Source organism: Hydrogenobacter subterraneus (assembly GCF_055390195.1).
The window spans coordinates 57,672-111,925 of sequence record NZ_AP042473.1 but is presented as its reverse complement, the minus strand read 5'-3'; the positions used below and the strand labels follow the sequence as shown (position 1 = coordinate 111,925).

Sequence of the window (54,254 nt, the reverse complement as noted above, 5' to 3'; positions counted from 1 at the left end):
TTACCATGATAGCCAACGACATAAACATAAAAGCCCTAAGGCTTGCAAAAAGGAATGCCCAAAGGCATGGAGTTTATGATAGACTACTGCTTTTTGCTGGAGACCTCTTTGAGGCTTTAAAGCCTATCACCTTTGACTTTATAGTTTCAAACCCACCCTATATACCCAAAGAAAGGTGGGAAAGTTTGCCAGAAGGCGTAAAAAGGGAAGGTTATAATTCTCTTATTGGTGGGTTAAAAGGATGGGAGGTTTATGAAAAGGTGGCAGAAAGCTTAGACATTTATCTCAAAAGAGAAGGCTTTTTTGCCTTTGAAATAGGTCATGATCAAGGCGGAGTATTAAAAGAGCTTTTTGAAAGCAAGGGTTATAAGGTCCTTGTCCTAAAGGATTATTCTAACCAAGACAGGGTAATAGTAGGATGGAGGTCTTAGGTTTTCTCTTAGGGACCCTTTTTTTCATACTGCTTGAGGCCTTTTTTGCAGGCTCAGAAATAGCCCTTGTAAGCGTAGATAAAGGAAAAGTTTTGAGCCTATACAGAAGAACCAAACAAGACTTTTTAAAGGACTTTCATGATAATCCAGAAGAGTATATAACCCTAACTATGCTTGGCTATACCATAAGCATAGTTTTTGCTTCCACCTTTTATACTCTGGCAGTGCTACAGCTTTCGGAGTATTTCCCCATTATTAAGGGCTTTGAAGTAATACTTTCTTCCACCCTTGTAATTTTTACCCTGCTTCTTGGAGAAATATTACCAAAAAGCTTATATCAAAAACACGCAGAAAGGCTTTTCTTCCCATCCCTATGGATACTCAGCAAGCTAAGAATTTTTACAAAACCTCTACTTGTTTTTGCAAGGGTCATAAGCAGGTTTATAACGGACCTTCTAAAGGATAAATACAAGGAAAAGCTTGAAAAAGAAGACCTAATTAAACTAATGGAGGAAATATCTTCAAAAGAAGAAAGCCTTCGTATAGCCATGCGTATTATTTCCTCAAAGTACATTTTTATAACAGAAGAAATAAAGCCCATACAAGAGGTGGTTATGGTAGAAGAAAACACAAATATAGAGCGGGTAATGGAAATTATGAAAAAGAACAAATACAGAAGATTGCCCGTATATAGCGGAAAGATGGACAATATTGTTGGGTATGTGGACCTTTTTGACTTAATTCAAAGCAAACATGCTACTTCTATAAAAGAATTAACAAGACCAATACACTTCTTTTCCGAGTTTACCACCATTGAAAAGGCCTTTGAAGTTTTCAAGAAGAGTAAGGAACAGATGGCTGTAGTTGTGGATGAAAGGGGCAATCTTTTGGGAATAATTACATGGGACGACTTACAAGGATACATTATTGGTGGTTTATCTGAAGGAACAAAGGAAGAAGAAGAGGACTTTGTTGAAATAGAGAAGGGCAAATGGATAGTGGATGGAGGTGTGGAAAGGGAAAAGTTTGAAAGGTTTTTCAACCTTAAGCTTCCAGAGGGACCCTACAACACCCTGGGCGGCTTTTTGTGCTTTTACCTTGGCAGGATACCAGAAAAAGGTTATACCATAGAATACCAAGGCTATCGCTTTAAGGTAGTTCAAAGGGACAATAAAAGGGTTATAAAGGTAATGGTGGAGAGCCATGTACCACAGGACTAAGAGCTTACGGGATATGCCAGAGGACCTCAAACCAAGGGAAAAGATGCTTAGCCTTGGTGCAGAAAAGCTATCGGAAGAGGAGCTTTTGGCCATAGTGTTGGGTTCTGGCACAAAGGATATGGATGTGCTATCCCTATCAAAAGAAATAGTTAAGATGGGCTGGAAGGAGCTTTCTCAACTTTCTCCACAAGAGCTTATGAAGAGGTTTAAGGGCATCGGTGAGGCAAAGGCTTGTCAGATAAAGGCCATATTGGAGCTGGCAAAAAGGATAAGCGACCCCTATGAGGGTGTTTTTATAAACAACCCGGAGGATGCCTACGGCTTTTTAAAAAGTAAGGTGGATGAAAGAAGAGAGCATTTAATCTGTCTTTACCTTAGCCCTACCAACAGACTTATATCTTATGAGATTATAGCCATAGGGAGGATGAACGCCTTGCACGCAGAACCAAAGGAGATACTCTACCACGCCATAAACACAGCCTGTTATGGCATAATACTTGCCCATAACCATCCCAAGGGTGATTTAAAGCCTTCAAGGGAAGACATAGAATTTACCAAAAGGGTTAAAAAGGCTTGTGAGCTTATGGGCTTTGAACTTCTTGACCATTTGATAATAAACAGCAAGGGTTATTTTTCTATGAAAAGGGAGGGCTACCTTTGATAAGCCTTTTACAGGTTTTTGGCCTTGCTAAGGGGGATTGCAAGGTCTGTGGCTCAAGCTTTAGAGGAAGGAACCAAGGCTTTATATGTGAAGAATGTCTAAGCAACCTAAGGCCTTACCATCCTATGGATTACAGCCACAGGCTTGATTATGTGTTTTCCTATAGGGTCTTTGGCCTTTATGAAGGCACTCTCAAGGAGATGATACACTGTATAAAGTTTGATAACTCAAAAAGCCTTGCCTTAAGGCTTGGAAAGATAATAAAAGAACACTTATGGGAATACATAAGGGAGATAGAGCCAGACCTTATAACCTTTCCGCCCTTGAATTTAAGAAGGTTTTGGAACAGGGGCTTTAATCATATGGAGTATATCTTAAAGGGTGCAGAAGTGCCATACCTTAAAGCCTTCAAAAGGACCGATATGGCCCCGCCCCTTGCCCTTTTGGATAAAGAAGAAAGAAGTAAGGCAGTTTTGGGACACAGACTAAGAGAAGAGCTTACTGACCACTTTGAAGACAAAAAAGTTCTAATCGTGGATGACCTTCTTACTACCGGCTCAACCATAAAAAGGCTTGCCTACCTTCTTATGTCTGTGGGAGCCAAGGAAGTGCATGCCTACTTTGTGGCAAGGGCTAAACCTTCTGCATAAATTTCTCAAAAGCTTTTTTTATGCCCCTTATGGCCTGCCTTATTCGGTGTTCGTTTTCTACAAGGGCAAACCTTACATAGCCTTCCCCATACTCTCCAAAACCTATGCCGGGAGAGACTGCCACCTTTGCCTCTCTCAAAAGGAAAAGTGAAAAGTCAAGGGAGTTCATGCCTATCTCACGAGGGATTTTTGCCCAAACAAACATGCTACCTTTTGGCTTTTCCACCTGCCAACCTACGCGGTTAAGACCCTCCACAAGCACATCCCTCCTTTTTCTATACACTTCCCTGTTTTTTTCCACTATCTCATATGGACTATCAAGAGCTATTATAGATGCTACTTGTATGGGTGTAAACACTCCATAGTCTAAATAGCTTTTAAGGTGCGCCAAGTTCTTTATAAGCACCTCATTACCCACCATAAAGGCTACCCTCCAGCCCGCCATAGAAAAGCCTTTGGACATGGAATAGATTTCCACGGCCACATCCTTAGCGCCTTCTACTTGGAGTATGCTTGGCGGTTCATAACCATCAAAGCCAAGGTCTGCGTAAGCAAAGTCGTGTATTATCCATACCCCTTCCCTTTTTGCAAGACTTACTACCTCTTTGAAAAAGTCAAGGCCTACGCAAAGGGTGGTAGGATTGTGAGGAAAGCTCAACACAATAGCCTTTGGCTTTCTAAAAGAAGCCCTCAAAATATCATGTATCTTTTTGAGAAAGCTTTCTTCAAAATCTTCTCCTTCCTCTGGCATTATGGGAACTGATATGGCATCCCCACCCGCTATAATGGGTGCATAGTAGTGGATCGGATAGGTGGGGTTGGGAACGATTACCGTATCACCCGGTTCAAGAAGGGCAAGCATTAGGTGAGAATAGCCTTCTTTTGCCCCTATGGTGAGTATGGCTTCCCTTTCTGGGTCCAACTCCACTCCATATCGCCTTTTGTAAAAATCGCATATGGCCTTCCTTAGCCTTGGTATGCCCTTTGAGGCAGAATATCCATGCACATTGTCCCTTTTTGCTACTTCACATAGTTTTTCTACTATATGGGGAGCTGGTGGAAGGTCTGGATTTCCCATACCAAGGTCCACAATATCTTCACCCTCCCTTCTTAGCTTATACTTCAGTTCATTTACCATGGCAAACACATACTTGGGCAACCTGCTAACCCTTGGAAACATCCAACTTTCACTCATTTTCCCTTTCCTCTTCCAATTCTTTGCAGTTTATACACATAGTAGTTACAGGCCTTGCCTTTAACCTTTCAAAGGGTATGGTGGCACCGCAGTTTTCACATATGCCGTAGGTGCCTTGTTCTATCTTCATAAGGGCATAATCAATCTTTCTAAGCAGCTTCAATTCCCTTGTCTTTATTCTTTGAAGGTTAAGGTATCTGCCCGCTTCTATATTGGCCCTGTCTATCTCATCTCCACCCTCAAAGGCCACGTTGGAAGGGTCCTTTATCTGCTCCTCCGCATGTTTTATTATCTTTTCCCTAAGCCTTAATAGGTCTTCCCTCAGCTCCGCTACCTGTTCAGGAGAAAGATGATGCATAATCTTATAATTATAAGCCATGGAAGAGTTTAAGAAAGAGTTGAGCCAGCATTTTGACCTGTATAAGGTGGAGGTTGGTAGGTTCATAGAAGAAGAAAACATAACCCTTACAAAGGATGGTAAAAGGCTTATGTATATAAAGGCCTTTTATGGCAGAAAGCCTTACTGGAAGGAGTGGATAGAGCTTTTCCATATAGACCCAGCCTTCTTTTCCTCCGAGCTTGAAGACAAGCTTTATGGAATAATCTCCAAATACTTTAGAAGGGTTTTTGTAGAATACTACGAAGACAAACAAACCCTTGAGGAACTAAAGGCAGGCAAGCCACCAGAAGAAACAAGATTGGGTTCAAAGCTAAAAGCCTTAGGCTATACATACCTGAGGGACTGGTATTATCCAGAGGGTTGGATGGAAGGGGGCTATAAGTTGCAGGCGGAAAGATGAAAATATGTTATAATAAGTTTTTCTGAATAAAGCTTTGGAAGGAGAAGAAGGATGAAGACCTACCATGTTAGGAAAGAAGATGTTGTAAGAGATTGGTGGGTAGTAGATGCAGAAGGGAAAGTTTTGGGAAGGCTTGCTTCCCAGATAGCAAAGGTGCTTATGGGAAAGCATAAACCTTACTATCAGCCAGATGTAGACTGTGGCGACTTTGTAATAGTCCTTAATGCGGACAAGGTGGTTGTCACTGGTAAAAAGATGGAGCAGAAGAAATACCAATTCCATTCCAACTATCCCGGAGGGCTAAAGGAAAGAAGTTTGGCATGGATGCTTCAAAACAAGCCAGAAGAGGTAATAAGGCTTGCGGTAAAAAGGATGCTACCTAAAAACAGACTGGGCCACAGGATGTTAAAGAGATTAAAGATATACAGCGGCCCAAACCACCCGCACATTGCACAACAGCCTAAAAACTTGGAGGTTGAGGCATGACCTTGGTAAGGCTTAAAGACTTTAAAATAGGCTTTGACAACTCCTACTATGGCACTGGCAGGAGAAAAGAAAGCGTAGCAAGAGTGTGGCTTGTAAGAGGCACAGACAAGCAGATAGTTAAAGTAAAAGAAAGCGGTAAAGAGTATGACCTAAAACAATACGTTCAAAGGGAAACTCTCTACAATAAGGTCCTCTATCCTCTAAGGCTAACAGGCCTTGAAGGGCGTTTTGGGATATATGCAACCGTTAGCGGTGGTGGTATAAGCGGTCAGGCGGAAGCCATTATGTATGGTATTGCCAAAGCCCTTCTTAAATACAACCCAGATTTGAGAACAACCCTCAAAAAGGCTGGACTTCTTAAGAGGGATGCAAGAGAGAAGGAAAGAAAGAAGTATGGACTCATGAAGGCAAGAAAAGCTTACAGATGGAGCAAGAGATAAAAGTATGTGTATATGGTGCCACCGGTTATACCGGTGTTGAGCTTTTAAGACTGCTTTTGAACCACCCCCATGTGAAGGTTTCTTCCCTTACATCTCAATCCTATTTTGGTAAAAAGCTTTATGATGTTTTCCCCCACTTTGGAGCGAGTCCTATAGGCCATATGCACCTTCTACAAGAACCAGAAGAGGATTTTGATGTGGCCTTTTTGTGCCTTCCTCATGAGGCTTCCCTTGAGCTTGTACCACAGCTTTTAAAAAAAGGTAAAAAGGTTATAGACCTTTCTGGCGCCTACAGGATAAAGGACCTCAAAAGTTATCCAGAGTATTATGGCTTTGAGCATACATACCCAGAGGTGTTGCAAAGGGCAGTATACGGATTGCCAGAGGTCTTTAGAGAAGATATAAAAAAGTCCTACCTTGTGGCAAACCCGGGCTGTTATCCAACGGCTACCTTACTTGCCCTATACCCACTGCTAAAAGAGAAGATAGGCTTAGAATTGGTTATAGTAGACGCTCTTTCTGGCGTCTCTGGTGCTGGTAGGAAAACCACTCAAAAGTTTCATTATCCCGAAATGGAAGCCAACGCCTTTGCCTATTCCGTAGAAAAGCACAGACACACGCCAGAGATGGAAGATGTGATAAAAAGGATAGCCAATAGGGAAATAAAGGTAAGGTTCACTCCTCAGGTTATACCCTTAGTAAGGGGCATGATGGCAAAGGTATATGTGAAAGCCGAAAAAATTAACTATGAGGAGCTTTATAGAGAAACGTACAAGGAAGAGCCTTTTATAGTGCTATCTAAGGAACCGCCCCACATAAAGCATGCGTTGGGAACCAATTTCTGTTTTATATACCACCATTATGATGAAAAAAGCTCTATACTTGAGATAATAAGCGTTATAGATAACCTCGGAAAGGGTGCCTCATCCCAGGCTGTGCAGAACTTTAATCTTTTAATGGGTATTGAAGAAACATGTGCTTTGAAACACACATCCATATATCCCTAAGAGGTTAGTTCTGCTTTTATTATTTCAAGGAGTGTCAAAAGGACTTTTTTTACACTCTCTTTATCAATGGCGGATACAGGAAGCACAGGTATGCCTTCTTCTTCGCTTATGTCAAGAGCAGTTGCCACATCCTCCGGTGGCCATGCATTGGGAAGGTCTTGTTTGTTTGCACCGATCACCATTGGTACGGGAAAACGAGAACTAAAGAAGTTTATTATCTTTCTTGCCTCATGAAAGGTGGAAGGGTCTGTGCTATCCACAAGTATTATTATTCCAAGGGCGCCCTCTCCCAATATTTCCCACATAAAATCAAACCTGGACTGCCCCGGAGTTCCAAAAAGGTAAAGCTCATGTTCATCGTCTATGCGTATTTTTCCAAAATCCATAGCAACGGTTGTATATTCTTTTACATTCTTTTCTCCAACTGCTTGGGTTCTTCTTTCTGTCTTTACCGTCTTTATCTCACTTACCGTATTTATAAACTGGGTCTTTCCTGCTGCAAAGGGTCCAGCTACAACTATCTTAATCTTCTTTATGGTCTTCATAGCTCTTTTATCCTTTCTATTATCTTCATCAAAAGGTCAAGGGCTATAGAAGGTTTTTGTTTTTTTTCTTTCTTCTTCCGCTTTATTACACCAAGAGCAAGAAGACCATATAAAGCTCTGTCTACTGTAAGGCTATCAAGCCCAGAATCTCTTCTTATATCGGAAACAGTCCTCTCACCGTTTACAAGGGAAAGAACTTTTTGTTCTTCTGGAGTAAGCTCTGCCTTGCTTATTATCTCTTGTGCATTTTCCGCCAATTCAAAAATCAACATCTCATCAGATATTTTCCTTTCTACTTCTTCTGGAAGTAAGCTACGAGAAGCTATCATAATAATCTTTTCTATGGGAAACGGCTCTCCATAGTTATCTGAAGCATACTTAACGAAACCAGGTGTAAAAGAAAAAACACCCTCTTTTATGTTTAACCTGTTGATAAGGAACCTCTCAATCGTCTTAGAAAGGTTCTCTTTTGGGATGCGAAGCTTTTCTATAAGTAAGTCAAAATCCCTCTCCGCATAAACCCTAAATACCCTATCTACTGGCCTTGCAAAGATTATCTGACCATCTTTAACATAATACGCAACCGTTATATCCGCCCACTCAACCAAAAGGATACCACTTTTCCTATCCTTGAATATTATCTGGAAAATGTCCACAAAATTAAAGGTCTTAAGGTCCCCAGTTAGAGCCATATATCCTTATAGCATTCCCTTAAGCTTGTCTTGTGCTTTTTTAATCTCCATAAGCAAAAGCCCAAGCTTTGCATTATCATCAGCAAGCACCACCATTACCGCATCCTTCCCCACCCCAGTGAGTATAACATAACCATTATGCCCCTTTATGGTTATCTGCTCCAAGCTGCCCTTTGCCAATTCTTCAGAGACCCTTTCACCTAAGGAAAGTATGGCTGCGCTCATGGCTGCTATACGGTCCTCTTCCATGCCTGGCTTTAGCACAGAAGCTATGGGTAAACCATCAGCAGATACCAATGAGGCACCCTCAAGACCTGTGTTTTTTATAAGCTCTTGTAAAACCTGTGTGTATCTATCCATCTGTCCCTCCTCTGTATAAATTATACTAAAAATTTAATCTCCAAAATATAATATCGTACAAAAAACCCATTGTCATAGAAAAAAGAATCCAGAAGATAACATAGGCAAGTACCAAGGCTTTTGGAAGAAACCTCATAACTGCTAGTATGGTAGGCATACATATGCCTGTGCCACCCAGCATAAAGGTAAGTGCATTACCCCATGTAAAACCTACTTCTGTAAGAGCTTTGGCAATTGGAACCTCCTCCCCAGAACATACGTATATAGGAACAGACATAAAAGATATAAGAAGATAGGAAAAAATGCTGCCTGCTATAGGCTTTATTAAGCTGGCTGGCACAAATACCTTTATAAGAGAGGCTATAAATATGCCCAAAAACAGATACTTCCCTATACCGAAAAGGTTATCCTTCAAAATATAGAAGAAAAGCTTTGAATTTTTACTTTGCCCATCTCCGCCCATCATTATGGGTAGGGTTTTTGGTTTAGCAAAGAAAAAGTTCATAAGGTAAGCAAAAGAAAGAGCAAAAATAAATGTGCCTATCAACCTAACTAAGGTCATGCTAAGGCCAAAGTATCCATAGGTAAGCAAAAGTGTTACTGGGGAAATTACGGGGGCTATAATCAGAAAGGAAAGAACAGGGGCATAGCTTTTTGACATACTATTTATAAGGTTTGCCACTGGAAGCATGGAACAGGAACACAAGGGAAGAAGACCACCCAAAATACCTGTATATACGGGGGCTACCTTTTCTTTTTTTAAAATAGCTTTAAGCCAGCTCAGTTTGGTAAAACTTTGAAGGAGGGAAGTTATAACAAGAGCTATAAGGAAATAAGGAATTATATCTACCGTATAGTCGTAAAAGGTTTTTAAAAAGTTGGTTAAAAGGTTCATGGGAAAAATATATCAATTAAAGAGCAAATAAAGTATGACTGCACTCATAAGGCCGGCCACCATATCATCCGCAACCACACCATGGCCCTTTGGTAGTTTTTCAAATAACCTTATGGGGTATGGCTTTAATATATCAAGGATTCTGAAGGTTATAAAGCCTACCAAAAGGGCCTTTAAAGTTGGTACTAAAAACAGGAAAGAAAAGAAATATCCTACTACTTCGTCTATAACCACCTCTTCTGGATCCTTTTCCTTTGTAAGTTCAACCATATAGTTTGCAGACCATACTGCCACTGCATAGAGTAAAACTCCAAATATAAGCGTTAGCCACCATTTATGAACCAAGATATATACTAATGGAACTCCCAAAAGAGTACCTATGGTGCCAGGTGCATACCTAAACCTTCCCAAATAAAAGCCAGTGGCTATAAGCTCACGCCACATTAGATATCTATCCTTGCAAACCTTTTTCTACCTTCTTCAAAAATATCACCGCCGTATATATCGTTGGCAACTATAACGGGAAAGTCTTCCACGTATAGCCTTCTTATAGCCTCTGTACCAAGGTCCTCGTAAGCAACTACCTCTGAAGACTTTATACATTTGGAGAGGAGTACAGCCACGCCGCCTACGGCGGCAAAGTATACAGCCTTGTACTTTTTTAAAAGTTCTTTTACATGGGGGGATCTATAACCTTTTCCTATCATACCCTTTAGACCAAGCTTGAGTAGATCCTCCACATATTTATCCATTCTTATGGATGTCGTTGGTCCCGCTGATCCTAATACTTGCCCTGGCTTTGGTGGTGTTGGACCCACATAGTAGATGATTTGCCCTTTCACATCAATGGGTAAAGGTTCTCCCCTTTGAAGAGCTTCTACCATCCTTTTATGTGCTGCGTCCCTTGCAGTATAGATGTAGCCTGTGATCAAAACCTTATCACCCACTCTAAGGCTCTCTACCACTTCATCGGTTAAAGGAGTGTATATTCTCTTCTCCATTCTAAAGATTATAAACAATCTTAGCTGTGCTATAATCTAAAAATTATGGAGCCTATTTATTACAATCCTTTTTATGGCCTTTTCAACTTTCTTTGGATGCTTCTTCTCTTTGTTTTTGTGTTTATGCCCTTCTGGCGAAGGTATATTCTATCAAGAACAAGGGAAGCTCTCATAAGACAGCTGGAAGAAAAGCGTCAAAGCCGGGTAATAACTCTAATACACAGGCAAGAAGCCTTAGGCCTTTTTGGCATACCCATCTTTAGGTATATCAACATAGAGGATTCAGAACAGGTGTTAAGGGCAATAAGGATGACGCCACCGGATATGCCTATAGACCTAATAGTGCATACGCCAGGGGGTCTTGCCCTTGCTGCCACTCAGATAGCCAACGCTTTGGTAAGGCATAGGGGCCCTGTAAGGGTTATTGTGCCACATTATGCTATGTCCGGTGGGACCCTTTTGGCCTTGGCCGCAGATGAGATAATCATGGACCCAAACGCAGTGCTTGGACCTGTGGACCCCCAAATAGGACAAATGCCTGCGGCTTCTATTCTAAAGGTCCTTGAAAAAAAAGACCTAAAGGATGTAGATGACCAAACACTAATACTGGCGGATGTGGCTCAAAAGGCTATAGACCAGATGAAATCTTACTTGGTATGGCTTTTAACACAAAACGGTATGGAAAAAGAAAAAGCTGAAAGCATTGCAGAGGAGCTGGCAACTGGAAAATACACCCATGACTATCCTCTAACCGTTGAGTATTTAAAAAAGCTTGGTCTAAATGTTAACACAGATGTGCCGGAAGAAGTTTATGAGCTTATGGAACTTTTCCCTCAACCTATGGGGTCGCAGGTGCCTTCCGTGCAATATATTCCCATACCCTACAGAACAAACCATGGAGGAGGGCATTGAAGGTAAAAGTTGGCATAGTGGGGTGTGGTGTGGTAGGCACGGGCGTAGTGGAATTGCTTTTGAAAAACTCTGACACAATAAGAAAGAAAACGGGCATAGACCTTCAAATATCAAAAGTGGCGGACAAGGATTGGAAGAGGCCAAGGCCCTTCTATGTACCAGAGGAATTAAGAACTACGGATTACAAAGAAGTGATTGATAGTTCTCACATAGTTGTAGAGCTGGTGGGTGGTAAGGGCTTTGCAAAGGAGCTTATAAAGGAGGCATTGCAAAAGGGAAGGCATGTGGTCAGCGCCAACAAACACCTTCTTGCGGAAGAAGGTGCCGAACTTTTTCAAATGGCGGAGGAAAATGGTTTATGCATTGGCTTTGAGGCCTCTGTGGGTGGTGGCATACCCATTATAAAGGCTCTTAGAGAATCCTTAGTGGGCAATAATATAGGTGCAGTATACGGCATACTCAACGGAACTACCAATTATATCCTTACCAGAATGTTTCAGGAAGATGTGGAGTTTGATACAGCCTTAAAGGAGGCACAAGAAAAGGGTTATGCCGAAGCAGACCCAAGCCTTGATATTGATGGTTGGGACTCTGCCCATAAGATAGCCATCCTTTCCTTCATAGCCTTTGGCGTTTTCTTTCCCTTTTCCCGTGTTTATGTGGAGGGTATAAGGCAGGTGGACCTTTTGGATGTAGAGCTTGGAAAAGAATTGGGGTATACACTTAAACTCTTGGCCATAGCCAAAAGAAGGGAAGGAGAGCTTGAGGTAAGGGTCCATCCTACCTTTCTACCAGAGGAAAACCCACTGGCAAAAGTGTCCGATGTTTTTAATGCCATAATGGTAGAAGGAGACTTTGTAGGTAAAACCATGTTTTATGGAAGGGGCGCAGGTGCGCACCCCACTGCTTCTGCAGTAGTTTCGGACATAGTGGATATAGCTCAAAAGATGGCTTTGAATACAACCTGCAGGCAAAAGATAAACTGGGAAGAAAAAGAATATTCTCTTACGGAGAACTTCTATAGCAGGTACTATTTAAGGTTTGATGTGCCAGACAGGCCCGGAGTCCTTGCCAGCATAGCCAGAGTGCTTGCAGACCATCACATCAGCATTGCAAGCGTGCTTCAAAAGGAAAAAGTATGTAAGCTGGCGGGAAGGGAAGGCGAGCATATAGTACCCCTTGTTATCCTTACCCATAAGGCTTATGAGATAAACATGAGGAGAGCTTTGGAAGAGATAAAGGGCCTACCGGTTGTGGTAGGGAAGCCTGTGCTTATAAGGGTTGAGGAAGAGGCAGAATGAAGCTCTTGGCACCTTCCATACTCTCTGCAGACTTTTGGAGGCTTGGAGAGCAGATACAGGAATGCATAGAGGGTGGAGCGGATATTATACACTTTGATGTAATGGATGGGCATTTTGTGCCAAATATAACCTTTGGCCCTGTGCTTTTGGAAAGCATAAAAAAACACTGCCCCTTGCCCTTGGATGCTCACCTTATGATAGAAAACCCAGACAGGTATATACCGGACTTTATAAAGGCTGGTGCGGATATGGTGAGCGTGCATGTGGAAAACACACCACACCTTCATAGGACCATTGACCTTATAAAAAGCCTTGGAGCAAAGGCGGGTGTAGTAATTAACCCTGCCACGCCTCTTTCTTCCCTTGAGGAGATAATCTATTATGTGGACTTTGTGCTTCTTATGTCTGTAAACCCTGGCTTTGGGGGTCAAAAGTTTATAGATAGGTCTCTTATAAAGCTTAGAAGGCTCAAAGCTATGGTAGAAAGCATGAATCCAAACGTACTTATAGAGGTGGATGGTGGCATAAAGGAGGACAATATTTTGGAAGTGGCGAGGGCTGGCGCGGACATTTTCGTTGTAGGTTCTGGCATATTTGGGACAAAAGATATAAAAGCTCAAACTAAAAAGTTAAAAGAGATTATTATCTCTTCAGAGGCACTGTAAATTTCTGCAGGTCAAATATGTTAAAGGTCAAAAAGATTTCTTTCATATACTTTTGCTTTGTTCCATCATAAATATCTCTTAGCATAAGCCCGAAGCTCCAACATGCTCCCCTATAATCAAGGTTTAACTGCCTTTGAATGTCTTTATTTATCTTATTATCCCTTATCATACCTATGGATACCTTTAAAGGTCCATAGGAGCTAAAAGCCGAAAGGCTATACTGATCGTTTATCCTCAATCCATCATAATTTCTTTCAAGAACCTTGCCAAGGCTTAAACTACTGTTCCTATAACTAAGGGTAAGATTGCCTATGGTTCTAAGAAATCTTCCATGGGTTGGGTCAAAAGTGCTATCTGTGGTAAGGTTTAAATTCTTTACAGGATAAAGCTGAAAAATGGACCTTATGGGCAATACTTTGCCTTTTGCTTCCTGCCCCAGATAAGTGAATTTTCCGAGATAGTTATACCCACCTTCTAAAAAAAGTGTGTATAATGGTCTTTCTCCGTAATATCCATAACTTCTAAAAGTATAAGACATCAAGCTTTCTTTATTTATTTCATCAAAATGGTCAAAATTTGGGTTTAGATGATCTTTTGGCCTATAGGAGTATGAAAACTCTACAAGGTTATTCGTTCTAAAACCACCATAGTTTAAATTAAAAAAGTAAGGCACTCTTTCCACATACTTCACAGAACCGATAACTTTTTTATTTTTAAAATCTCCACCCTTTACGTCAAGGTAAAGCAAGTTTTCTATGGTTATTGTTGATAGGAAGTTTAGCCCTAAAATATTCTTTGGCACAGAAAATTCGGGGAAGATTAATATACGGTGGGCTTTTGAGCCTTCCTCTCTATAAAAGTTTGTATAAGCTGTGCTAAGGTTAAAGTAGAGAAAATCAAAAAGCCTTTGATCCTTCAGATAAAGGCCAATTTCTGGAAGTCTCTGAAGTGTATTTTTGTTGTTGGATGATGTTGTATCGTAGAACCTTCTTAAATCAAAGGTAAAAAGGAATCTGTCCCATTCTTTTGTATAGCTTATATAAGAAGTCAAGTAGGAAATAGTCCTCTCTTTTGTGGTTAGATAAACATCTTCCAAAAAGTATGGGTCGGAGATAAGGTCTATGCCTGCTTTTAGATTATTCAGGTCAATGTCTCCCTTTATTCTATATCTGTTTTCCCTAAGGGTTGTTATATCCCTGCCTTGCCACCATTTGCCAGGTGGTGTGGGCTCCTTGTAAAAGGAAAATAAGCCTACAAGGTCAAGCTCCTTTCTCATAGATTGACGGTACTCAAGGCTAATACCCTTAGCTTGCTTATCTCTTAAATCAAGGGTTAAGGTGGCATCTTTATCTGGCGATATGGCCCAATAGATGGGTTGTTGGTATATGAAGCTGTTGTATGTGTTTGAACCAATGGTTGGTGGCAAAAGGCCAGACCTCCTTTCTCCAACCGGAAATATACTTATAGGAAGGTAAACAATAGGTATTTTGAACAGTCTAAGTGTGTTGTTCTGGCTAAATACATACCTTTGAGATATATGAGCCCTTGAGAAGCATAAGTTCATTTCTTTTTTATCCGGTGGACATGTGCTTATGGATCCTTCTTGAACTATGTAATTTTCTCCATCCTTATCCACCCTTTTTGCGCTGAAGTTAAATTTCTCAAACCTTCCTTCCGTATCTAAAAAATAGCCAGTATCCTTTTCAAGATCCAAAAGAGCTTCACTTCCTTTTGCTTCGAATCTTCCATCAAAGGACCTTATGTAAACATTTCCCTTTGCATAAACTATTCTTTTTTGTGGGTCGTAGGTCATAAGGTCTGCTTTTATATAGTAATCCCTATAGTAAGCTTCCACATCCCCCTCTGCTTTGTATGTGCCATCCGGTAGCTTCTCAAGTTTTTCTGAAAAGATCTCAACAGAAAAGGAAAAGGAGAAAAGGAGGAAAAGGCACAAAAAAAGAAGCATAAAAATATTTTAACCTTATTCTTTATTTGATATGCTACCCTTTACCTTATAGATTACGGCTGTAGGGAATTTGTCCTGTATAAGTTCAAAATAATTTGAGTCATACTGTCTCAAAACATACATTTTGAATAACATAGTATTATCCACTCCAGCATCCATCATATATACGTTTATGTTACCTTTTTGTTGAATTAATAAAATAGAAGGGCCATCTTTATTATATTCTATGATTTTGGGACTATTATCATCAATGAAATAAAGAGCTTTCAGCCTTGTAGTTTTAGACTTATCTATTATGAGACCCTTATCTAAATCAATCTTCCTATTTCCCAAACATTCAAAAATTTTCTCACTAACTATTTTACAAGATAGACCATAAATATTTTTTGAAACACCTCTTTTTTCCTTAAAGTTGTAGCTACCAAAATAGGTTATCCACCCAGATTTAAATAGCATATCCTCTGTTAGAACCCAATAAATAGGTTCCTTGATATCCTTAGAATATATGCCATCCTTAACTCTTCTTACGAGTTCCTCCCCACCTATACCTTCTTTTAGAAGAATGCTTGCCATTCCTACAAGTCCATAGTTGCTTAGGAAGGAGGTTATATTCCATGCTTCCTTTGGATCCTCTGTAGTAAAGGATCTAGCCACAAAATAAGTTTTTGGAGTGGATTGGGAACCTCCGTCATGAAGGACTGCCCTTTTAGAATAGAGCTCAAAGGCGTAGCCCGTATCCCACCAAGTGTATATGATAGAGCTGGACGGGGTGTTTTTTCTTATCCAGTCCATAATCTCAACTTCCCTTGAAGTTATGATGGGTGAACTACCCAATAGAACCAAAGCCCTATCTTGCACCATAAGAGTTAATAAAAAAAGCAAACTCCCAATAAGGGTAGACATAGCAATTTGTTTGTTTCTTTCTGTATATAGATCAAGTTTAGGAAAGACTTTTTCAAAAAGAAAATGAATAAAATAGCCAAGACCCACTCCTATAAAGGATCCCAAATACATTACAAACCTGTTTCCACCGAAGAATGATAGCAAACCAATTCCGAAGATAGGAAGTAGAAAAATCATACTTCTTATGTTAAGTATAAAAACAAGAAAAGCTCCTAAAAGCCCGATAAAGCTGAAAACTTCTACAGAGTTGGTACTCTGGAGTACTGTTTTGAATGAGTATTTTTGCAGTTCTGATATGGATATAAATACATTAGGAAAGTCCTTAAATATGCTGTATACAGAAACCTCTGGACCTTTGCCGAAAATTAGAGTTGCAATTTGAATGTATAGGTAGTAAGGGCCTGCATATATATACCATATTTGGGGAAGAATGAGTATAGCTATGTATAATATATCTTTTTTTGAAAGGCTTCTATATCTTATAAGGTAAAGGATAATAACTGGCAATATGAGGGCAAAGTTTATGTTATTATGACCATACCAAAGGTAATACAATAAAAGAGCTATACTTGAAAAACTAATCCAAAGTAGCTTTCTTTCACTTTCGAAATACCTATACAGCAAAAAAGCTATCAAAAAAGGGAATGTCAGATTCAATAAATCCGTATCTAATCTCATTATATTTGTTCTAGCAATGTAAACAGAAGAAGTTATACCCACAAGACTTCCTAAGATGGCAGAAATTGGCAAACCCGCACTATAAAAGTACAAAAAAATTGGTATGGCTGCGCTAATTGAAAGTAGTGGGACAAGATAATAACTAAGCCAAGCTATGCTTTTCCCACTTAATACGGATAAGTATGCAAAAATGTAACTTATTAGGCTTCCAACTACGCTATATTTAAGCTGGAAATCATATTTTTCATCCAGCCCAAAGTCCTGTGCTTTTAAACGGTTGTCTGGGAAAAATCTAAGGGAGTCTACATCACCGGCTTTAAAACTTCCAGACTTTATATTCTCAGCAAGGCGGGCAAAGTACATGGAGTCAAACTCTGAGTATATAGGTTCTCCACTGTAGAAAAATGCATCACGATTTTTCTCCCAGATCTCAAATTTTGTAAATCGTACATATAATCCGAAGGCTAAAACTGCTATGAAAAGAGCTATAAAGTAGAAGGAATAAAGTTTATTGTTTTCCCTCATCCCTCCCCCTATAAGCTTTTATCCTCCGATAACCTCCTCGGGAGATTTTGCCCTTTGAAGGATTTTTACCACCACCCACCTTTTGGTTTTTGAAAGTGGCCTTGTTTCCCTTATAACTACAATGTCTCCCACCTTACATTCGTTGTTTGGGTCATGGGCATGGTACTTTTTACTCTTTATTATGTGCTTCTTATATAAGGGGTGGGCTTCCTTCCTGTCTACTTTGACCACTACAGTTTTATCCATTTTATCGCTTACTACCACACCTACCAGCTCTTTCCTTTTAAGATGCCATGCCTTTTCCATCATGCCTCACCTCTTAGTTCCTTTTCTCTTATAAGGGTTAAAACCCTTGCTAAGTCTCTTCTTGTATTTCTTATCTGCATAGGGTTGGGAAGGCCTTCCACTTTTTTCTTAAACCTTAGCCTAAGAAGCTCCCTTCTAAGTTCCTCTTCCTTCTTTATAAGGTCTTGAAGGCCAAGTTTCTTTAGGTCCTTTGCCTTCATGTCTTTATACCTCCAGCCTTTACAAGCCTTGTCTTTATAGGCAACTTTGCATCTACAAGCCTGTGGGCTTCCTCTGCCACTTCTTCTGGAACTCCGGAAAACTCATAGAGTATCCTACCAGGCCTGACCACAGCTACAAAGCCCTCTGGGTCTCCCTTTCCTCCACCCATCCTTACCTCATTGGGCTTTCTGGTGTAGGGCTTATCAGGAAAGACCTGTATCCATACCTTTGCCCCCTTTCTAAGGGCTCTAACTAGAGCTATCCTTCCTGCCTCTATCTGTCTTTGGGTGAGCCAACAAGATTCAAGAGCTTGTATACCATACTCACCAAAGGCAAGCTTATTGCCTCTAAAGGCTTTGCCTTTTAGCGTACCTCTTTGACTTTTCCTAAACTTTGTCTTTTTTGGAGCAAGGAAAGACATCTCTTATACCTCCTTTTCTGCCTTTTTAAGGTCTTCTTCTATCTTTTTGACTATCTCTTCTTTACCACCTTTTAGCACATCGCCTTTGTATATCCATACCTTAATACCAAGCACACCGTACTTTGTTTGAGCTACCGCAAAGCCATAATCTATATCCGCCCTTAATGTTTGAAGTGGCATTCTGCCCACAAGGAACCACTCGGCCCTTGCCAACTCTGCACCACCTATACGACCCTTTACCTGAACCTTTACACCTTTTGCGCCAGCCTTAAAGGCGTTATCTATGGCCCTTTTCATAGCCCTTCTATGGGAAACCCTTCTCTCTATCTGAAGGGCTATCTCTTCCGCTACCAGCTGGGCATCCAATTCTGGCACCCTTACCTCGTCCACGGTAATGACCACATCCTTACCGCCGGTTATATACTCAATATCCTTTTTGAGCTGTTCTACCTCTGCACCCTTCCTTCCTATGATTATGCCAGGCCTTGCGGCGAACACTCTTACCTTTACCTTATCGGCCATCCTTTCCACTACAACCTTTGATATGCCTGCGGAAGCATACCTTTTCTTTATATAATCCTTTATTCTTATATCCTCGTGGAGAAGCTGGGTATAGTCCCTTTTGCTTGCAAACCACTTGGAGTTCCAGTCCCTTATAACTCCTATTCTAAAACCTATAGGATGTGTCTTTTGACCCATTAGCCTTCCTCCTTCTCTTCAAGTACAAGGGTTATATGAGAGGTCCTTTTTCTTATCATAGTTGCCCTTCCATGGGCCCTTGGGAACCACTTTTTGTACATAGGTCCCTCGTCTGCCACAGCCTTTTTTATATACAGCTTGTCAAGGTCCATACCCTTTTGTTCTGCATTTGCCAGAGCGCTTTTTAATACACCTTCTACAATCCTGGCAGACTTTTTGGGTATGAACCTGAGCTGATAAAGGGCATCTCCAGCTTTCATACCGCTTATTACCCTCAATACCTGTCTTACTTTAGTAGGAGAAATCTTTGCATACCTAAGAACAGCCCTTGCTTCCATCTTTAACACCTCACTTTTTCTTTGTAGCCTTTGCTGACTTGTCTGGGTGTCCTTTAAAGGTTCTGGTTGGGGCAAACTCACCAAGCTTATGCCCTACCATATCCGAAGTTATATAAACAGGCACAAAGGTTTTCCCATTATGGACTGCTATTGTGTGTCCCACAAACTCGGGTATTATGGTTGTATCCCTGCTGTATGTTTTTACCACCTTCCTATCGCCTGTTTGGTTCATTTTCCTAATGGTGGCCCATAGCTTTGGGTCCACCCAGGCCTTTTTATTCACAATCTTCCTGTATTCATCCCATACCTGTTGGTACTTTTCAAGGGCCTTTTGATAAAGCTCTGGTATATGTTGCACTGCACGTACTTTTTTGTATATCCTCTGAGTCTTTTTGTAAAGCTTTAAAAAGGCATCAAGGTCCTCTATAAGCTTATTCCTTTTGTTCCACGCACCTTTAAAACCCATTATTTGACACCTCCTTTGAGAGGCTTACCCTTCCTTGAAACAAGGATGAACTTGTCAGAGTACTTTTTGCCTCTTCTGGTCTTATAACCTTTTGTCTTCCAACCCCAAGGTGATTCTGGGTGCTTTCCTTTGGTTTTTCCTTCACCACCACCATGGGGATGGTCCACTGGGTTCATAGCCGTACCTCTTGTTATAGGCCTCCAACCAAGCCATCTACGCCTTCCAGCTTTTCCATACTTTACAAGCTCATGTTCGGCAAGGCCCACTGCACCTACGGTAGCCATACACCTTTGATGCACAAGCCTTATTTCACCGGAGGGCATTCTGAGTTGTACGTAATCGCCTACCTTACCCAATATTTGAGCAGACATACCAGCAGCCCTGGCTATTTGGCCACCTTTTCCAGGATGTAGTTCTACGTTGTGAACGATCGTACCCACCGGGATGTATTTTAGAGGTAAAGCGTTGCCTACCTTTATCTCTGGCAGTTCTTTGCCTGCTTCAGCATCTTCATAGGATATGGAGAGGACCGTATCTCCAACCTTAAGGCCTTCTGGCCAGAGTATATACCTCTTTTCTCCATCTGCATAATGAAGCAAAGCTATGCGTGCAGACCTGTTGGGGTCATACTCAATGGCTACCACCTTTGCTGGCACAAGGCTTTTGTCTCTTTTAAAGTCTATTAGCCTATAGCGCCTTTTATTGCCACCACCTCTACCTCTTGAGGTTATCTTTCCTTGTTGCCTTGACCTTCCCTTTGCCCTATGGTGATATACAAGGAGAGATTTTTCCGGCTCACTCTTTGTTATCTCGGAAAAGTCGTAAAGTATGGCATGCCTTTGGCCGTTAGTTACTGGTTTTAGCTTTCTCACACCCATGCTTACACTCCTGTAAGGTCTATTTCCTTATCTGGGGGTATGGTCACTATGGCCTTTTTGTAGGCCCTTGTATAACCATACCTTCTAAACTTGCCTATAACCCTCTTTTTCCTTGGCTTTACTATCATAGTGTTTACCTTTAGAACCTTTACACCAAAGAGCTTTTCTATTGCGTGCTTTATCTCGTGTTTTGTGGCGTCAATGGCCACTTCAAAGGTATACTTTTTGTAGTCCTCCATAAGCCTGTTGCTCTTTTCTGTAATTATGGGTCTTATAATTATTTCCTCAGGCCTTCTCATGATGCCAACCTCTCATAGACTTTTTCAAGGGCTTGGGCTGTCATAAGCACCTTATCGGCCCATAGGATTGAATAAACGTTTAGGCCTTCTACTGGCAACACGCTAACCTTGGGCAGGTTCCTAAAGGATTTGTATATTACCTCATCCTTTTGAGGTACAACTACAAGCACCTTATCCTTGTCTATGTTTAGCTCCTTTAGTATTTCAAGGGCCTTTTTTGTCTTAGGAACATCGCCTATCTGTATGTCATCTACCACAAGGAGGTTATTTTCCTTTGCCTTTAGGCTAAGAGCCATCTTAAGCCCAAGCTTTCTTACCTTCTTTGGCAGGCTGTAGTAGTAATCCCTTGGTTTTGGACCGTGGGCCACTCCACCGCCCACAAAAATGTTGGCTCCTCTGTCGCCGTGTCTGGCATTGCCCGTTCCCTTCTGGGGAAGGAGCTTTCTACCGCTGTATGCTACTTCACCTCTTGTTTTTGTGCTGTGGGTTCCTTGCCTTCTGCTGGCAAGCTGCCATTTTACCACTTCCCACAAAAGGTGTCTATTTACTTCTACTCCAAATACTTCTGGTTTTAGTACTACTTCAAGCACTTTCATCCTTTGCCACCTCTTTAATGAGGTTATCTACCATAGGCTTTATTCTATTGAGCTTAAGCCTTTGGGACTTTCTGTTGGCTATCCTACTCTTCTCCACAAAGACTATTCCGCCGTTGGGTCCCGGAACAGAACCCTTCACCAAAAGAGCGTTATGCTCTGGTAGAACATCAAGAACCAAAAGGGACTGAACTCTTATAGGTTCATTTCCCCAATGGCCTGCCATCCTTTTACCTTTCCATACCCTTCCTGGGTCCGACCTGTTTCCTATGGAACCAACAGCCCTGTGGTATCTGTGTCCGTGGGACTTGGGAAAACCACCAAAGTCCCATCTTTTCATAGTTCCCGCAAAGCCTCTTCCTTTGCTTCTGCCTACCACATCCACCAGGTCGCCCGGTTGGAATACGGCTTCAACCCTTAATTCCTGCCCTACTTCAAAGCCTTCTACCGAATCTACCCTAAACTCTTTGAGCTTTCTGAGTATCTTTCCGCATTTTTTGAGATGGCCCAATTGAGGCTTTGTAAGGTGCTTTTCTTTGTCTTCAAAGGCACCCACTTGGATGGCTGTGTAGCCATCCCTTTCCTTTGTCCTTATGGCCGTTATGTAATTTGGCCTTATCTCTATAAGGGTTGCTGGCACGGCAGTGCCATCCCTTAGGAACACCCTTGTCATTCCTATCTTTTTACCAATAAGACCTATCGCCATGGCTATCTCCCGATTATTAACTCTACATCCACGCCTGCTGGCAGTGTAAGGTCTCTCAAAGATTCTATGGTTTGTGATGTGGCCCTTGTTATATCAAGTATCCTTCTGTGTTCCCTTATTTCAAAGTGTTCTCTGGATTGGTCAAACTTGTGAGGAGACCTTAGCACTACCCATCTTCTTTTGCGGACGGGAAGGGGGATTGGCCCCCTTACCACGCCACCAGTCCTTTTAACCGTATCTATGATCTGCTTTACATACTGGTCAAGGAGCCTGTGGTCATAAGACCTTAGCTTTATCCTTATGAGTTCCTGCTCCATCCCTTACACCTCATTCAATGATTTTTGTAACAACGCCTGCACCAACAGTCCTTCCACCTTCCCTTATAGCAAACCTAAGACCTTCTTCCATAGCCACAGGCTTGACAAGTTCTACCTCAAGCTCCACATTATCTCCAGGCATTACCATCTCCTGCCCCTCGGGAAGTTTTACCACCGTACCTGTCACGTCAGCAGTCCTAAAGTAAAACTGTGGCCTGTAATTAACAAAGAAAGGTGTGTGCCTTCCTCCTTCTTCCTTGCTCAGCACATATACCTGCGCCCTAAACCTCTTGTGGGGCTTCACTGTACCAGGTTTCGCCAATACTTGCCCCCTCTCCACGTCATCCTTTCCTACTCCCCTCAATAGCACGCCTATGTTATCACCAGGTAATGCCTCGTCTAGTATCTTCCTAAACATCTCTATGGATGTGGCTACTGTCTTTAGTGGCTCCTCCCTTAGCCCTACTATCTCTACTTCCTCTCCAGGCCTTAGCACGCCCCTCTCTACTCTGCCTGTTACAACTGTTCCACGGCCAGATATGGTAAATACGTCCTCTATGGGCATTAGGAAGGGCTTGTCCGCTTCCCTCTGTGGTGTGGGTATGTATGTATCCAAAGCTTCTAAAAGTTGTACTATCGCATTGCACCACTTGTCCGGCTTGCCTGCCTCAAGTTCTTGTAATGCTCCAAGAGCAGAGCCTCTAATCACAGGTACATCATCCCCAGGAAATTCATACTTATTCAAGAGTTCTCTTACTTCAAGCTCCACAAGGTCAAGAAGCTCTGGGTCATCTACCATATCACACTTGTTCATAAAGACTACTATGTATGGCACATTAACCTGGCGTGCCAATAGCACGTGTTCCCTCGTCTGTGGCATGGGACCATCCGCCGCAGATACTACAAGTATGGCGCCGTCCATCTGGGCTGCGCCAGTTATCATGTTCTTTATGTAGTCCGCGTGTCCCGGACAGTCCACGTGGGCATAGTGCCTTTTGGGTGTCTCATACTCCACGTGAGTGATGTTTATGGTTATACCTCTTTCCTTCTCTTCTGGTGCTTTGTCAATCTCTTCGTATTTCATGCACTTGGCCTTGCCTCCTGGCATAACGCCTGCGGCCAAAACGCATGTGATGGCAGAGGTCAATGTGGACTTGCCATGGTCAACGTGTCCTATGGTTCCTACGTTAACGTGTTCCTTCTCTCTTACAAACTTCTCCTTTGCCATTGCTTACCTCCTTATTTTGCTGTTGCCATGCGTTCCCCTATTATCTGTTCCGCTATATGCTGGGGAACTTCATCATAATGGGAAAATTTCATTATAAATGTTCCTCTTCCTTGTGTCAAGCTCCTAAGTGTGGTAGCATAACCAAACATCTCAGCAAGAGGCACATAAGCCTTTATAGCCGTTATGACTCCTTTGTTTTCCATGCCTACTATTCTTCCCCTTCTTGAGTTGAGGTCTCCTATCACATCTCCCACGTAATCTTCTGGTGTTTCCACTTCCACTTCCATTATGGGTTCAAGTAGCACAAGCCCTGCCTTTTTGGCGGCCTCTTTAAAGGCCATAGAACCTGCTATCTTAAAGGCCATTTCTGATGAGTCAACTTCGTGGTAAGAACCGTCAAAGAGTTTGACCTTTACATCCACCACAGGATAGCCCGCCAAAACGCCGTTTTGCATTGCTTCTTTTACACCTTCTTCTACTGCTGGTATGAACTCTTTTGGTATTACTCCACCTACTATGGCGTTTTCAAAAACAAAACCTTGACCTCTTTCTAAGGGTTCTACTTCAATTACCACGTGTCCATATTGACCTCTACCACCTGTCTGACGAATAAACTTACCTTCTGCTACAGCCTTACCCTTTATGGTTTCCTTATAGGCCACCTGAGGCTTGCCCACATTCACTTCTATGCCGTATTCCCTTTTCATCCTGTCCACTATGATCTCAAGGTGAAGCTCTCCCATACCGTGGATGAGGGTCTGCCCAGTTTCTGGGTCCACGCTGGCCTTGAAGGTTGGGTCTTCTTTCATAAACTTGTTTAGCACTTGTGAAAGCTTTTCTTGGTCCTTTTTGGTCTTTGGCTCTATGGCCATGGATATAACTGGCTCGGGGAATTCAAGCTTTTCAAGGAGTATGGGATATTTTTCATCGCAAAGAGTATCTCCAGTAGCTGCGTCTACACCCACAGCTGCCACTATTTCACCAGCTGCAGCCTCTTGCACATCTTCCCTTGAGTTGGCATGCATAAGAAGAAGCCTTCCAATCCTTTCCTTCTTGTCCTTTGTGGCGTTATACACATAAGAGCCAGCAGTGACTTTACCAGAGAAAACCCTAAAGTAGGTAAGCTGGCCTGCATAGGGGTCGCTCATAACCTTAAAGACATAAGCACAGAAGGGTTCATCATCAAGAGGCTTCCTTTCTTCTTCTTGTCCTGTTTTTGGATTTATACCACGCACTGGTGGCACGTCCAGGGGAGATGGTAGGTAGTCAATTACAGCATCAAGAAGGGGTTGGACTCCTTTGTTTTTGAAAGCCGAACCACACAAAACAGGCACAAGCTCTTTGTTTATAGTAGCCTTCCTCAATACCCTTTTTAGGTCCTCCTTGGGGATCTCTTCGCCTTCTAAGTATCTCATCATAAGCTCGTCATCCTTTTCCACTATGGCTTCTACCATCTTGGCATGCCATTCCTGAGCCTTATCCACATACTCCTCTGGAATATCTACTATCTCATACCTTGCCCCCAAGGTTTCTTCAAGCCATATGATGGCCTTCATTTCCATTAGGTCTACCACACCCTTAAAGTTATCTTCCGCGCCTATGGGTATTTGAATGGCCACTGGCTTTATGCTTAATTTCTTTTCAATCTCGTTAAAAACCCTATAAAAGTCTGCACCCAACCTATCCAGCTTATTAATAAAGGCTATTCTTGGAACACCAAACCTGTCTGCCCACCTCCAGTTTGCCTCCGATTGGGGCTGAACGCCTTCCACCGCGGAGAAGATGAAGATTATTCCATCCAAAACCTTCATAGAACGAACCACTTCCACAGAGAAGTCCACGTGTCCTGGTGTGTCTATTATGTTTATCTGATGGTCCTTCCAGTAGCAGGCAGTGGTTGCAGCTGTGATGGTTATACCCCTTTCCCTTTCTTGAGGCATCCAGTCCATAGTGGCAGCGCCTTCATGCACTTCGCCTATTTTATAGGTTTTTCCTGTGTAATACAGTATCCTTTCTGTGGTGGTGGTCTTTCCAGCGTCTATGTGGGCAACTATTCCTATATTTCTTAGCCTTTCTATTGGTACTAATCTTGGCATGGTATCCTCCTTACCATCTAAAGTGGGCAAAAACTTTATTAGCTTCTGCCATCTTGTGGGTATCTTCCTTCCTCTTTATGGCGCCACCCTTATCCTGAAGAACATCAAGCATCTCCGCCTTTAGCCTTTCCACCATGGTATAGCTTCCTCTGTGCCTTGCCCTTTCTCTTGCTGCCTCAACCAGCCACTTGAGAGCCAAGCTTATCTGTCTTCTTGGTGGTACTTCTACGGGCACCTGATAGGTGGCACCACCTACCCTTCTGGGGCGCACCTCAAACTCGGGTTTTAGCTTTTCCACCACTTTATGTAGCAGTTCCACTGGATGCATATTAACTTCCTTTGCAGCAGATTCAAGGGCTGTATAGACTATCCATTCGGCTACCGATTTTTTACCATCCTTCATTACCTTGTTTATAAGCTTATGCACTATTACATCGCCGTATTTAGGGTCTGGAAGTATCTCTCTTGGAGGAACTGGTCCCTTTCTTGGCATTACTTCTTACCTCCCTTTGCCTGTGCTTGTTGGCCAGCCTTTGGCCTCTTTGTACCATACTTGGACCTGGACTGTCTTCTGTTGGCAACGCCAGCGGCGTCAAGAGCGCCTCTTATAACCTTATATCTTACACCCGGCAGGTCCTTGACCCTTCCGCCCCTTACAAGCACTAAGGAGTGTTCTTGAAGGTTGTGGCCCTCTCCGGGTATGTAGGCAGTTACCTCTATGCCGTTTGAGAGCCTTACCCTGGCAACCTTCCTAAGGGCGGAGTTTGGTTTTTTGGGGGTTACTGTATATACCCTAACGCAGACTCCCCTCTTTTGAGGGTTGCCCTGTAGGGCGGGTGCCTTACTCTTCTTCTTCTTCTTTTCCCTACCGTACTTTACAAGCTGGTTTATGGTAGGCATACCTTAAAACCTCCTAAGCTATTTATTATAGCATATCTTTGAATACTTTTGCCTTCTCTTCTTCTATCACTTCCACTTCCGTATACTCTCCCAAGCCCGTTCCTGCAGGTATGAGGTTTCCTATAATAACGTTCTCCTTTATACCCCTTAGGTCATCCACCTTACCTTCGCAGGCAGCATCGGTAAGCACCTTTGTGGTCTCTTGGAAAGAAGCGGCCGATATCCAGCTTCTGGAAGTTAAAGCTGCCTTTGATATTCCAACCAATATGGGCTCTGCCTTTGGTATTTTGCCTCCTTCTTCCCTTATCCTTTCTATCTCTTTTTGAAGCTCTTCTATTTCAACCTCCTCGTTTACTAAGAACCTGCTATCTCCTGGGTCCACTATGCGCCTGCGCCTTAACATCTGACGTATGATTATCTCAAAGTGTTTGTCGTTTATATCCACACCCTGGAGCCTGTATACCATTTGAACCTCTTTAAGCAGGAACTTTTGGAGTTCTTCCATGCCTTTTATCCTTAATATCTCCTCTGGCACGGGCGTTCCATCGGTAAGCGGGTCTCCAGCTTTTACTGTATCTCCATTCTTCACAAGCAGGTGTTTGCCTTTTGGCACAAAGTACTCTTTTTGTAGCCCAGTTTCCTTGTTATAGACCACAACCCTATAACCCTTACCCTTAATCCTTACCTGTCCTTCCACCTCTGCCTTTATGCTTTCCGTTATGTTTGCACCCTTTTGAATATACTGTCCGTGGCTTACAAGTATGTATTCATCCTTCTTTATGTCATACTTCCTTGTCTCGCCAGTTTTTGGATTAAAGACTATGACCTCGTCCGCATCCTCAAAGATTCTCACCGTACCATCTATTTCTGTAAGTATGGCAGGATTCTTTGGCCTCCTTGCTTCAAAAAGCTCCTCAACCCTTGGGAGACCACCCACTATATCACGCACCTTTGCCATTTCTTTTGGTATGCGTGCCAGTATGTCTCCCGGTTGGACAAAGTAGTCTTTTACCACGTAGTATTTGTGCTGTATCTCCGTGCCTTCCGATTCACTGCAAGTGGGGCAAACCATCCATTCAAAGCTGATCTTATCCGCTGGTATGTTTATGATGGAGTTGACTGGAAGGTCGTAAGATACCTCTCTTCCATCCTCCGTATGGACCACTATCTTTGGTGTGTGGAGCATGGCATCTTTGGGCCTTGTGAAGGATACTATGGTGGAAGTCTTACCGGTAAGCGGGTCTCTTTCTTCCTTAACCGTTATGTCAAGGGCTATGTCTTTAAACTCTACCCTTCCGGGCTCTTCGGCTATGATAAAGGTGTTGAATGGGTCCCATTCTGCCAGTATGGTGTTTTCTTGGACTTCTTTGCCTTCTTCTACCAGTATGCTGGCACCGTAAGGCACTGCGTGGCGTTCTACCATCCTGCCTTCCTTATCCAGAATGCCTATGGCACCATCCTTGGATATGTTTATCTTCTTCCCTTCTCTGTTGGTTATAAGCTTTATGTTGTAGTACTTTACCTTTCCTGCCGTCTCATTGGAAAGCTCACCCTTTACCCTTTCCGCCACAGCCGCACCACCTATGTGGAAGGTTCTCATGGTGAGCTGTGTTCCGGGCTCTCCTATGGACTGGGCAGCTATAATACCAACGGCCTCTCCTATATCCACAAGCTTCCTCTGTGATAGATCCCATCCGTAGCACATGGCACATATGCCATACTGGGACTCACAGGTAAGTGGCGACCTTACCACAACCCTTTCTATACCAGCATGCACTATCTTGTCCGCAAGGGCTTCATCTACTATTTGATTTCTTTGGGCTATAACCTCGCCCGTGTATGGGTCTATCACATCCTCCGCCAAGGTCCTTCCTATTATCCTTTCTTTGAGAGATACCTTCTCTTCTCCACCCTCCACAATAGGCTCCATAACTATACCCTTGTAGGTGCCGCAGTCTTTTTCCACTATGGTAATGTCTTGGGCCACATCCACAAGCCTTCTTGTAAGGTATCCTGCAAAGGCTGTCTTTAGAGCAGTGTCCGCAAGACCTTTCCTTGCTCCGTAGGTGGATATGAAGTATTCAAGCACAGAAAGACCTTCTCTGAAGTTGGAAACTATGGGCGTTTCTATAAACTCGCCCGTGTGCTTTGCCATGAGGCCTCTCATGGCTGCGAGCTGTCTTATCTGGTCCCTGTTTCCACGGGCTCCAGAGTTTGCCATCATGTATATGGGGTTGAATATGCCCGTGTATGTTTTGTCCCCTTCCTTCCTCTCGCTCTTTTCTATCTCATCAAACATAGCCTTGGATACCTTGTCCGTTATCTCGGACCAAAGGTCTATGATCCTGTTATACCTTTCCTTGGCCGTGATTATACCATTCCTGTGAAGCTCTGCTATTTCATCCGTTTGCTCAAAGGCTTGCAGTAATATGTCCTTTTTAACCTTTGGTATTTGTAGGTCCTCTATGCCTATGGAAACGGCTGCCTTTGTTGCCAGGTTAAAACCAAGCTCCTTTAGGTCGTCAAGGAATTTTGCAGTCCTTTCCACACCGTATTTGTTGTATATGTTGGCTATGAGCTTGGATATCTTTTTCTTATCCATAGGCTCGTTTACAAAGGGATAACCCTCTGGAAGTATGCTGTTGAATAGCACTCTTCCCGGCGTGGTCTCTATAAGCTTTCCATCTTCAAGCCTTAGCTTTATACGGGCGTGTATGTCAACTTTCTTATTTTCAAGGGCAAGTAGGACCTCATCCCTGCTGAAAAATAGCTTGCCCTCTCCCTTTACATTGGGAAGCTCTTGTGTTATGTAATAAACTCCCAATATCATATCTTGGGAGGGCATGGTGATAGGCTTTCCGTGGGCTGGTGAGAGTATGTTTTGGGTGGAGAGCATAAGGATGTAGGCCTCAAGCTGTGCAGTTATTCCCAGTGGCACATGCACGGCCATTTGGTCTCCGTCAAAGTCCGCGTTAAAGGGTGGACAGACCAAGGGGTGAAGCTGTATAGCCTTTCCATCTACAAGCACAGGCTCAAAGGCCTGTATGGACATCCTATGAAGGGTTGGCGCACGGTTGAGAAGAACTGGATGCTGTTTGACCACCTCTTCCAAGCATTCCCAAACTTCTGGCGTTTTTTGCTCTACAAGCTTTTTGGCGTTCTTTATGGAAGTGGCATAGCCTTTTTCTTCCAATCTTCTATAGACAAAGGGCTTGAATAGTTCAAGGGCCATTATCCTTGGAAGGCCACATTGATGCATCTTAAGCTCGGGACCTACCACTATAACAGACCTTCCAGAATAGTCCACCCTCTTTCCAAGTAGGTTCTGCCTAAACCTTCCTTGCTTACCACGTAGATAGTCCGATAGGGACTTTAACGGCCTTCCGTTTTGGGTTACCACCCTTCCACGTTTGCCATTGTCTATGAGGGCGGATACCACCTCTTGGAGCATCCTCTTTTCGTTCCTTATGATGATCTCCGGAGCATCCAGCTCTATAAGCCTCTTTAGCCTGTTGTTCCTGTTTATTATCCTTCTATAGAGGTCGTTGAGGTCTGAGGTAGCAAACCTACCGCCATCAAGGGCCACAAGGGGCCTAAGCTCTGGGGGCAATACAGGAAGCACTTCTATAATCATCCACTCGGGCCTGTTTCCACTATTTATAAAGTCTTCTACAAGCTTTAGCACTCTGAGAAGCTTTTTGACCTTTGTCTCTGATACTTCCTTTAGCACTGCGTTTCTAATATCTGCCTTTATCTTCTCAAAGACAGGCAGGTCTTTCTTTTTCTGACGTAGCCTTTCGTAGTAGGCTTGTATGGCTTCTTTGCCCGTTTGATAGCCTTCAAGGGCTTCTTCTGATAATTCTCCGGTATCTACGTTTAGATATAACTTGTTGCATATTATTCCATGTAGGGCGTCCGCTAAGCTCATGCCCTCTGGCACCTTTATATCCACACCATAGAGGCTAAAGTCCTCCACCAAAACCCTTATCATACGTTCATAGAGCTTTTTGTATTTGTTATAAAGCTCTTCTGAGAGGTCCTCGTATCCAAGACTATAGGGCTTTACCTCTTCTCTTAGCTTTTTGGCGTAGGTTTCCAGGTCCAAAGAAGCCAAAACCTTCTTTATTATCTCCGCACCCATCCCTCCTTCATACTTATGCTCAAGGTTTATGGCGAACTCTGCATTGTATGTGTCCTCATCTACCACATGGAGCTTAACAAACTTGACGTTGCCCATTTCATCCCTTAGAGGGATGGTATCTTCCTGTTCCCTAAAGGCTTTTTCTTCCTCCTCATCCATTGGATATTCTATGACTAAGTAGGATTCAAAGTATATTACCCTTTCTACGTCCCTGACAGAAAGTCCCATAAGGGTGGCTATCTTGGATGGGGTGCTTTTCAAAAACCATATGTGGGCCACTGGCGCTGCAAGTTCTATATGCCCAAACCTTTGACGCCTTACGTAGGACCTTGTCACCTCTACACCACAACGGTCGCATATAGTTCCTTCAAAGCGCTTACCCCTATACTTTCCACAAAGGCACTCATAATCCTTTATGGGACCAAAGATCTTTGCACAGAAGAGTCCATCCTTTTCAGGTTTGTGTGTCCTGTAGTTTATTGTCTCTGGCTTTTTTACCTCCCCATAGCTCCAGCTTCTTATCTCCTCCGGAGAGGCAAGCATAAGTTTTATTCTTTCAAAGGGTAAAAGCCCTTTCTTCATGATTGCTCCTCCTCAATTTCTACCTGGTCGCAGGGCATGTTAGCCCCGTTTTCACACCTTACATCAAGGCAAAGAGCTTTAAGCTCACGCACAAGAACCCTAAAGGATTCTGGTATTCCGGGCTGGTAGATGTATTTACCCTTAACGATAGATTCATAAACCCTTGTCCTTCCCTCTATGTCGTCGGACTTGACGGTGAGCATCTCTTGGAGAGTGTGTGCCGCACCATGGGCTTCCAATGCCCACACTTCCATCTCTCCAAGCCTTTGGCCTCCAAACTGTGCCCTTCCACCAAGGGGTTGTTGTGTAACCAAGGAGTAAGGACCTGTGCTTCTTGCGTGTATCTTATCATCTACCATGTGTATGAGCTTGAGCATGTGCATGTATCCTACGGTCACCCTCATATCAAAGGGTTCTCCAGTCCTGCCATCGTATAGCACCGTTTTGCCATCTTCCGGAAGCCCAGCCATTCTTAAAAGCTCCTTTATGTGTTCTTCGCTGGCTCCTTCAAAGGCGGGAGTTGCCATAGGTATGCCCTTCTCTGCGTAAAGGCTTACAACCTCTTTAAAGCTTTCTTCATCCAGGCTGTTTAGAAACTCTTCTATATACTTTTGGTTTTCACCCTTTATATCGCCTACGGCGTATATCTGCTTGAGGAACTCCAATATTTCCTGTTTGTCCGCCTCATCCTCCAAAAGCTCCTTCAATCTTTTGCCGAGTTCCTTTGAAGCCCAGCCCAGGTGGGTTTCAAGTATCTGTCCTACGTTCATACGTGATGGAACGCCAAGTGGGTTAAGCACAATATCTACCGGTGTGCCATCCTCAAGGAAGGGCATATCTTCCACAGGAAGCACCACAGAGATCACACCCTTATTTCCGTGCCTACCAGCCATCTTATCGCCCACTTTTATCTTTCTCTTTTGGGCTATATACACCTTAACAAGAGTGTTCACGCCCGGTGGTAGCTCGCTCTTTTTGCCAATGGATTCCATTCTTTCCTCATATATCTTTGAGAGCATATCCACCTGGAACCTGGTCCTTTCCCTTATATCGTTTATCTTCTGGCATAGCTCTTCATCCTCAAAGAAGTTCTCCGGCTTGGTTATTATGTAGTTAAGGAGTGCTTCAAAGGTTTGCTCGTCAATCACACTTCCCTGCTTGTAAACCTTTTTCTTGACCGTTACTTCCTTATCCAGCTTCCTTCCAAGCACAAGGCTCTTGATAACTCTGTTTCTACCTTCCACTATGAGTTTTTTCTTCTTCTCAAGCTCCCTTTCAAGCTCCTCCCTTTCCATCCTTTCCACATGCTCTGCCAAGTAGTTTCTCCTTTCTCCCGTCTTTCTCACAAAGACCTTAACATCCACCACCACTCCTTCCACGCCAGGTGGACATCTCAAAGAGGAGTCCTTCACATCCCTTGACTTTTCACCGAATATGGCCTGGAGTAGCTTTTCCTCTGGTGTTAGCTGGGCTTCTCCCTTGGGAGTGACCTTTCCTACCAGTATGTCTCCAGGTTTAACATAGGTGCCAAGCTTTACAATGCCGAACTCATCAAGGTGAGAGAGGGCCCTTTCGGGCACTCCCGGTATTTGACGGGTTATCTCCTCATTGCCTATCTTGGTTTCCCTTGCTTCTACTTCAAGCTCTTCTATGTGTATGGATGTATAAACATCCTCTTTTACAAGCCTTTCGGATATGACTATTGCGTCCTCAAAGTTATAGCCCCTCCAAGGCATGAAGGCTACCAAAACATCCTTTCCAAGGGCAAGCTCACCCCTTTCGGTGGATTGGCCATCGGCCAAGAGGTCTCCCTTTTTGACTTCCTGTCCTTTTACCACCAAGGGTCTTTGGTTTATACAGGTATTCTGGTTTGTTCTCTCAAACTTTTTAAGCTCATATATATCAATCCCTATGTCCGTTGGGTCTGCGAGGTTTATCTCCTCTGGGTTAACCCTTACTATTATCCTCTTTGAATCAACCTCTTCCACCACACCACCCCTCTTTGCAAAGACAACCGCACCACTATCAGAGGCCACCTTCCTTTCCATTCCAGTGCCAACGAGGGGTGAGGAGGTAAACATGAGGGGAACTGCCTGCCTTTGCATGTTGGAACCCATCAAAGCCCTGTTGGCGTCGTCGTGTTCAAGGAAGGGTATGAGAGAGGCCGATACAGATATAACCTGTCTTGGAGATACATCCATATAGTGAACCTGCTGGGACCTAACTATCTGTATGTCATTTTTATACCTTGCATAAACCCTGTCGCTGAGTATGTTGCCTTCTTCATCGGTGGGCGTGTATTGAGCTATTACGTAGTTTTCCTCCTCGTATGCGGCTAAATATTCCACCTTATCTGTAACCTTACCATTTTCTACTTTTCTGTATGGTGTTACTATAAAGCCATACTCGTTGGTTTGGGCGTAAACGGTTAGAGAGGTAACCAATCCTATGTTTTGACCTTCAGGCGTTTCTATGGGACATATCCTTCCGTAGTGAGATGGATGCACGTCCCTTATTTCAAACTTGGCGCTTTCCCTTGTTAGACCTCCGGGACCAAGGGCAGAAAGCCTTCTTTTGTGGGTGAGTGCGGAAAGTGGGTTAGTGTTATCCAAATACTGAGAAAGCATACCACCCTTTAAGAACTCATAGAGGGCGCTTGTCAAATACCTTGGGTTTAAAAGGTCCTGTGCCTTTAGGTTGGGGTCCTCTGGGTTTGCCACTGTGCATCTGTCTCTGAAGAACTTTTCCATACGGGCTATGCCTATGCGAGCCTGGTTTTCCAAAAGCTCTCCTACAGCCCTTATCCTCCTGTTGCCCAAGTAGGCAATGTCGTCCTTTTTCTCCCTTCCATACCTTAGGTTTATCAAATACTTAATCGTGTTCACCAGGTCAAGGGCGCTCAAAAACCTTGCCTCACCCTCCGTATAGTCCTTAACTTTAACGGACTCCCTACTCTTGAATATTTCAGAGAGTATTTCCTTTGTAAGTAGGGTACCAGCCTTAAAGCCATCCACATCCTCAGCAAGGGCAAGGGGTGGAAGCTGGGATAACCTTTCAATGTCTGCGGGCTTTAGCTCCTTTGGAATCCTGTGGACCTTGGCGTTGAGCTTTACCCTTCCTACCTTGGAAAGGTCATACCTGGTTAGGTCCTTAAAGTAAAGGTCAAAGTGGGACCTTGCCCTGCTTATAAGATGTTCCAATTCCATAACCATAGGCTCAACAGCCCTTAGTTTTTTGTATATATCCACAAGGGCATAGTCCCTAAGAGTAAACCTGGCGGGTATTTTAAGAGGGCTTTTCTTATCTTGGTCTTTTGGAGCCGTTTCTGAGATAAGCGTTTCTATGATGATCTTTCCGTAGGGGCTTTTTACTGCACTTTCCTTTGGAACGGCTGATATGAGGTCTATCTTTATCCTATCATCCTTTAGCAGTCTTTCTAATTGTTCCAGGTCCTCTATATATCTTTCTTCAATTATCTCCTCTTCAATGCCTTTTTCTTCTATCTTTGCCTTATAGCGCAATATGGCAAAGATATAAAAGCTTTCAAGGTCCTCAAGTCTATACTCTTCACCAGTTTCTCTATCAAAAATCCTACCATCTTGCGAGAAAAAGGCCCTTGTATCTGGGTAGAAGTGCTTTAGTATATCGTAGGCCGTTTCCAAGCCAAGGGCTCTGAGTATAAAGGTGGAGCCTACTTTCTTTCTATCTATTCTGGAGGATAGCACATCGGTGGTGCTGGATAGTTCAAACTCAACCCTTGGGCCTTTGTCTGGTATAATGCTGGCCCTGTATATCATTCTTATAATGGTTGTTTCCTTTTGACGCTCTTCCTTTTCTTCAAAGAATACACCGGGAGACCTTATAAGCTGGCTTACCACTATCCTTTCGCTTCCGTTTATGATAAAGGAGCCTGTTTTGGTCATCATAGGCACTTCGCCAAAGTAAACCTTCTTTGGCTCGCCCACCTTTTCACCCTTTTTGGTCTTCGTCCTTAGCCTTACCATAACCCTTAGAGGCACGGCGTAGGTGAAGCCTTTTATTTTACATTCCTCTTCTGTGTATTTTTCCCTATGCACTAAAAGGGTTCCGCACTTAGGACAATTGACACCATAGCCAGCCAAAAAGCTTTGGTCCGTATAGGCCTTATATCCACACTTATTACATTCCCAATCTCCCACCTCATAGCCCAAGTATTCCACCACTATTTTTTCATCGGGGTCTTTGAAAGGAAAAGAAGTAGATAAAACATACTCCAAGCCCTTCTTTTCTCTCTCTTGAGGCTTTACATGGAATTGTAAAAAGGATTCAAAGGATTCCTTAGGTAGGAATAGTAGGTGAGGCGGACTGATAAACTCTTCCCTTCTACCAAAGAACTTTCTTGGCAAGGGTATATTTTTCCTCATGCTTTCAACCCTCACTTAATTTATGTGATTTGCATAAACTTGTAATTGTATACCATTTATGGTCATTTGTCAAGCTATAAAAACAAAATACCCCCTGTATGCACAGGGGGTAGGAAGCCCACGAAGTTTTATAAGCATGCCTTCACTTTATTTCTACTTCTGCGCCAGCCTCCTTTAGCTTTGCAGCTATCTTTTCTGCCTCTTCCTTGGATACTCCTTCCTTTACTGGCTTTGGAGCGCCTTCCACAAGGTCCTTAGCCTCTTTTAGACCAAGGCCTGTGATCTCCCTTACAACCTTTATCACGTTTATCTTGTTGGCACCGGCGGACTTGAGGATTACGTCAAACTCTGTCTTCTCTTCTGCTGCAGGCGCTCCGGCTGCGGGCGCTCCAGCCACTGCTGCAGGTGCTGCAGCCACCATGGCTGCAGAAACGCCAAACTTTTCCTCCAGCTTCTTTACAAGCTCGGAGACCTCAAGAAGGGTCATGTTGCCTATGGCCTCTACAATTTCGTCAATGGTAAGTGTTGCCATCTTTATACCTCCTTTTTAAGATTTCTTCTCTTCTATAGCTTTTAATGTAAGCACAAGCTTTTGAGGTGCAGATTTGAGAGCCATAACAAGGGCGTAAATTGGGCCTTGAATGGCACCCATAAGCTTGGAGATCAGCACCTCTTTTGGTGGTAGTTCTGCAAGAGCTTGAACCTCTGCAGGTTTTAAAAACCTGCCTTGCATAAAGCCACCCTTTATTTTAGAAAGAGGCTTTTCTTTGTCTATCTCCTTTACAAAGTCAAATACTATTTTGGCGATCTTTACAGGGTCTCCGTAGGCAAAGAAAAGGGCTGTGGGACCAGTAAGTACCTCTCTGTGGTCCGACATAACCGTGTCCATAAAGGCCCTATAAAAGAGGGTATTCTTACCTACAAGCATCTCACCTTCTGCATCCTTTACATCGGCCCTAAGCTTTGTTATAGCCTGTGCATCTATGCCTGTAAAATCAAAGAATATAACAAGGCTTGACCTGTTTATCCTTTCTTTGTAGCTGTTTATTATCTGTCCCTTTCTTTCCCAACTCTTTCTCATAACAAACCTCCCTTAGGCTACCAGTTCCTGGAGTCTTCTTAGTGTGGTGGATACATCCACCTTTACAGAGGGGCTCATAGTTAGGCTAAGGCTTATGCCTTTTACATATTGACCTTTGGCGCCTGGTGGCTTTGCCTTTACTACCGCGTCTATGGCTGTGTAGATGTTCTCAATTAGCTTTTGGTTATCAAAGGATATTTTGCCCACGGGCATATGCACGTTTCCTGTCTTGTCTACCCTAAACTCAACCCTTCCCTTTTTGGCTTCCTCTATGGCTTGCTTTAGGTTTGTGGTTACCGTTCCCGTCTTTGGATTGGGCATTAGACCCTTTGGACCCAATATCTTACCAAGCTTTGCCACTTTGGGCATTATCTCCGGTGTGGCTATAACCACGTCATAGTCTACCCACTCTTCCTTTGCTATCTTGTTTATGAGGTCCTCACCGCCCACATAATCCGCTCCTGCTTCCTTTGCTATCTTTTGGTATTCGCCTTCGGCAAGCACAAGCACCTTTAGCTCTCTACCAAGCCCGTGAGGCAAGACTACCGAACCCCTTACCATCTGGTCCGCATACTTGGGGTCCACACCCAGCCTCATGGCAAGCTCCACCGTTTGGTCAAACTTTGGACCACATTCTTGATGGAGCTTTTTTAGGATTTCTACAGCACTTTCTACGCTATAAAGGCTGTTCCTATCGTATAGCTCCAAACACTTTTTGTACCTTTTACCTCTTTCCATGGCCTTACTCCTTCCATCCTTCTACTTCTATACCCATGCTTCTGGCAGTACCTACAATCTGCCTAATGGCTGCCTTTATATCCCTTGTGTTCATATCTTTTATCTTCATTTTGGCTATCTCTTCTACCTGTTGAAGAGTTACCTTCCCTACCTTTTGCCTTTTGGGGTCGGATGAACCCTTTTGGACCTTGGCCGCTTTCTTTAGAAGGTAAGACACAGGTGGAGTTTTGAGTATAAAACTAAAGCTCCTGTCTTGGTATATGGTTATAACCACAGGCACCACAGTGCCAGGTTCAAAGTCCTTGCTGGCTGCGTTAAACTGCTTTACGAATTCCATTATGTTTACACCATGCTGACCAAGGGCAGGTCCTACAGGTGGAGCAGGCGTTGCCTGTTGAGCTGGCAACATAAGCTCAACCTTGGCTGTTACCTTCTTCATCTTATGCCTCCTTTATAACTTCTCCACTTGAGAATAGTCTAATTCTACAGGCGTTAACCTTCCAAATATGCTAACAAGCACAACTACCTTTTCTTTTTCTGGATGTACTTCTTCTACCGTTCCAGTAAAGTTCATAAAGGGTCCTTCTATTACCCTAACCTGGTCGCCCTTCTCAAAGAGAATTCGGACAGGCTTTACACCCTTCTTAACAAAGGCTATTATCCTTTCCACTTCCTTTTCATCAAGGGGCGCAACCTTCCCACCTACCAATACGGGCTTATAAACGTGAGGGGTCTTTTCTATGGCACGCATAAGGGCATCGTTCATTATAGCCTTTATAAGGAGATAGCCGGGAAACATCTTTGACTCCAATATTATCTTTGCCTCAGTTTTGTTTTCCTTGCAGGTTATCTTCTGCCCGGGTTTGGATATGGGCGGAGCTTCCACACATAAGTCTCCTTCTACACTTTCTACTACCTTAACCTCTCCGTTTTCTATCCTAAAGGTGGTCACACCCTTTTTGCCAAGCACGCTTATATCTCTGTTGTTTCCACGCAAAGATAGCCTATATTTTTCCTTTCCCATGGTTTTAATAACCACCTTTTCCTCTGCAGGCACCACCACATCCTCTACCTGATGGAGAAGTCCTTCCAGCTCCAAAACCTTCAAAAGGTTCTCTCTTGCCGTGGCCTCCTTTCCAGCCTCAACCTGCAAAGCGTACCATTTAAACTCTTCCATTTTAGCCCCTCAAAGAAAGCAAAAAGTGTATAAGCCTAGTAAATATAAGGTCAAAAATCCACAAGCTTATACCAAAAGCCAAAGAAAATATTATAACACTAATCGTCGCTTTTATGACCAAATCTCTCCCTGGCCAAGAAACCTTATCAAGCTCCTTCTTTAAGCTCTTTATAAACTCCTTAAGCCTTTCCATGTCTTCTACCTACGGGGCGCGGAGGACTCGAACCCCCAACCGCGGGATTTGGAGTCCCGCGCTCTGCCAATTGAGCTAGCGCCCCTATTTCACCTCTCTATGTATAGTATGCTTCTTGCACCACTTGCAGTATTTCCTAAGCTCCATCCTTTGAGGGCGCTTTTGCTTGTTCTTAGTGGTGGAGTAGTTCCTTCTTTTGCATTCTGTGCATGCCAAAACTACTACTTCCCTTACTGCAGCCATATTTCACACCTCATTCAATGATTTTTGTAACAACGCCTGCACCAACAGTCCTTCCACCTTCCCTTATGGCAAACCTAAGACCTTCCTCCATAGCCACAGGCTTGACAAGTTCTACCTCAAGCTCCACATTATCTCCAGGCATTACCATCTCCTGCCCCTCGGGAAGTTTTACCACCGTACCTGTCACGTCAGCAGTCCTAAAGTAAAACTGTGGCCTGTAATTAACAAAGAAAGGTGTGTGCCTTCCTCCTTCTTCCTTGCTCAGCACATATACCTGCGCCCTAAACCTCTTGTGGGGCTTCACTGTACCAGGTTTCGCCAATACTTGCCCCCTCTCCACGTCATCCTTTCCTACTCCCCTCAATAGCACGCCTATGTTATCACCAGGTAATGCCTCGTCTAGTATCTTCCTAAACATCTCTATGGATGTGGCTACTGTCTTTAGTGGCTCCTCCCTTAGCCCTACTATCTCTACTTCCTCTCCAGGCCTTAGCACGCCCCTCTCTACTCTACCTGTTACAACTGTTCCACGGCCAGATATGGTAAATACGTCCTCTATGGGCATTAGGAAGGGCTTGTCCGCTTCCCTCTGTGGTGTGGGTATGTATGTATCCAAAGCTTCTAAAAGTTGTACTATCGCATTGCACCACTTGTCCGGCTTGCCTGCCTCAAGTTCTTGTAATGCTCCAAGAGCAGAGCCTCTAATCACAGGTACATCATCCCCAGGAAATTCATACTTATTCAAGAGTTCTCTTACTTCAAGCTCCACAAGGTCAAGAAGCTCTGGGTCATCTACCATATCACACTTGTTCATAAAGACTACTATGTATGGCACATTAACCTGACGTGCCAATAGCACGTGTTCCCTCGTCTGTGGCATGGGACCATCCGCCGCAGATACTACAAGTATGGCGCCGTCCATCTGGGCTGCGCCAGTTATCATGTTCTTTATGTAGTCCGCGTGTCCCGGACAGTCCACGTGGGCATAGTGCCTTTTGGGTGTCTCATACTCCACGTGAGTGATGTTTATGGTTATACCTCTTTCCTTCTCTTCTGGTGCTTTGTCAATCTCTTCGTATTTCATGCACTTGGCCTTGCCTCCTGGCATAACGCCTGCGGCCAAAACGCATGTGATGGCAGAGGTCAATGTGGACTTGCCATGGTCAACGTGTCCTATGGTTCCTACGTTAACGTGTTCCTTCTCTCTTACAAACTTCTCCTTTGCCATTGCTTACCTCCTTATTAAGCCCAGGACCGGACTTGAACCGGCGACCTCACCCTTACCAAGGGTGTGCTCTGCCGACTGAGCTACCTGGGCTGTTGTCTTAATAAAATAAAAGCGGGCGACGGGACTCGAACCCGCGGCCTGCTGCTTGGAAGGCAGCTGCTCTACCACTGAGCTACGCCCGCTGGTGGAGGGGGCAGGATTCGAACCTGCGTAGGGCGGAGCCCGGGGGATTTACAGTCCCCTGCCTTTGGCCGCTCGGCCACCCCTCCTAAGCCTCTAAGCTGGCGGTGGGGGTCGAACCCACGCCCGCGGGATTACAAATCCCGCGCTCTGCCACTGAGCTACGCCAGCTTACAGAGGGTAATAATATATCATACTACATATACGAACCTTAAGTCAATATAAATAGGCACGGGCGGACTCGAACCGCCGACCTCCGCCTTGTAAGGGCGGCGCTCTGCCAACTGAGCTACGCGCCTTTAAGATTAATATTATAATATAAAACCTATCATGCTGTATAAGGATTAAATTTATAAACATGCTTGCAACCGAAAAATTACCCTATTACTCTCTTAAGGACTACCTTAAGGAAAGGTATGGAAGGCGTGTGCAGAAGATAACGGTAGCTCTTCCTTTCACCTGTCCCAATATAGATGGCACAAAGGCAAGGGGTGGATGCACCTATTGTTTTTCTGGCACGAGGCCTGCCCACCTTGAGCCTTATATTCCATTAAAACAGCAGATAGAGGAAGGCATAAAAAGGGCAAAGAACAGATATGGTGAAAAGATCCTCTTTTTCATATACTACCAATCCTATTCCAATACTTATGGAGAGTATGAGTATTTAAAGTCCATTTACGATACGGCCCTTGAGTTTGAGGAAGTGGTAGGCATAGATGTAGGCACAAGGCCTGATTGCGCACCCGAATGGGTGCTTGACCTCCTTGATAGCTACACTCAAAAGGGCCTTGAGGTATGGATAGAGTATGGCCTTCAAAGCGCCAACTTTAAAACCTTAAGGTTCATAAACAGGGCCCATGGCGTATCGGACTTTGTGGATGCGGTCCTAAGAACAAAGAGAAGAAAGCTCAAAGTATGCGCCCATATAATCCTTGGTCTGCCCTACGAGGACAGGGAGGATATGCTGGAAACTGGCAAACTACTTGCCAGCTTGCCCATAGATGGTGTAAAGATACATCCCTTGCATATAATAAAAAACACCAAAATGGCGGAGCAGTATTTAAATGGAGAGTTTGAGGTCTTAAGCCTTGAGGAGTATGCCAAGTATGCGGTGGACATCTTGGAAATACTGCCCCCCAATGTGGTTATACACAGATTAACCGGTGAGGTGGAGCCAGACAGGCTTATAGCACCAGACTATTGCACCTACTCCAAAAAGCAAGAGGTGATAAATGCCATACTTGAAGAGATGAAAAGGCGGGGGAGCTACCAAGGTTGCAAAACACCCTTTAACCGATGAAAAAGCACCATTGGGCCCTTATATCCCTTAGCCTTAACCTAATACAATCTCTACTAAAATTTGTTGCAGGCGTGCTTACAGGAAGCCTTTCCATGATAGGCGAGGCTGTTCATTCCCTTTCCGATTCCTTTGCCTCTGTAATAGCCTTTATTACCATAAAGCTATCCGACAAAAAGGTTCAAAGATTCCCTTACGGCCTCTATAGGCTTGAAAACCTTGGCTCCATAATAATAGCCTTCTTCCTTCTTTTGACAGCCTACGAGATAGGCAAAAGGGCAATGGGGAAGGAGGTGGTTATTAAGGAAGAGTATTTGGGCTTTGGTCTTGGGGTTGTGCTATTCTCCTTGGTTAGTTCCCTTACCCTTTCCATCCTTGAAAGGAGGGCTGGCAAAAGGCTAAACTCTCCCACCCTTGTGGCAGACTCTTACCACACACTTACCGATGCCTTTGGGTCTTCCTTGGTCCTTCTTAGCCTTTTGAGCGCCTATATGGGTTATCAACTGGATAGGTATTTTGCTTTTGGGGTGGCCATGCTTATAGGTTATACGGCCTTCGGCATACTTTGGAGGGAGGTTTCCGTGCTTTTGGACATATCGGCGGATGAAAAAACTTTGGACAGAATAAGGGAGGTCCTTTTATCCTTTCCAGAGGTAAAGGAGATAAAGAGTTTGTTTGTGAGAAGCTCTGGAGGAAGGCTCTTTGCAGACATTATTTTGGTGCTTGAAGGAAGGGATTTTATAAAGATACATCAAACGGTGGATAAAATAGAGGAAAGGTTAAAAGAAGAGATAAAAGAGCTTGATATGGTATTTATACACTATGAACCTGTGGATGGTGTTGGCCTTAAGGTGGGTGTGCTTGTAGATGAGAGGGGTGAGGTTAGTCCAAACTTTGAAAAGGCTAAGGAGCTATTGGTCTTTGGACCTTCTCCAGAAAGGCTTTCAAATCTTCCAAAAGGAGAAGAAGCCCTATCGGAGTTAATAAAGAATAAGGGCCTTCTTGTGGTAGTATGTGGCCATCATCCCTTTTCTTCCAGCGCCAAGGGCATTTTGACCCAGGGGAGTGTTTTTGTGTGGGAAACGGAGGAGAAAAACCCATACAAAGCCTTAAGGGAAGTGGTTTATAATCTATGTGATGTCCAAGATTTTGATAAAAAGGGCAAGGGTAATTGACCCATCCCAAGGCCTTGACGGCATTAAGGACATTTCAATAGAAAAGGGACGCATAAAGGATATAGGCGAAGACCTTTTTGAGCCTGAGGCTCAGGTAATACAAGCCAATGGGTTAATAGCTTGTCCTTCCTTTGTGGATATACATGTGCATTTGAGGGACCCAGGGCAGGAGTATAAGGAAGACCTTGAAAGCGGTATGAAAAGTGCGGTGGCGGGCGGTTTTACCACCCTTGTATGTATGCCAAACACAAACCCACCCATAGACTCTCCCGAAGTGGCACAATACATAGTTAGAAAGGCGGAGGATATAGGGCTATGTAAGGTCTTGCCTGCAGGCACCTTGACAAAAGGAAGGAAAGGCAAAGAGCTTGTGGACTTTTATGCCCTTAAAAAGGCTGGTTGTGTGGCTTTTACCGATGATGGTTCCCCCCTTATGGACTCAAGCCTTATGGAAAAGGCCCTAAGGCTTACGGCACAACTTGGAAGCCTTGTGATGAACCACTGTGAGGATGATAGGATCGCCTACGGGCATATAAACGATGGGTATGTAAGCTCCCTTTTGGGACTTGCTTCAAGACCTGCCAGTGCGGAGGATGTGCTGGTGGCAAGGGATTGTGTGTTGGCTTACCATACGGGAGGCCATATACACATTCAACATGTTAGCAGTAGTCTAAGCTTGGACATTATTAGGTTTTTCAAGGATAAAGGAGCAAAGGTAAGCTGTGAGGTAAACCCATACCATCTTCTTTTCAACGAGCTTGAACTTTTAACTTCTTATGCCAAGGCTAAGGTAAACCCACCCTTGAGGGGAGAAAACCAAAGAAAGGCCCTTCTTGAGGCTTTAAAGGATGGAACCATAGACTGCATAGCTACAGACCATGCACCACACGCATCATGGGAAAAGGGGTCTTTTGAAAGGGCCATGCCGGGCATGATAGGCCTACAAACAGCCCTTCCTATGATGCTCCAGCTTGTGAGGGAGGGTTATATTAGCCTTTCAAAGATGGTGGAGCTTATGTCTTGTAATCCCGCCAAAATCTTAGGTTTAGAAGGTTGTGGAAGTATAAAGGTGGGTGCGAGGGCAAACCTTGTGCTTTTTGACCCAGAAAAGGAATGGGTCCTTGGTGAAGAAACAAGCTTTTCCAAGTCAAGGAACACACCCCTTTGGAATAAACCACTGAAAGGTAAGGTCATATACACCATCTTTGAAGGAAGGGTGGTATACCAGGATGTTTGAAAGGATTGTGGTAATAGGCGTGGGCTTTATGGGCGGGTCTTTTGCCCTTGCATGTAAGGAGGCCTTTAACTGTAAAATCTTTGGCCTTGATATAAAAAAAGAATCCGTAGATAAGGCGATAGAGCTTGGAGTGATAGATGAGGGAAGCCTTTCCATAGAAGACATCAGAAAATTTAACCCAGACCTGGTTATGCTTGCCACGCCCGTGCGTGCCTTTGAGAGCATAGCCCTATCCTTAAAAGAACTTATAAGCCCACAGTGCATAGTCTCAGACCTTGGATCTGTTAAAGGCAAACTGGTCTATAGGATGGAGGAGCTTTTGGGAAGCAGGTTTGTGGGAGGCCATCCTATCGCTGGCACAGAAAAGGCAGGCGTTGAAAACGCCCTAAGGGACCTTTTTAAAGGTAAAAGGTTTATAGTCACACCCACACCAAACACAGACCCCATGGCAAAAGAAAAGATAAAAAGGCTTTGGGAGGGCCTTGGCTCTATTGTGGAAGAGATGGACCCATACCTTCATGACTTTGTCTTTGGTGCAGTCTCTCACCTTCCCCATGCGGTAGCCTTTGCCCTAATGGAGACCATTGAAAGGCTCAGTAAAGAAGTAAACCTTTTTAAATATCCCGGTGGAGGCTTTAAGGACTTTACACGCATAGCTGCCTCAGACCCCATTATGTGGAGGGATATATTCCTTGAAAATAAGGAAGAGTTAATAAAGGCCATGGAGGCTTTTGAAGATGCTATGAAAGAATTAAAAGCCTTAATATTGGAGAGAAACCCTACAAAGTTGGAAGCTTACCTTTTCAAGGCAAGCCATAGGAGAAGGTCCCTTGAGGATAATTAGGAATTCTAATATTCTGAAATCACTAGGTCTTATGGCATTATAAGATTTTGTTATTGAAAACTTTTCTCAAGAGTGTATTATAATACCCAGCATGAAGTTGGTCCTTATAATACTTGTGGGGCTTTCTTTAGCGGTAGCTGGATGGTTTAATAATGTGAAGGAAGGCTTGGAAATAGCCAAAAAGGAAAACAGGCCTGTAGCTTTCTATTTCTATGGTAGCCATTGTCCCTATTGTGCACAGATGGAGGAGTTTGTTTTAAACCAGGAAGATGTGCAAAAGAAGTTGAATAACTTTGTAGTAATTAGCCTTAATATATCTTCCGATGATGGAAGTAAATGGGCAAGGAAGTTTGGTGTTCCTGGCGTACCAACCATAGTTTTTTATGACCCAAAACAAGATAAAGCCTTAGGTGCCATCTTTGGCAGTAGGCCACGGGGGGAGATCCTAAACTACATAAACAATATATGTAGAAAGGCAAACCTAAAAACCTGTTGAAAATTTCTTTAAGGAGGTATAGATATGGACAGAAGGAGGTTTTTAGCCCTGTCTGCCGTGGCCTTTGTAGGTCTAAGTATAGCTCCAGCCCTTAGGCCAGCCTTTGGCGCCACCAAGCTAGAGGAAGAAATCCAGAAGAGGCTTGGAGTCCAACTGCTACAAATCAAAGAATCTGCGGACATCAAGCTCACAGCTCCCACCATAGCAGAATCTGGTGCCAATGTGCCCATAACCGTTGAATCCACCATACCGGTGGATAAGGTGGAAAAGCTTTACATCTTTGTGGACAAAAACCCAAGCCCATGGATAGCTGATGTTAGCCTTTCTCCAATGAACGGTCAGGTATACTTTTCCACAAGGATAAAGATGGGTGAGACTTCCAACGTTAGGGCCATACTCAAATTAAAGGATGGCTCTTACGTGATGGCCATGAAGGAAGTAAAAGTAACAGCCGGTGGATGTGGATAATAACAAAGAAAATCTTATAAAGGAGGTAAAAAGATGGCTGTAGGAACTGGTATACTGCGTGTGCCAAAAGAGGCAAAGAAGGGAGAAATAGTTAAGGTCCAGATGGTTATAACACACCCCATGTCTCCAGCCAGAAAAGACCCTCAAACTGGTCAAGAAGTACCAGCTTATCACCTTACCAAACTGGACCTTTTCTTTAACGACAAGCTTGTAAGCACCATAAATATGGGAGCTGGTGTGAGTGCCAACCCTTTTATGGCACTTACTCTAAAGGTGGAGGAAAGCGGAGTTGTTAAGATAGTCTACGAAGACAACAAGGGTGGCAAATGGGAAAAGACAGCAGAGATAAAGGTGTCCTAAGGGAGGACAGACCATGAAGAGAAAACTTTTGTTAGGAGTTTTTACTGCCGGTGCTATAGCCGGTGGTCTATTGTCCACAAAGGCCTTTGCACAAGTAGAAGGTGAGATATCTCCAGAAGAGGAAATGAGATTGGTTCAAGAGTTCAATAAAATGCTGGCTGAGGGCGTAAACCCTGGAGAGATATGGTATGAGGTTGGCAAAGAAGCCATAAAGAAATACCACCTTGACAAGTGCGACTTGGGATTGGGTCCCGGTGTCTTTAAGGGTGCGGCAGCACAGCTTCCAAGGTATTTTGCAGATGCGGGCAAGGTGATGGACCTTGAGACAAGGGTAGGTTGGTGCCTTCAAAAATATGCGGGCATGACCCAAGACCAAGTGCTTAAGTTTGTCCGTCAATGTTGGGGCAAAAGCGGAAACTGTATGAGCGAGTACGATGGCATAATCATGTACCTTACCATGGAGTCCAACGGCCACAAGATAAACGTAAACCTAAAGGACCCGCATGTGAAAAAGATGTTTGAAATGGGCAAGCAAGTATACTACACAAGGCTTGGACCTTGGGACTTTAACTGCGCCACTTGTCATGCAGGAAAGAAAGAGGTGAGAATAAGGGCTACAAGGCTTTGGAGTGCAGACAGACCTGGTGAGGTTGGTGGTGCTGTTTCCATTTTCCCCAAATACTTGGTCAGGTGGGGTATGCCTATGAGTATGCATTACAGATACGCAGAGTGTATAAGGCAGATGAGATGGCCAGAGTTTATACCACATTCAGACCTTGGAGTGGCCCTTTCTACATACATGTATGGCTTGGCTAATGGCACAGAGATAAAGGCACCAGGTATAGGGAGGTGATAAACATGAAGAAGGGATTAATATTAACCGGGCTTTTTGTTCTTGTGGCTGGTGTGGTCCAAGCACAGCAGAAAAAGGTACAGCCTAAGAAGGAACAAGCTGTAAAGCAAGAAGAAGTGATGCAAGTTTTAAAGTCTGGCCTTTCTTCGGACCCAAGGTTTGCGTGGAAGATAAAGCAGGATGAAGCTCAAAGGATATGCTCTCAGTATCCCAGCAGGGAGGAGATGCCAGCAAGCGCCGTCCAAAAGGTGATCCAGCTAAGCCAGGCAGAGATAAAATACCCCCAATGGGGCATCTATATGGGAGATTGGAAGGAAGGTAAAAAGCTTGTAGATTCTCCAAGGGGAGGAAGGTATGCAAGCTATGGCTTTTCCGATAAGCCTACCGATAAAGGTGGAAACTGTTATGCATGCCACCTTATAGAGAAGGGCGTTCCCGGTGGTACAATGGGACCAAACCTCTACCAATACGGAAAGAGATGGAACATTACAAAGGAGAACCTAAATTCTCCAGAAACGGTGGAAAAGATAAAGAGTGTTTACAACATAGTGTATAACTCTTGGTCTGCCTTCCCTTGCTCTCCCATGCCAAGGTTTGGCTATCATGGAAGCCTTTCTCCAGAAGATATAGCAAACATAGTGGCCTATCTCTTACACCCAGAATCTCCAGTAAACAAGTGATTCTGTGGGGGCGTAGGCCCCCTTTTACAATCTAAGGAGGTTTTTAAGATGGCTATAAGTAGAAGAGAGTTTTTAACATACTCCGCTATTGGAATATCCACACTGCCTTTTATTCCCCAAGCCTTTGCCAAAAAGCCTGTAAGCTTTGAAAAGCTTATGGAGTTTAAGCCTTATGGAAACCTTACTCTTATATTCACTTCCGATATCCACGGCCACCTAAAGCCCATGTACTTTGCAGAACCTATGAACCTTTTGGCTCCTGAAGCTTTGAAAGGCACGCCGGGCTACTTGGCTGGTATGGACTTCCTCAAGTACTACAACATAAAGCCGGGAACGGTGGAAGCTTATATGGGTTCTTGCGTGAGCTTTATAAAACTGGCAAAGCTCTATGGTATGACCGGCGGCGCTCCACAGATGGCCACCATAATAAAAACCATAGTGAATGAAAGAGGCAAAGATAGATGTTTGGTGCTTGACGGTGGGGATACTTGGGTAACTTCCGGCATAGCAGTAAAGACCGATGGCTTGGCGATAGTAGATTGGCTCAACTATGTGGGATATGAGTATATGGTAGGCCACTGGGACTTTACAGTTGGAAAGGAAAAGTTCTTGGACATAGTCAAAAACAAGTTAAAAGCAAAGTTTATCTCATATAACATTACAGAGGAGCCCTTTGGAGACTTGGTATTTCCGCCTTACGATGTGGTGGAGAAGGGAGGAGTAAGGGTAGGCATAATAGGTAGCTCCTTCCCCTTTACACCAGTGGCAAATCCAAGGGTGTACACGGAAGGGTGGACCTTCGGTGTGAGGCCAGAAGAGCTTCAAAAGTATGTCAATGAGCTAAGGGAAAAACACAAGGTAGACCTTGTCATACTACTTTCCCACGATGGATTACCATTAGACATAGCCCTTATGAAGATGGTAAAAGGAATAGATATAGTCATCTCTGGCCACACACACGATATAACACCCACACCCGTTAAGGTGGGAGATACGCTAATAGTTTCTCCCGGTTCTCACGGCAAGTTTGTGGGAAGGATGGACCTTGAGGTCAAAAATGGTAAGCTTCAAGGTTATAGGTTTAAGCTTATACCAGTGCTTTCTGAGGTGGTCCCAGAAGACAAGGGAGCCAAAGATCTTGTCAAAAAGTGGTATGAACCTTACGAAAAGGAGTTTAACACGGTTATTGGCACTGCCAGAACGCTCCTTTACAAGAGGGATACAGTTTATAGCACTTGGGATAGGCTCATCGGCGAAGCCCTTGCAGACTACTACCATGGTGTAGATGCGGTAATGTCTTTGGATGTGGCCACTTCTCCCGGATATAGATGGGGCACAACCGTGCTACCCGGTCAAAAGATAACCGTGGAACATGTTTACGATGTGCTTGGCATAACCTATCCACAGGTATTTATCATGAAGAGGAAAGGGAAGGACCTTTTGGCCCTATGGGAGGATGTGGCGGACAACGTGTTTAATCCAAACCCACTATACCAACAGGGCGGCGATATGTCAAGGCTCTACGGTGTGGAGTATGAACTGAAGATAAACGCAAAGCAAGGAGAGAGGATAAGAAACGTTAGGATAAAGGGCAAGCCTTTGGACCCCAACAAAGAGTATGTGGTTGCGGTTTACGGCGGACCACCACCTATGGGAGTGGAGCCAGAAAAGAAGAACATAAGGGAAATTGTGATAGACTATATAAGGAAGAAAAAGGATGTGGAAGTGGAAAGAAAGCCAAACGTTAAGGTGCTTGACCATCCTTATAATACAGACTGCTACTGGAGGTAAAAGATGTTAAGGCTTGTTTTGCTCCTCCTCCCCCTTTTTGCTTTTGCCATGGACCCCATGAGGGTCATGTATATAACCTATGACCTAAAGGAAAAGGACTTTAAGACAGCAGTGGAGTCTGTTAAAAAGAGTATGGAAGGCCAAGGTTTGGGGGTTATAAGGACGCTTACCATATCGGATGCCATAAGGGCAAGAGGAAACAAGGACTTTAGGAACTACTACGTTATCTTTGGATGCAAGTTTGAAGGTATGGATAGCATACTACTCAAAGCTCCAGCCCTTACCAACATAGCACCTTGCAGTGTGGCCGTTTATGAGGACAAGGGCAAGGTCAAGGCAACGGTTATAAACCATGGAGTATTCCTTTCAAAGTATAAGGACAGGCTTACACCCTCCGAAAGGAAGGCTGTAGACGAAGTTTATAGGAAATTACATTTAGCCCTTGCAAAGGCAAGCACCAACAAACCACGCCTACCAAAGGCTCCACCCATAAAGGATAGCCTTGTGCATGAAGAAACAATAGAAGGCTTGGACTTTGACACCTTCAAGACTCTTTATAAAACTTCACTTGACGGCGTAAACATGAACATACTTGATGTTATGGATATAAGGCAAGAAAGTCCAAAGCTCTCCATCTTTTTGGCTTGCAACCTCACTTACGGAGAGGCCATACTAAAGGACATACCCCAGTTTGGTACCCTTGCCCCCTGTAGGATATACCTTTATGAAAAGGAAGGGAAGGTAGCAACTGGCTATATAAACATCCCCTTCCTACTAAAGACCTACGGAAAACATCTCAGCAAAGAAAACGCAGAAATCTTTAAGAAGGCAGACCAGGATATAAAGCGTGCCTTGAAGGAAGCAAAAGGAGAATAATTTACAAGAGTTCCCAGGCCTTGTAGGAGCTTCTTATATGGGCTCCTGCCTTTGCCCTTTTAAAACCAAGAGAATAGGCAATCTTTTCAAGCTCTTTAAACTCCTCTTCTGTGTAGTATTTGACTACTGGATGGTGGTCCTTTGAAGGCTGATAGTATTGCCCTATGGTGATAAAATCACAATCTACTTTTCTGAGGTCCTTTAAAACATCCACTACCTCTTCCCATTCTTCTCCAAAGCCAAGTATTAAGGCGGATTTTGTAGGAATGTGTGGGTTTATACGCTTTGAGGCTTTTAATATTTCAAGGCTCCTCTCATACTTTGAGCCTGTCCTAACCTTTTCATAAAGCCTTGGAACGGTTTCTACATTGTGAGCAAGCACATTGGGCTTGGAGGAAAGCACAAGCTCCAGAGCCTTCCTATTTCCCTTAAAGTCTGGTATCAACACCTCCACTTTAATATGTGGAATGGCCTCCTTTAGCACCTTTACACACCTATAGAAATGCCCAGCACCTCCATCCGGCAGGTCATCCCTTGTGGGAGAGGTGATAACCACATAGCTTAGCCCGAGGCTTTTAACCGCCTGAAGAAGAAGGTATGGCTCTTCTGGGTTTGGAGCTGTTGATTTACCCCTTTTTAGGTTGCAAAAGGTGCAGGCACGGGTGCAAGTATCCCCCAGTATCATAAAGGTGGCAGTGCCGGAGCCAAAGCACTCTCCTATATTGGGACATCGGGATTCTTCGCAGACTGTGTTTAACTTTAAGTTTCTCAAAAGCCTTTTTACTCTGTGGGTTTCTGAAAGTAAAAGAACGGGCTTCATATCATTTAAAGTATAGCAAAAATTAAGCCTTTAGCAGGTCCCCTTTGTGAGTGCCGACTGTAGGCCTTAATTCTTTACTTTGCAAAAAATAAATGAGACAAACAATATGAATTTTTGCTTCCTCCCCCTCCACTTGACAAATCTTTGGAAAAGAAGTAAGTATATATACACTTAGGAGGTGGAACATGCATAGTATAAGAGATTACCTCACAGAGGAACACAGAAGAGGAGACAGCTTGTATGCCAAGCTTGAGGAGCTTGTAAGGTCAGAAAGATGGAAAGAGGCAGAAGAAGCCTTTAAAGCCTTTGAGGAAGATGTGCTAACCCACTTTAAAAAGGAGGAGGATATTCTCTTTCCAGAGTTTGAGAGGACCACAGGCATCACCATGGGTCCCACGCAGGTTATGAGGGTGGAGCATGCACAGGCAAGAGAACTTTTGGAAAGGATGAAATCAGCCTTGGAAGGCAGGGATAAGAAAAACTTTCTTGCCGTGGCGGACACTCTTATGATACTTCTCCAACAGCACAACATGAAGGAAGAGCAGATCCTATACCCCATGTGCGACCAATACCTTGATAGCTTAGAGCTTGTAAATAGAATGGATAGCCTATGAGCCAAGGCCTTTCTTTGCTTCAGGCTCCCCCTTTCATAATAGTCTTTGGCTTCTTTCTAACAGCTTGCCTTTTTGGTGTTTTTGCTTCCTTTTTTGAGCTTTTCCTTTCTATAAAAGGTTCTTTTAACCTTCCTCCCTTGGTCCACCTTTACACCTTAGGCTTTGCCCTATTTACCATGTTTGGCGCCCTTTTTCAGATGCTACCCGTGGTAGCTGGTGCCGTAATAAAAAACCCAAAGCCAAAGGCTTTTTTCTCTTATATTCTTTTGCTTTTAGGCTCTACACTTATGTTTGTAGGCTTTTTGAAAAGGGATTACCTTATTCTTGGAGCTATCTTTGCCTACTTGGGCATAGTGTATACATCCCTTCTCATGCTTTGGCATCTTTTCAAAGTTAAGGCCCACATTCCCACACCCATGGGCTTTAGGTATGCTTTGGGCTTTTTACTGCTCGGTGCTTCCATTGGCCTTTATCAGGCGCTTTCCTACTTTGACCTTGTGCCTTTTTGGGAAAGGGCTATTTATGTTCATCTTACCCTTTTGCTCTTTGGATGGATAGGCCTTTTGGTGGCAAGCGTTTCCTTTCAAGTGGTGGAGATGTTCTTTGTGGCAGAAGCTTATAACAAAAGATTTTCTATGAACTTTCCACTTATGGTTCTTTTTGGGCTTGTGCTTTCTTACTTTGGCGGTCCTTTCTCTGTGCCTTTAGTGGTTTTATTTTTAAGCTACTCCTACATGACCATAAGGAGGCTTATAAGAAGAAAGAGGGGTATGGAGCCAAGCATACTCTTTTGGTATATGTCTCAAGCCTTTTTAATTATCTCCTCCCTACTCTATCCCTTTATGCATACCTACTTCTTGCCCTTCCTTTTCTCCTTCCTTGTTTTCTTCTCAAGCATAATCATGGGCATGATGTATAGGATCATACCCTTCCTTGTGTGGTTCCACCTTAGCAATATGCCTGCAAAAAGGGTGCCTTTAATGTCCGAGGTTATCCCATATGGAAGGATAAGGCTTAACTTTTATCTACATCTTCTTTGGGTTGTATGCGTAGTGTTATCTTTCCTCCTGAATCAAAAGGCAGGCTTTATACTATCTTCTGTGGTGCATGTGGCATCTTCTTTGTTTCTTCTTTACAACATATACTCTGGTGGAAGGCTTTACTTTGAACTGAAAAGTTAATATAATATTAAGTGTAAGCCGGAGTGGCGGAACTGGCAGACGCGCTGTCTTGAGGGGGCAGTGCCCGTGAGGGCGTGCGGGTTCGACTCCCGCCTCCGGCACCAAAAGGAACAATGAGCCTAATAAAGCATTCCCTCTCTTTTTCCTTTGCTACGCTTTTTAGTAGGGTTCTTGGTTATGTAAGGGATGCCCTTATTGCCTACTATTTTGGTGTATCTCATATTACGGATGCTTTTTTTGTTGCCTTTAGGCTTCCCAACACCTTTAGGGAGCTTTTGGGGGAAGGAGGCTTTAATGCGGCCTTCGTTCCCATCTTTGCCAAAAGGATAAAGGAAGGCACAGAAAAGGCCTTTTTAAACTCTGTATTCACATACTACACCCTGTTTAACCTTCTTATCACACTGCTTGGTATTGTCTTTTCTGACTGGATTATAAGACTTATAGCTCCTGGTATAGCACATATGGGATATTTTGAGCTAACAGTTTTTATGGCGAGGTTTCTCTTTAGTTATCTCTTTTTTATTGGCTTGAGTGCTTTTTTTATGGCCCTTCTTAACACAAGGGGGGTCTTCTTTGTTCCAGCCTTTGCGCAGGCAGTTTTTAACCTGGTTTTTGCCTTGTGTTTGGCTTTTTTGGCAGAAAGGATTGGGTATATGGCTCTTATAATCGGTGTAATACTGGGTGGGCTTGCGCAGCTTCTATTTAATATTCCTTCGGCCCTTAAAAAGGGCCTTATACCAAAGCCTACCTTTGAAAGGGATAAGGACCTTAATCTGCTTTTAAAGAGGCTCCTGCCAGCCATAATGGGCTTTGGC

Annotated in this window: 61 protein-coding genes and 7 tRNA genes (2 of these 68 cut by a window edge); 26 read left to right on the top strand and 42 right to left on the bottom strand. The window is 43.6% G+C overall.

The window, feature by feature from the left end:
* The 4 genes in view from prmC to ACZ5GB_RS00645 are tightly spaced (each overlapping or abutting the next) and all read left to right on the top strand, a layout consistent with a single transcriptional unit that may run on beyond the window.
* On the top strand, positions 1–431 hold the 3' portion of the coding sequence (gene prmC / locus ACZ5GB_RS00660; RefSeq protein ID WP_464327061.1) for a peptide chain release factor N(5)-glutamine methyltransferase. 385 nt of this gene lie to the left of the window's left edge; 431 of the gene's 816 nt are visible here — the last part of the coding sequence; its start codon lies off the left edge, out of view; the stop codon is at positions 429–431.
* Entirely contained in the window at positions 419–1,651 is a 1,233-nt protein-coding gene (locus ACZ5GB_RS00655; RefSeq protein WP_464327060.1) for a hemolysin family protein, read from the top strand. The genes prmC and ACZ5GB_RS00655 overlap by 13 nt, the downstream gene beginning before the upstream one ends.
* The gene (gene radC, locus ACZ5GB_RS00650; RefSeq protein WP_464327059.1) at positions 1,635–2,312 is read left to right on the top strand and encodes a RadC family protein; all 678 of its coding nucleotides are present in this window, start codon (positions 1,635–1,637) and stop codon (positions 2,310–2,312) included. Before ACZ5GB_RS00655 ends, radC begins: the two co-directional genes overlap by 17 nt.
* Complete coding sequence (locus tag ACZ5GB_RS00645) at positions 2,309–2,962, top strand: ComF family protein (RefSeq protein ID WP_464327058.1); 654 nt, start codon at positions 2,309–2,311, stop codon at positions 2,960–2,962. The genes radC and ACZ5GB_RS00645 overlap by 4 nt, the downstream gene beginning before the upstream one ends.
* On the opposite strand, the gene ACZ5GB_RS00640 is transcribed toward ACZ5GB_RS00645, so the two are convergent.
* Both ACZ5GB_RS00640 and dksA read right to left on the bottom strand, forming a co-directional pair.
* A complete protein-coding gene (locus ACZ5GB_RS00640; protein WP_464327057.1) occupies positions 2,946–4,157 on the bottom strand; it encodes an aminotransferase class I/II-fold pyridoxal phosphate-dependent enzyme in 1,212 nt (403 codons plus the stop codon). The genes ACZ5GB_RS00645 and ACZ5GB_RS00640 overlap by 17 nt on opposite strands.
* Entirely contained in the window at positions 4,150–4,515 is a 366-nt protein-coding gene (gene dksA, locus ACZ5GB_RS00635; RefSeq protein WP_464327056.1) for an RNA polymerase-binding protein DksA, read from the bottom strand. The genes ACZ5GB_RS00640 and dksA overlap by 8 nt, the downstream gene beginning before the upstream one ends.
* Positions 4,516–4,534: 19 nt before the next feature.
* Between dksA and ACZ5GB_RS00630 the strand changes: the two genes are divergently transcribed.
* The 4 genes from ACZ5GB_RS00630 to argC are packed head-to-tail and all read left to right on the top strand — an operon-like array spanning position 4,535 to position 6,890.
* Positions 4,535–4,957, top strand: coding sequence for a DUF1122 family protein (locus ACZ5GB_RS00630; protein WP_464327055.1), 423 nt, complete (start codon positions 4,535–4,537; stop codon positions 4,955–4,957).
* Positions 4,958–5,008: 51 nt separating this feature from the next.
* Positions 5,009–5,443, top strand: coding sequence for a 50S ribosomal protein L13 (rplM, locus tag ACZ5GB_RS00625; protein ID WP_464327054.1), 435 nt, complete (start codon positions 5,009–5,011; stop codon positions 5,441–5,443).
* Positions 5,440–5,883, top strand: coding sequence for a 30S ribosomal protein S9 (gene rpsI, locus ACZ5GB_RS00620; protein WP_464327053.1), 444 nt, complete (start codon positions 5,440–5,442; stop codon positions 5,881–5,883). The genes rplM and rpsI overlap by 4 nt, the downstream gene beginning before the upstream one ends.
* Positions 5,868–6,890, top strand: coding sequence for an N-acetyl-gamma-glutamyl-phosphate reductase (gene argC / locus ACZ5GB_RS00615; protein WP_464327052.1), 1,023 nt, complete (start codon positions 5,868–5,870; stop codon positions 6,888–6,890). Before rpsI ends, argC begins: the two co-directional genes overlap by 16 nt.
* Here the strand turns inward: argC and ACZ5GB_RS00610 are convergent.
* From ACZ5GB_RS00610 to ACZ5GB_RS00585, 6 genes are read right to left on the bottom strand one after another with little or no spacing between them, the layout of a single operon-like run.
* Complete coding sequence (locus tag ACZ5GB_RS00610) at positions 6,887–7,435, bottom strand: GTP-binding protein (RefSeq protein ID WP_464327051.1); 549 nt, start codon at positions 7,433–7,435, stop codon at positions 6,887–6,889. The genes argC and ACZ5GB_RS00610 overlap by 4 nt on opposite strands.
* Positions 7,432–8,127 carry a DUF4388 domain-containing protein gene (locus tag ACZ5GB_RS00605; RefSeq protein ID WP_464327050.1) on the bottom strand — a complete coding sequence of 232 codons (696 nt, stop codon included), beginning with the start codon at positions 8,125–8,127 and terminating at the stop codon, positions 7,432–7,434. Before ACZ5GB_RS00605 ends, ACZ5GB_RS00610 begins: the two co-directional genes overlap by 4 nt.
* 6 nt (positions 8,128–8,133) lie before the next feature.
* Complete coding sequence (locus ACZ5GB_RS00600; protein WP_464327049.1) at positions 8,134–8,487, bottom strand: roadblock/LC7 domain-containing protein; 354 nt, start codon at positions 8,485–8,487, stop codon at positions 8,134–8,136.
* A 25-nt stretch (positions 8,488–8,512) separates the two neighbouring features.
* Positions 8,513–9,382, bottom strand: a complete 870-nt coding sequence (locus ACZ5GB_RS00595) for a permease (protein WP_464327048.1) — start codon at positions 9,380–9,382, stop codon at positions 8,513–8,515.
* Positions 9,383–9,394: 12 nt separating this feature from the next.
* A complete protein-coding gene (locus tag ACZ5GB_RS00590) occupies positions 9,395–9,826 on the bottom strand; it encodes a phosphatidylglycerophosphatase A family protein (RefSeq protein ID WP_464327047.1) in 432 nt (143 codons plus the stop codon).
* Complete coding sequence (locus tag ACZ5GB_RS00585) at positions 9,826–10,383, bottom strand: Fe-S-containing hydro-lyase (protein WP_464327046.1); 558 nt, start codon at positions 10,381–10,383, stop codon at positions 9,826–9,828. The genes ACZ5GB_RS00590 and ACZ5GB_RS00585 overlap by 1 nt, the downstream gene beginning before the upstream one ends.
* A 45-nt stretch (positions 10,384–10,428) precedes the next feature.
* On the opposite strand from ACZ5GB_RS00585, the gene ACZ5GB_RS00580 reads away from it, so the two are divergent.
* Genes ACZ5GB_RS00580 through rpe form a run of 3 tightly spaced genes read left to right on the top strand, consistent with a single transcriptional unit; the run spans position 10,429 to position 13,261 of the window.
* Positions 10,429–11,295 carry an SDH family Clp fold serine proteinase gene (locus tag ACZ5GB_RS00580; protein WP_464327045.1) on the top strand — a complete coding sequence of 289 codons (867 nt, stop codon included), beginning with the start codon at positions 10,429–10,431 and terminating at the stop codon, positions 11,293–11,295.
* Entirely contained in the window at positions 11,292–12,596 is a 1,305-nt protein-coding gene (locus tag ACZ5GB_RS00575; RefSeq protein ID WP_464327044.1) for a homoserine dehydrogenase, read from the top strand. The genes ACZ5GB_RS00580 and ACZ5GB_RS00575 overlap by 4 nt, the downstream gene beginning before the upstream one ends.
* Entirely contained in the window at positions 12,593–13,261 is a 669-nt protein-coding gene (gene rpe, locus ACZ5GB_RS00570; protein ID WP_464327043.1) for a ribulose-phosphate 3-epimerase, read from the top strand. The genes ACZ5GB_RS00575 and rpe overlap by 4 nt, the downstream gene beginning before the upstream one ends.
* Here the strand turns inward: rpe and ACZ5GB_RS00565 are convergent.
* The 33 genes from ACZ5GB_RS00565 to ACZ5GB_RS00405 form a co-directional block, all read right to left on the bottom strand.
* The gene (locus tag ACZ5GB_RS00565; RefSeq protein ID WP_464327042.1) at positions 13,239–15,227 is read right to left on the bottom strand and encodes an LPS-assembly protein LptD; all 1,989 of its coding nucleotides are present in this window, start codon (positions 15,225–15,227) and stop codon (positions 13,239–13,241) included. The genes rpe and ACZ5GB_RS00565 overlap by 23 nt on opposite strands.
* A 15-nt stretch (positions 15,228–15,242) precedes the next feature.
* On the bottom strand, positions 15,243–17,333 hold the full coding sequence (locus ACZ5GB_RS00560; RefSeq protein WP_464327041.1) for an STT3 domain-containing protein: 2,091 nt from the start codon (positions 17,331–17,333) through the stop codon (positions 15,243–15,245).
* 18 nt (positions 17,334–17,351) lie between these two features.
* Complete coding sequence (rpsQ, locus tag ACZ5GB_RS00555) at positions 17,352–17,642, bottom strand: 30S ribosomal protein S17 (RefSeq protein WP_464327040.1); 291 nt, start codon at positions 17,640–17,642, stop codon at positions 17,352–17,354.
* A complete protein-coding gene (gene rpmC / locus ACZ5GB_RS00550; RefSeq protein ID WP_464327039.1) occupies positions 17,639–17,839 on the bottom strand; it encodes a 50S ribosomal protein L29 in 201 nt (66 codons plus the stop codon). Before rpmC ends, rpsQ begins: the two co-directional genes overlap by 4 nt.
* The gene (gene rplP, locus ACZ5GB_RS00545; RefSeq protein ID WP_464327038.1) at positions 17,836–18,261 is read right to left on the bottom strand and encodes a 50S ribosomal protein L16; all 426 of its coding nucleotides are present in this window, start codon (positions 18,259–18,261) and stop codon (positions 17,836–17,838) included. Before rplP ends, rpmC begins: the two co-directional genes overlap by 4 nt.
* Before the next feature lie 3 nt (positions 18,262–18,264).
* Complete coding sequence (rpsC, locus tag ACZ5GB_RS00540; protein ID WP_464327037.1) at positions 18,265–18,960, bottom strand: 30S ribosomal protein S3; 696 nt, start codon at positions 18,958–18,960, stop codon at positions 18,265–18,267.
* On the bottom strand, positions 18,960–19,298 hold the full coding sequence (gene rplV / locus ACZ5GB_RS00535) for a 50S ribosomal protein L22 (protein ID WP_464327036.1): 339 nt from the start codon (positions 19,296–19,298) through the stop codon (positions 18,960–18,962). Before rplV ends, rpsC begins: the two co-directional genes overlap by 1 nt.
* Before the next feature lie 10 nt (positions 19,299–19,308).
* Positions 19,309–19,647 carry a 30S ribosomal protein S19 gene (gene rpsS / locus ACZ5GB_RS00530; RefSeq protein WP_464327837.1) on the bottom strand — a complete coding sequence of 113 codons (339 nt, stop codon included), beginning with the start codon at positions 19,645–19,647 and terminating at the stop codon, positions 19,309–19,311.
* Between the two features lie 116 nt (positions 19,648–19,763).
* On the bottom strand, positions 19,764–20,642 hold the full coding sequence (rplB, locus tag ACZ5GB_RS00525; protein ID WP_464327035.1) for a 50S ribosomal protein L2: 879 nt from the start codon (positions 20,640–20,642) through the stop codon (positions 19,764–19,766).
* Positions 20,643–20,644: 2 nt separating this feature from the next.
* Complete coding sequence (rplW, locus tag ACZ5GB_RS00520; RefSeq protein ID WP_464327034.1) at positions 20,645–20,941, bottom strand: 50S ribosomal protein L23; 297 nt, start codon at positions 20,939–20,941, stop codon at positions 20,645–20,647.
* Positions 20,938–21,537: a 50S ribosomal protein L4 gene (gene rplD, locus ACZ5GB_RS00515; RefSeq protein WP_464327033.1), complete on the bottom strand. Its 600-nt coding sequence runs from the start codon at positions 21,535–21,537 to the stop codon at positions 20,938–20,940. Before rplD ends, rplW begins: the two co-directional genes overlap by 4 nt.
* Entirely contained in the window at positions 21,524–22,240 is a 717-nt protein-coding gene (rplC, locus tag ACZ5GB_RS00510; protein WP_464327032.1) for a 50S ribosomal protein L3, read from the bottom strand. Before rplC ends, rplD begins: the two co-directional genes overlap by 14 nt.
* A 2-nt stretch (positions 22,241–22,242) precedes the next feature.
* A complete protein-coding gene (gene rpsJ / locus ACZ5GB_RS00505; protein WP_464327031.1) occupies positions 22,243–22,557 on the bottom strand; it encodes a 30S ribosomal protein S10 in 315 nt (104 codons plus the stop codon).
* Between the two features lie 10 nt (positions 22,558–22,567).
* Positions 22,568–23,785, bottom strand: coding sequence for an elongation factor Tu (tuf, locus tag ACZ5GB_RS00500; RefSeq protein ID WP_464327018.1), 1,218 nt, complete (start codon positions 23,783–23,785; stop codon positions 22,568–22,570).
* 11 nt (positions 23,786–23,796) lie between these two features.
* On the bottom strand, positions 23,797–25,881 hold the full coding sequence (gene fusA, locus ACZ5GB_RS00495) for an elongation factor G (protein ID WP_464327030.1): 2,085 nt from the start codon (positions 25,879–25,881) through the stop codon (positions 23,797–23,799).
* A gap of 10 nt (positions 25,882–25,891) precedes the next feature.
* Positions 25,892–26,374: a 30S ribosomal protein S7 gene (gene rpsG, locus ACZ5GB_RS00490; RefSeq protein ID WP_464327029.1), complete on the bottom strand. Its 483-nt coding sequence runs from the start codon at positions 26,372–26,374 to the stop codon at positions 25,892–25,894.
* Complete coding sequence (gene rpsL, locus ACZ5GB_RS00485; RefSeq protein WP_464327028.1) at positions 26,374–26,781, bottom strand: 30S ribosomal protein S12; 408 nt, start codon at positions 26,779–26,781, stop codon at positions 26,374–26,376. The genes rpsG and rpsL overlap by 1 nt, the downstream gene beginning before the upstream one ends.
* Before the next feature lie 25 nt (positions 26,782–26,806).
* Entirely contained in the window at positions 26,807–31,504 is a 4,698-nt protein-coding gene (gene rpoC, locus ACZ5GB_RS00480) for a DNA-directed RNA polymerase subunit beta' (protein WP_464327027.1), read from the bottom strand.
* Positions 31,501–35,907, bottom strand: coding sequence for a DNA-directed RNA polymerase subunit beta (gene rpoB / locus ACZ5GB_RS00475; RefSeq protein ID WP_464327026.1), 4,407 nt, complete (start codon positions 35,905–35,907; stop codon positions 31,501–31,503). Before rpoB ends, rpoC begins: the two co-directional genes overlap by 4 nt.
* Positions 35,908–36,049: 142 nt before the next feature.
* The gene (gene rplL / locus ACZ5GB_RS00470) at positions 36,050–36,439 is read right to left on the bottom strand and encodes a 50S ribosomal protein L7/L12 (RefSeq protein ID WP_464327025.1); all 390 of its coding nucleotides are present in this window, start codon (positions 36,437–36,439) and stop codon (positions 36,050–36,052) included.
* Between the two features lie 15 nt (positions 36,440–36,454).
* The gene (gene rplJ, locus ACZ5GB_RS00465) at positions 36,455–36,988 is read right to left on the bottom strand and encodes a 50S ribosomal protein L10 (RefSeq protein ID WP_464327024.1); all 534 of its coding nucleotides are present in this window, start codon (positions 36,986–36,988) and stop codon (positions 36,455–36,457) included.
* 12 nt (positions 36,989–37,000) lie between these two features.
* Positions 37,001–37,726, bottom strand: coding sequence for a 50S ribosomal protein L1 (gene rplA / locus ACZ5GB_RS00460; RefSeq protein ID WP_464327023.1), 726 nt, complete (start codon positions 37,724–37,726; stop codon positions 37,001–37,003).
* A gap of 4 nt (positions 37,727–37,730) precedes the next feature.
* A complete protein-coding gene (rplK, locus tag ACZ5GB_RS00455; protein WP_464327022.1) occupies positions 37,731–38,165 on the bottom strand; it encodes a 50S ribosomal protein L11 in 435 nt (144 codons plus the stop codon).
* A gap of 12 nt (positions 38,166–38,177) precedes the next feature.
* On the bottom strand, positions 38,178–38,903 hold the full coding sequence (nusG, locus tag ACZ5GB_RS00450; RefSeq protein ID WP_464327021.1) for a transcription termination/antitermination protein NusG: 726 nt from the start codon (positions 38,901–38,903) through the stop codon (positions 38,178–38,180).
* Between the two features lies 1 nt (position 38,904).
* Positions 38,905–39,096, bottom strand: coding sequence for a preprotein translocase subunit SecE (secE, locus tag ACZ5GB_RS00445; protein WP_464327020.1), 192 nt, complete (start codon positions 39,094–39,096; stop codon positions 38,905–38,907).
* Positions 39,097–39,108: 12 nt separating this feature from the next.
* A tRNA-Trp gene (locus ACZ5GB_RS00440) sits at positions 39,109–39,181 on the bottom strand.
* A complete protein-coding gene (gene rpmG, locus ACZ5GB_RS00435; RefSeq protein WP_464327019.1) occupies positions 39,181–39,339 on the bottom strand; it encodes a 50S ribosomal protein L33 in 159 nt (52 codons plus the stop codon). Before rpmG ends, ACZ5GB_RS00440 begins: the two co-directional genes overlap by 1 nt.
* A 10-nt stretch (positions 39,340–39,349) precedes the next feature.
* Positions 39,350–40,567 (bottom strand): elongation factor Tu, encoded by a 1,218-nt coding sequence (gene tuf, locus ACZ5GB_RS00430; RefSeq protein ID WP_464327018.1) that lies wholly within the window; start codon positions 40,565–40,567, stop codon positions 39,350–39,352.
* A 17-nt stretch (positions 40,568–40,584) separates the two neighbouring features.
* A tRNA-Thr gene (locus ACZ5GB_RS00425) sits at positions 40,585–40,657 on the bottom strand.
* Between the two features lie 20 nt (positions 40,658–40,677).
* Positions 40,678–40,749, bottom strand: a tRNA-Gly gene (locus ACZ5GB_RS00420).
* Positions 40,750–40,836 (bottom strand) — tRNA-Tyr (locus tag ACZ5GB_RS00415).
* Between the two features lie 10 nt (positions 40,837–40,846).
* Positions 40,847–40,918: transfer RNA gene (locus tag ACZ5GB_RS00410), tRNA-Thr, on the bottom strand.
* A 55-nt stretch (positions 40,919–40,973) separates the two neighbouring features.
* Positions 40,974–41,046: transfer RNA gene (locus ACZ5GB_RS00405), tRNA-Val, on the bottom strand.
* Positions 41,047–41,105: 59 nt separating this feature from the next.
* On the opposite strand from ACZ5GB_RS00405, the gene mnmL reads away from it, so the two are divergent.
* The 11 genes from mnmL (at position 41,106) to ACZ5GB_RS00350 (ending at position 50,824) form a co-directional block, all read left to right on the top strand.
* Positions 41,106–42,047: a tRNA modification radical SAM protein MnmL/YtqA gene (gene mnmL, locus ACZ5GB_RS00400; protein ID WP_464327017.1), complete on the top strand. Its 942-nt coding sequence runs from the start codon at positions 41,106–41,108 to the stop codon at positions 42,045–42,047.
* Entirely contained in the window at positions 42,044–43,219 is a 1,176-nt protein-coding gene (locus ACZ5GB_RS00395) for a cation diffusion facilitator family transporter (RefSeq protein ID WP_464327016.1), read from the top strand. The genes mnmL and ACZ5GB_RS00395 overlap by 4 nt, the downstream gene beginning before the upstream one ends.
* Positions 43,182–44,456 (top strand): dihydroorotase, encoded by a 1,275-nt coding sequence (locus ACZ5GB_RS00390; protein ID WP_464327015.1) that lies wholly within the window; start codon positions 43,182–43,184, stop codon positions 44,454–44,456. Before ACZ5GB_RS00395 ends, ACZ5GB_RS00390 begins: the two co-directional genes overlap by 38 nt.
* Positions 44,449–45,300 (top strand): prephenate dehydrogenase, encoded by an 852-nt coding sequence (locus tag ACZ5GB_RS00385; RefSeq protein ID WP_464327014.1) that lies wholly within the window; start codon positions 44,449–44,451, stop codon positions 45,298–45,300. The genes ACZ5GB_RS00390 and ACZ5GB_RS00385 overlap by 8 nt, the downstream gene beginning before the upstream one ends.
* Before the next feature lie 91 nt (positions 45,301–45,391).
* Positions 45,392–45,796: a thioredoxin family protein gene (locus tag ACZ5GB_RS00380; protein WP_464327013.1), complete on the top strand. Its 405-nt coding sequence runs from the start codon at positions 45,392–45,394 to the stop codon at positions 45,794–45,796.
* A gap of 24 nt (positions 45,797–45,820) precedes the next feature.
* On the top strand, positions 45,821–46,264 hold the full coding sequence (gene soxY, locus ACZ5GB_RS00375; protein ID WP_464327012.1) for a thiosulfate oxidation carrier protein SoxY: 444 nt from the start codon (positions 45,821–45,823) through the stop codon (positions 46,262–46,264).
* A gap of 33 nt (positions 46,265–46,297) precedes the next feature.
* Positions 46,298–46,624, top strand: a complete 327-nt coding sequence (gene soxZ, locus ACZ5GB_RS00370; RefSeq protein WP_464327011.1) for a thiosulfate oxidation carrier complex protein SoxZ — start codon at positions 46,298–46,300, stop codon at positions 46,622–46,624.
* A 13-nt stretch (positions 46,625–46,637) separates the two neighbouring features.
* Positions 46,638–47,477, top strand: a complete 840-nt coding sequence (gene soxA / locus ACZ5GB_RS00365) for a sulfur oxidation c-type cytochrome SoxA (protein ID WP_464327010.1) — start codon at positions 46,638–46,640, stop codon at positions 47,475–47,477.
* 5 nt (positions 47,478–47,482) lie between these two features.
* Positions 47,483–48,157, top strand: coding sequence for a sulfur oxidation c-type cytochrome SoxX (gene soxX / locus ACZ5GB_RS00360; RefSeq protein WP_464327009.1), 675 nt, complete (start codon positions 47,483–47,485; stop codon positions 48,155–48,157).
* Between the two features lie 48 nt (positions 48,158–48,205).
* Positions 48,206–49,948: a thiosulfohydrolase SoxB gene (gene soxB / locus ACZ5GB_RS00355; RefSeq protein WP_464327008.1), complete on the top strand. Its 1,743-nt coding sequence runs from the start codon at positions 48,206–48,208 to the stop codon at positions 49,946–49,948.
* A 3-nt stretch (positions 49,949–49,951) separates the two neighbouring features.
* Positions 49,952–50,824, top strand: coding sequence for a DUF302 domain-containing protein (locus ACZ5GB_RS00350; RefSeq protein ID WP_464327007.1), 873 nt, complete (start codon positions 49,952–49,954; stop codon positions 50,822–50,824).
* A 1-nt stretch (position 50,825) separates the two neighbouring features.
* Here ACZ5GB_RS00350 and lipA read toward each other — a convergent pair whose 3' ends face one another.
* Positions 50,826–51,644: a lipoyl synthase gene (gene lipA, locus ACZ5GB_RS00345; RefSeq protein WP_464327006.1), complete on the bottom strand. Its 819-nt coding sequence runs from the start codon at positions 51,642–51,644 to the stop codon at positions 50,826–50,828.
* Positions 51,645–51,829: 185 nt separating this feature from the next.
* Between lipA and ACZ5GB_RS00340 the strand changes: the two genes are divergently transcribed.
* The 4 genes from ACZ5GB_RS00340 to murJ all read left to right on the top strand — a co-directional run.
* Positions 51,830–52,258 (top strand): hemerythrin domain-containing protein, encoded by a 429-nt coding sequence (locus ACZ5GB_RS00340; RefSeq protein ID WP_464327005.1) that lies wholly within the window; start codon positions 51,830–51,832, stop codon positions 52,256–52,258.
* Entirely contained in the window at positions 52,255–53,439 is a 1,185-nt protein-coding gene (locus tag ACZ5GB_RS00335; RefSeq protein ID WP_464327004.1) for a hypothetical protein, read from the top strand. Before ACZ5GB_RS00340 ends, ACZ5GB_RS00335 begins: the two co-directional genes overlap by 4 nt.
* A gap of 17 nt (positions 53,440–53,456) precedes the next feature.
* Positions 53,457–53,543: transfer RNA gene (locus ACZ5GB_RS00330), tRNA-Leu, on the top strand.
* 9 nt (positions 53,544–53,552) lie between these two features.
* A protein-coding gene (gene murJ / locus ACZ5GB_RS00325) for a murein biosynthesis integral membrane protein MurJ (RefSeq protein ID WP_464327003.1) crosses the window boundary here: on the top strand, positions 53,553–54,254 show its 5' portion. It continues 789 nt past the right edge of the window; only the first 702 of its 1,491 coding nucleotides appear in the window; the start codon lies at positions 53,553–53,555; its stop codon lies beyond the right edge, outside the window.

Excerpts from the sequence above, each read along its gene's own strand:
- ACZ5GB_RS00655 (WP_464327060.1), top strand. The coding sequence starts at position 419 with ATGGAGGTCTTAGGTTTTCTCTTAGGGACCCTTTTTTTCATACTGCTT.
- radC (WP_464327059.1), top strand. The coding sequence starts at position 1,635 with ATGTACCACAGGACTAAGAGCTTACGGGATATGCCAGAGGACCTCAAA.
- ACZ5GB_RS00640 (WP_464327057.1), bottom strand. The coding sequence starts at position 4,157 with ATGAGTGAAAGTTGGATGTTTCCAAGGGTTAGCAGGTTGCCCAAGTAT.
- dksA (WP_464327056.1), bottom strand. The coding sequence starts at position 4,515 with ATGCATCATCTTTCTCCTGAACAGGTAGCGGAGCTGAGGGAAGACCTA.
- ACZ5GB_RS00630 (WP_464327055.1), top strand. The coding sequence starts at position 4,535 with ATGGAAGAGTTTAAGAAAGAGTTGAGCCAGCATTTTGACCTGTATAAG.
- rplM (WP_464327054.1), top strand. The coding sequence starts at position 5,009 with ATGAAGACCTACCATGTTAGGAAAGAAGATGTTGTAAGAGATTGGTGG.
- rpsI (WP_464327053.1), top strand. The coding sequence starts at position 5,440 with ATGACCTTGGTAAGGCTTAAAGACTTTAAAATAGGCTTTGACAACTCC.
- argC (WP_464327052.1), top strand. The coding sequence starts at position 5,868 with ATGGAGCAAGAGATAAAAGTATGTGTATATGGTGCCACCGGTTATACC.
- ACZ5GB_RS00610 (WP_464327051.1), bottom strand. The coding sequence starts at position 7,435 with ATGAAGACCATAAAGAAGATTAAGATAGTTGTAGCTGGACCCTTTGCA.
- ACZ5GB_RS00605 (WP_464327050.1), bottom strand. The coding sequence starts at position 8,127 with ATGGCTCTAACTGGGGACCTTAAGACCTTTAATTTTGTGGACATTTTC.
- ACZ5GB_RS00600 (WP_464327049.1), bottom strand. The coding sequence starts at position 8,487 with ATGGATAGATACACACAGGTTTTACAAGAGCTTATAAAAAACACAGGT.
- ACZ5GB_RS00595 (WP_464327048.1), bottom strand. The coding sequence starts at position 9,382 with ATGAACCTTTTAACCAACTTTTTAAAAACCTTTTACGACTATACGGTA.
- ACZ5GB_RS00590 (WP_464327047.1), bottom strand. The coding sequence starts at position 9,826 with ATGTGGCGTGAGCTTATAGCCACTGGCTTTTATTTGGGAAGGTTTAGG.
- ACZ5GB_RS00585 (WP_464327046.1), bottom strand. The coding sequence starts at position 10,383 with ATGGAGAAGAGAATATACACTCCTTTAACCGATGAAGTGGTAGAGAGC.
- ACZ5GB_RS00580 (WP_464327045.1), top strand. The coding sequence starts at position 10,429 with ATGGAGCCTATTTATTACAATCCTTTTTATGGCCTTTTCAACTTTCTT.
- rpe (WP_464327043.1), top strand. The coding sequence starts at position 12,593 with ATGAAGCTCTTGGCACCTTCCATACTCTCTGCAGACTTTTGGAGGCTT.
- ACZ5GB_RS00565 (WP_464327042.1), bottom strand. The coding sequence starts at position 15,227 with ATGCTTCTTTTTTTGTGCCTTTTCCTCCTTTTCTCCTTTTCCTTTTCT.
- ACZ5GB_RS00560 (WP_464327041.1), bottom strand. The coding sequence starts at position 17,333 with ATGAGGGAAAACAATAAACTTTATTCCTTCTACTTTATAGCTCTTTTC.
- rpsQ (WP_464327040.1), bottom strand. The coding sequence starts at position 17,642 with ATGATGGAAAAGGCATGGCATCTTAAAAGGAAAGAGCTGGTAGGTGTG.
- rpmC (WP_464327039.1), bottom strand. The coding sequence starts at position 17,839 with ATGAAGGCAAAGGACCTAAAGAAACTTGGCCTTCAAGACCTTATAAAG.
- rplP (WP_464327038.1), bottom strand. The coding sequence starts at position 18,261 with ATGTCTTTCCTTGCTCCAAAAAAGACAAAGTTTAGGAAAAGTCAAAGA.
- rpsC (WP_464327037.1), bottom strand. The coding sequence starts at position 18,960 with ATGGGTCAAAAGACACATCCTATAGGTTTTAGAATAGGAGTTATAAGG.
- rplV (WP_464327036.1), bottom strand. The coding sequence starts at position 19,298 with ATGGAAGCAAGGGCTGTTCTTAGGTATGCAAAGATTTCTCCTACTAAA.
- rplB (WP_464327035.1), bottom strand. The coding sequence starts at position 20,642 with ATGGGTGTGAGAAAGCTAAAACCAGTAACTAACGGCCAAAGGCATGCC.
- rplW (WP_464327034.1), bottom strand. The coding sequence starts at position 20,941 with ATGAGAAGGCCTGAGGAAATAATTATAAGACCCATAATTACAGAAAAG.
- rplD (WP_464327033.1), bottom strand. The coding sequence starts at position 21,537 with ATGAAAGTGCTTGAAGTAGTACTAAAACCAGAAGTATTTGGAGTAGAA.
- rplC (WP_464327032.1), bottom strand. The coding sequence starts at position 22,240 with ATGGCGATAGGTCTTATTGGTAAAAAGATAGGAATGACAAGGGTGTTC.
- rpsJ (WP_464327031.1), bottom strand. The coding sequence starts at position 22,557 with ATGGAGCAGGAACTCATAAGGATAAAGCTAAGGTCTTATGACCACAGG.
- tuf (WP_464327018.1), bottom strand. The coding sequence starts at position 23,785 with ATGGCAAAGGAGAAGTTTGTAAGAGAGAAGGAACACGTTAACGTAGGA.
- fusA (WP_464327030.1), bottom strand. The coding sequence starts at position 25,881 with ATGCCAAGATTAGTACCAATAGAAAGGCTAAGAAATATAGGAATAGTT.
- rpsG (WP_464327029.1), bottom strand. The coding sequence starts at position 26,374 with ATGCCAAGAAAGGGACCAGTTCCTCCAAGAGAGATACTTCCAGACCCT.
- rpsL (WP_464327028.1), bottom strand. The coding sequence starts at position 26,781 with ATGCCTACCATAAACCAGCTTGTAAAGTACGGTAGGGAAAAGAAGAAG.
- rpoC (WP_464327027.1), bottom strand. The coding sequence starts at position 31,504 with ATGAAGAAAGGGCTTTTACCCTTTGAAAGAATAAAACTTATGCTTGCC.
- rpoB (WP_464327026.1), bottom strand. The coding sequence starts at position 35,907 with ATGAGGAAAAATATACCCTTGCCAAGAAAGTTCTTTGGTAGAAGGGAA.
- rplL (WP_464327025.1), bottom strand. The coding sequence starts at position 36,439 with ATGGCAACACTTACCATTGACGAAATTGTAGAGGCCATAGGCAACATG.
- rplJ (WP_464327024.1), bottom strand. The coding sequence starts at position 36,988 with ATGAGAAAGAGTTGGGAAAGAAAGGGACAGATAATAAACAGCTACAAA.
- rplA (WP_464327023.1), bottom strand. The coding sequence starts at position 37,726 with ATGGAAAGAGGTAAAAGGTACAAAAAGTGTTTGGAGCTATACGATAGG.
- rplK (WP_464327022.1), bottom strand. The coding sequence starts at position 38,165 with ATGAAGAAGGTAACAGCCAAGGTTGAGCTTATGTTGCCAGCTCAACAG.
- nusG (WP_464327021.1), bottom strand. The coding sequence starts at position 38,903 with ATGGAAGAGTTTAAATGGTACGCTTTGCAGGTTGAGGCTGGAAAGGAG.
- secE (WP_464327020.1), bottom strand. The coding sequence starts at position 39,096 with ATGGAAAGGCTTAAGGAGTTTATAAAGAGCTTAAAGAAGGAGCTTGAT.
- rpmG (WP_464327019.1), bottom strand. The coding sequence starts at position 39,339 with ATGGCTGCAGTAAGGGAAGTAGTAGTTTTGGCATGCACAGAATGCAAA.
- tuf (WP_464327018.1), bottom strand. The coding sequence starts at position 40,567 with ATGGCAAAGGAGAAGTTTGTAAGAGAGAAGGAACACGTTAACGTAGGA.
- mnmL (WP_464327017.1), top strand. The coding sequence starts at position 41,106 with ATGCTTGCAACCGAAAAATTACCCTATTACTCTCTTAAGGACTACCTT.
- ACZ5GB_RS00395 (WP_464327016.1), top strand. The coding sequence starts at position 42,044 with ATGAAAAAGCACCATTGGGCCCTTATATCCCTTAGCCTTAACCTAATA.
- ACZ5GB_RS00390 (WP_464327015.1), top strand. The coding sequence starts at position 43,182 with ATGTCCAAGATTTTGATAAAAAGGGCAAGGGTAATTGACCCATCCCAA.
- ACZ5GB_RS00385 (WP_464327014.1), top strand. The coding sequence starts at position 44,449 with ATGTTTGAAAGGATTGTGGTAATAGGCGTGGGCTTTATGGGCGGGTCT.
- ACZ5GB_RS00380 (WP_464327013.1), top strand. The coding sequence starts at position 45,392 with ATGAAGTTGGTCCTTATAATACTTGTGGGGCTTTCTTTAGCGGTAGCT.
- soxY (WP_464327012.1), top strand. The coding sequence starts at position 45,821 with ATGGACAGAAGGAGGTTTTTAGCCCTGTCTGCCGTGGCCTTTGTAGGT.
- soxZ (WP_464327011.1), top strand. The coding sequence starts at position 46,298 with ATGGCTGTAGGAACTGGTATACTGCGTGTGCCAAAAGAGGCAAAGAAG.
- soxA (WP_464327010.1), top strand. The coding sequence starts at position 46,638 with ATGAAGAGAAAACTTTTGTTAGGAGTTTTTACTGCCGGTGCTATAGCC.
- soxX (WP_464327009.1), top strand. The coding sequence starts at position 47,483 with ATGAAGAAGGGATTAATATTAACCGGGCTTTTTGTTCTTGTGGCTGGT.
- soxB (WP_464327008.1), top strand. The coding sequence starts at position 48,206 with ATGGCTATAAGTAGAAGAGAGTTTTTAACATACTCCGCTATTGGAATA.
- ACZ5GB_RS00350 (WP_464327007.1), top strand. The coding sequence starts at position 49,952 with ATGTTAAGGCTTGTTTTGCTCCTCCTCCCCCTTTTTGCTTTTGCCATG.
- lipA (WP_464327006.1), bottom strand. The coding sequence starts at position 51,644 with ATGAAGCCCGTTCTTTTACTTTCAGAAACCCACAGAGTAAAAAGGCTT.
- ACZ5GB_RS00340 (WP_464327005.1), top strand. The coding sequence starts at position 51,830 with ATGCATAGTATAAGAGATTACCTCACAGAGGAACACAGAAGAGGAGAC.
- ACZ5GB_RS00335 (WP_464327004.1), top strand. The coding sequence starts at position 52,255 with ATGAGCCAAGGCCTTTCTTTGCTTCAGGCTCCCCCTTTCATAATAGTC.